51 protein-coding genes (2 of these 51 cut by a window edge) are annotated in these 57,671 nt (G+C 56.2%); 18 read left to right on the top strand and 33 right to left on the bottom strand.

Annotation, left to right across the window (positions count from 1 at the left end):
* From DRW39_RS02480 to DRW39_RS02455, 6 genes are all read right to left on the bottom strand, one after another.
* On the bottom strand, positions 1–718 hold the 5' portion of the coding sequence (locus tag DRW39_RS02480) for a DUF1080 domain-containing protein (protein ID WP_116105396.1). It extends 17 nt beyond the left edge of the window; only the first 718 of its 735 coding nucleotides appear in the window; its start codon is at positions 716–718; its stop codon lies beyond the left edge, outside the window.
* Positions 719–773: 55 nt separating this feature from the next.
* A complete protein-coding gene (locus tag DRW39_RS02475; protein WP_157975879.1) occupies positions 774–1,703 on the bottom strand; it encodes a ribonuclease Z in 930 nt (309 codons plus the stop codon).
* Between the two features lie 11 nt (positions 1,704–1,714).
* The gene (locus tag DRW39_RS02470) at positions 1,715–2,098 is read right to left on the bottom strand and encodes an STAS domain-containing protein (protein WP_116105394.1); all 384 of its coding nucleotides are present in this window, start codon (positions 2,096–2,098) and stop codon (positions 1,715–1,717) included.
* Positions 2,099–2,311: 213 nt separating this feature from the next.
* Positions 2,312–3,463: an MFS transporter gene (locus tag DRW39_RS02465; protein WP_255419230.1), complete on the bottom strand. Its 1,152-nt coding sequence runs from the start codon at positions 3,461–3,463 to the stop codon at positions 2,312–2,314.
* A 147-nt stretch (positions 3,464–3,610) separates the two neighbouring features.
* Entirely contained in the window at positions 3,611–4,153 is a 543-nt protein-coding gene (locus DRW39_RS02460) for a 3'-5' exonuclease (protein WP_116105392.1), read from the bottom strand.
* Between the two features lie 37 nt (positions 4,154–4,190).
* On the bottom strand, positions 4,191–4,508 hold the full coding sequence (locus tag DRW39_RS02455; protein WP_157975877.1) for a LytR/AlgR family response regulator transcription factor: 318 nt from the start codon (positions 4,506–4,508) through the stop codon (positions 4,191–4,193).
* Positions 4,509–4,689: 181 nt separating this feature from the next.
* Here DRW39_RS02455 and DRW39_RS02450 point away from each other — a divergent pair, with 181 nt between their 5' ends.
* Positions 4,690–5,499 (top strand): PhzF family phenazine biosynthesis protein, encoded by an 810-nt coding sequence (locus tag DRW39_RS02450; protein ID WP_116105390.1) that lies wholly within the window; start codon positions 4,690–4,692, stop codon positions 5,497–5,499.
* Here the strand turns inward: DRW39_RS02450 and DRW39_RS02445 are convergent.
* From DRW39_RS02445 to DRW39_RS02430, 4 genes are all read right to left on the bottom strand, one after another.
* Positions 5,459–5,986, bottom strand: a complete 528-nt coding sequence (locus DRW39_RS02445) for an Lrp/AsnC ligand binding domain-containing protein (protein ID WP_116105389.1) — start codon at positions 5,984–5,986, stop codon at positions 5,459–5,461. The two genes, DRW39_RS02450 and DRW39_RS02445, sit on opposite strands and share 41 nt — an antisense overlap.
* Positions 5,983–6,564: a hypothetical protein gene (locus tag DRW39_RS02440; protein ID WP_116105388.1), complete on the bottom strand. Its 582-nt coding sequence runs from the start codon at positions 6,562–6,564 to the stop codon at positions 5,983–5,985. Before DRW39_RS02440 ends, DRW39_RS02445 begins: the two co-directional genes overlap by 4 nt.
* 31 nt (positions 6,565–6,595) lie before the next feature.
* Positions 6,596–9,502, bottom strand: a complete 2,907-nt coding sequence (locus DRW39_RS02435) for a leucine--tRNA ligase (RefSeq protein ID WP_116105387.1) — start codon at positions 9,500–9,502, stop codon at positions 6,596–6,598.
* Positions 9,503–9,589: 87 nt separating this feature from the next.
* Positions 9,590–10,474 (bottom strand): pepsin/retropepsin-like aspartic protease family protein, encoded by an 885-nt coding sequence (locus DRW39_RS02430; RefSeq protein WP_198664761.1) that lies wholly within the window; start codon positions 10,472–10,474, stop codon positions 9,590–9,592.
* A gap of 247 nt (positions 10,475–10,721) precedes the next feature.
* Between DRW39_RS02430 and DRW39_RS02425 the strand changes: the two genes are divergently transcribed.
* The gene (locus tag DRW39_RS02425) at positions 10,722–12,350 is read left to right on the top strand and encodes a CTP synthase (protein WP_116105385.1); all 1,629 of its coding nucleotides are present in this window, start codon (positions 10,722–10,724) and stop codon (positions 12,348–12,350) included.
* Between the two features lies 1 nt (position 12,351).
* Here the strand turns inward: DRW39_RS02425 and metK are convergent, their stop codons facing one another.
* Positions 12,352–13,608 carry a methionine adenosyltransferase gene (gene metK / locus DRW39_RS02420; protein ID WP_116105384.1) on the bottom strand — a complete coding sequence of 419 codons (1,257 nt, stop codon included), beginning with the start codon at positions 13,606–13,608 and terminating at the stop codon, positions 12,352–12,354.
* Between the two features lie 47 nt (positions 13,609–13,655).
* Between metK and DRW39_RS02415 the strand changes: the two genes are divergently transcribed.
* Together DRW39_RS02415 and manA are read left to right on the top strand one after the other, a co-directional pair.
* Positions 13,656–15,557: a heparinase II/III family protein gene (locus DRW39_RS02415; RefSeq protein ID WP_157975876.1), complete on the top strand. Its 1,902-nt coding sequence runs from the start codon at positions 13,656–13,658 to the stop codon at positions 15,555–15,557.
* A gap of 30 nt (positions 15,558–15,587) precedes the next feature.
* Complete coding sequence (gene manA, locus DRW39_RS02410) at positions 15,588–16,775, top strand: mannose-6-phosphate isomerase, class I (RefSeq protein WP_157975875.1); 1,188 nt, start codon at positions 15,588–15,590, stop codon at positions 16,773–16,775.
* 78 nt (positions 16,776–16,853) lie between these two features.
* Here the strand turns inward: manA and DRW39_RS02405 are convergent, their stop codons facing one another.
* Positions 16,854–20,573: a PKD domain-containing protein gene (locus DRW39_RS02405; protein ID WP_116105381.1), complete on the bottom strand. Its 3,720-nt coding sequence runs from the start codon at positions 20,571–20,573 to the stop codon at positions 16,854–16,856.
* Positions 20,574–20,896: 323 nt separating this feature from the next.
* The gene (locus tag DRW39_RS02400) at positions 20,897–22,000 is read right to left on the bottom strand and encodes a hypothetical protein (protein ID WP_157975874.1); all 1,104 of its coding nucleotides are present in this window, start codon (positions 21,998–22,000) and stop codon (positions 20,897–20,899) included.
* Between the two features lie 293 nt (positions 22,001–22,293).
* Here DRW39_RS02400 and DRW39_RS02395 point away from each other — a divergent pair, with 293 nt between their 5' ends.
* A complete protein-coding gene (locus tag DRW39_RS02395) occupies positions 22,294–23,670 on the top strand; it encodes an OmpA family protein (protein WP_232830061.1) in 1,377 nt (458 codons plus the stop codon).
* 186 nt (positions 23,671–23,856) lie between these two features.
* Here the strand turns inward: DRW39_RS02395 and DRW39_RS02390 are convergent, their stop codons facing one another.
* The 4 genes from DRW39_RS02390 to DRW39_RS02375 form a co-directional block, all read right to left on the bottom strand.
* Positions 23,857–24,087 carry a hypothetical protein gene (locus tag DRW39_RS02390; RefSeq protein ID WP_116105378.1) on the bottom strand — a complete coding sequence of 77 codons (231 nt, stop codon included), beginning with the start codon at positions 24,085–24,087 and terminating at the stop codon, positions 23,857–23,859.
* A gap of 225 nt (positions 24,088–24,312) precedes the next feature.
* A complete protein-coding gene (locus DRW39_RS02385) occupies positions 24,313–24,708 on the bottom strand; it encodes an ExbD/TolR family protein (protein WP_116105377.1) in 396 nt (131 codons plus the stop codon).
* 11 nt (positions 24,709–24,719) lie between these two features.
* Positions 24,720–25,121: an ExbD/TolR family protein gene (locus tag DRW39_RS02380; protein WP_116105376.1), complete on the bottom strand. Its 402-nt coding sequence runs from the start codon at positions 25,119–25,121 to the stop codon at positions 24,720–24,722.
* A gap of 39 nt (positions 25,122–25,160) precedes the next feature.
* On the bottom strand, positions 25,161–25,865 hold the full coding sequence (locus DRW39_RS02375; RefSeq protein ID WP_116105375.1) for a MotA/TolQ/ExbB proton channel family protein: 705 nt from the start codon (positions 25,863–25,865) through the stop codon (positions 25,161–25,163).
* A gap of 152 nt (positions 25,866–26,017) precedes the next feature.
* On the opposite strand from DRW39_RS02375, the gene DRW39_RS02370 reads away from it, so the two are divergent.
* The 5 genes from DRW39_RS02370 to DRW39_RS02350 are packed head-to-tail and all read left to right on the top strand — an operon-like array spanning position 26,018 to position 31,629.
* Positions 26,018–26,509 carry a hypothetical protein gene (locus DRW39_RS02370; RefSeq protein WP_157975872.1) on the top strand — a complete coding sequence of 164 codons (492 nt, stop codon included), beginning with the start codon at positions 26,018–26,020 and terminating at the stop codon, positions 26,507–26,509.
* Positions 26,510–27,499 (top strand): DUF368 domain-containing protein, encoded by a 990-nt coding sequence (locus tag DRW39_RS02365; RefSeq protein WP_116105373.1) that lies wholly within the window; start codon positions 26,510–26,512, stop codon positions 27,497–27,499. It abuts the gene before it with no gap.
* A 4-nt stretch (positions 27,500–27,503) separates the two neighbouring features.
* On the top strand, positions 27,504–28,262 hold the full coding sequence (locus DRW39_RS02360; protein ID WP_116105372.1) for a shikimate dehydrogenase family protein: 759 nt from the start codon (positions 27,504–27,506) through the stop codon (positions 28,260–28,262).
* 33 nt (positions 28,263–28,295) lie between these two features.
* Entirely contained in the window at positions 28,296–30,236 is a 1,941-nt protein-coding gene (locus DRW39_RS02355) for a sialate O-acetylesterase (protein ID WP_157975871.1), read from the top strand.
* Between the two features lie 28 nt (positions 30,237–30,264).
* Positions 30,265–31,629: an MATE family efflux transporter gene (locus tag DRW39_RS02350; RefSeq protein WP_116105370.1), complete on the top strand. Its 1,365-nt coding sequence runs from the start codon at positions 30,265–30,267 to the stop codon at positions 31,627–31,629.
* Here the strand turns inward: DRW39_RS02350 and atpG are convergent.
* The 11 genes from atpG to DRW39_RS02295 all read right to left on the bottom strand — a co-directional run bounded on the left by atpG (position 31,626) and on the right by DRW39_RS02295 (position 42,749).
* The gene (gene atpG / locus DRW39_RS02345; protein ID WP_116105369.1) at positions 31,626–32,537 is read right to left on the bottom strand and encodes an ATP synthase F1 subunit gamma; all 912 of its coding nucleotides are present in this window, start codon (positions 32,535–32,537) and stop codon (positions 31,626–31,628) included. The genes DRW39_RS02350 and atpG overlap by 4 nt on opposite strands.
* Before the next feature lie 36 nt (positions 32,538–32,573).
* Positions 32,574–34,160, bottom strand: coding sequence for a F0F1 ATP synthase subunit alpha (gene atpA / locus DRW39_RS02340; protein ID WP_116105368.1), 1,587 nt, complete (start codon positions 34,158–34,160; stop codon positions 32,574–32,576).
* Between the two features lie 77 nt (positions 34,161–34,237).
* Positions 34,238–34,810 carry an ATP synthase F1 subunit delta gene (atpH, locus tag DRW39_RS02335; RefSeq protein ID WP_116105367.1) on the bottom strand — a complete coding sequence of 191 codons (573 nt, stop codon included), beginning with the start codon at positions 34,808–34,810 and terminating at the stop codon, positions 34,238–34,240.
* Between the two features lie 7 nt (positions 34,811–34,817).
* Positions 34,818–35,330, bottom strand: coding sequence for a F0F1 ATP synthase subunit B (atpF, locus tag DRW39_RS02330; RefSeq protein WP_116105366.1), 513 nt, complete (start codon positions 35,328–35,330; stop codon positions 34,818–34,820).
* A 102-nt stretch (positions 35,331–35,432) separates the two neighbouring features.
* Complete coding sequence (gene atpE, locus DRW39_RS02325; protein WP_116105365.1) at positions 35,433–35,633, bottom strand: ATP synthase F0 subunit C; 201 nt, start codon at positions 35,631–35,633, stop codon at positions 35,433–35,435.
* Positions 35,634–35,675: 42 nt separating this feature from the next.
* A complete protein-coding gene (atpB, locus tag DRW39_RS02320; protein WP_116105813.1) occupies positions 35,676–37,004 on the bottom strand; it encodes a F0F1 ATP synthase subunit A in 1,329 nt (442 codons plus the stop codon).
* 217 nt (positions 37,005–37,221) lie between these two features.
* A complete protein-coding gene (locus DRW39_RS02315; protein WP_116105364.1) occupies positions 37,222–38,427 on the bottom strand; it encodes a saccharopine dehydrogenase family protein in 1,206 nt (401 codons plus the stop codon).
* Between the two features lie 56 nt (positions 38,428–38,483).
* Positions 38,484–39,935, bottom strand: coding sequence for a PQQ-dependent sugar dehydrogenase (locus tag DRW39_RS02310; protein ID WP_116105363.1), 1,452 nt, complete (start codon positions 39,933–39,935; stop codon positions 38,484–38,486).
* Between the two features lie 344 nt (positions 39,936–40,279).
* The gene (locus DRW39_RS02305; RefSeq protein ID WP_116105362.1) at positions 40,280–40,639 is read right to left on the bottom strand and encodes a hypothetical protein; all 360 of its coding nucleotides are present in this window, start codon (positions 40,637–40,639) and stop codon (positions 40,280–40,282) included.
* Between the two features lie 89 nt (positions 40,640–40,728).
* On the bottom strand, positions 40,729–41,457 hold the full coding sequence (locus tag DRW39_RS02300; protein WP_157975870.1) for a hypothetical protein: 729 nt from the start codon (positions 41,455–41,457) through the stop codon (positions 40,729–40,731).
* A 53-nt stretch (positions 41,458–41,510) separates the two neighbouring features.
* Entirely contained in the window at positions 41,511–42,749 is a 1,239-nt protein-coding gene (locus DRW39_RS02295) for a helix-turn-helix domain-containing protein (RefSeq protein WP_116105360.1), read from the bottom strand.
* A 236-nt stretch (positions 42,750–42,985) separates the two neighbouring features.
* Here DRW39_RS02295 and DRW39_RS02290 point away from each other — a divergent pair, with 236 nt between their 5' ends.
* Positions 42,986–43,513, top strand: a complete 528-nt coding sequence (locus DRW39_RS02290; protein ID WP_232830041.1) for a hypothetical protein — start codon at positions 42,986–42,988, stop codon at positions 43,511–43,513.
* Between the two features lie 81 nt (positions 43,514–43,594).
* On the opposite strand, the gene miaA is transcribed toward DRW39_RS02290, so the two are convergent.
* The 5 genes from miaA to DRW39_RS02265 all read right to left on the bottom strand — a co-directional run bounded on the left by miaA (position 43,595) and on the right by DRW39_RS02265 (position 48,684).
* The gene (gene miaA, locus DRW39_RS02285; RefSeq protein WP_116105358.1) at positions 43,595–44,485 is read right to left on the bottom strand and encodes a tRNA (adenosine(37)-N6)-dimethylallyltransferase MiaA; all 891 of its coding nucleotides are present in this window, start codon (positions 44,483–44,485) and stop codon (positions 43,595–43,597) included.
* Positions 44,486–44,493: 8 nt separating this feature from the next.
* Positions 44,494–45,294 (bottom strand): tryptophan synthase subunit alpha, encoded by an 801-nt coding sequence (gene trpA, locus DRW39_RS02280; protein WP_116105357.1) that lies wholly within the window; start codon positions 45,292–45,294, stop codon positions 44,494–44,496.
* Positions 45,295–45,338: 44 nt separating this feature from the next.
* Positions 45,339–46,535 (bottom strand): tryptophan synthase subunit beta, encoded by a 1,197-nt coding sequence (trpB, locus tag DRW39_RS02275; protein WP_198664760.1) that lies wholly within the window; start codon positions 46,533–46,535, stop codon positions 45,339–45,341.
* A 3-nt stretch (positions 46,536–46,538) separates the two neighbouring features.
* On the bottom strand, positions 46,539–47,138 hold the full coding sequence (locus DRW39_RS02270; protein ID WP_116105356.1) for an anthranilate synthase component II: 600 nt from the start codon (positions 47,136–47,138) through the stop codon (positions 46,539–46,541).
* Between the two features lie 106 nt (positions 47,139–47,244).
* Entirely contained in the window at positions 47,245–48,684 is a 1,440-nt protein-coding gene (locus DRW39_RS02265) for an anthranilate synthase component I family protein (RefSeq protein ID WP_198664759.1), read from the bottom strand.
* Positions 48,685–49,246: 562 nt separating this feature from the next.
* Here DRW39_RS02265 and DRW39_RS02260 point away from each other — a divergent pair.
* The 7 genes from DRW39_RS02260 to DRW39_RS02230 form a co-directional block, all read left to right on the top strand.
* A complete protein-coding gene (locus tag DRW39_RS02260; protein ID WP_116105355.1) occupies positions 49,247–50,305 on the top strand; it encodes a saccharopine dehydrogenase family protein in 1,059 nt (352 codons plus the stop codon).
* A gap of 239 nt (positions 50,306–50,544) precedes the next feature.
* Positions 50,545–51,282 carry a DUF4197 domain-containing protein gene (locus DRW39_RS02255; RefSeq protein ID WP_116105354.1) on the top strand — a complete coding sequence of 246 codons (738 nt, stop codon included), beginning with the start codon at positions 50,545–50,547 and terminating at the stop codon, positions 51,280–51,282.
* 133 nt (positions 51,283–51,415) lie between these two features.
* On the top strand, positions 51,416–54,679 hold the full coding sequence (locus tag DRW39_RS02250; RefSeq protein ID WP_116105353.1) for a TonB-dependent receptor domain-containing protein: 3,264 nt from the start codon (positions 51,416–51,418) through the stop codon (positions 54,677–54,679).
* A 323-nt stretch (positions 54,680–55,002) separates the two neighbouring features.
* On the top strand, positions 55,003–55,437 hold the full coding sequence (locus DRW39_RS02245; RefSeq protein WP_157975869.1) for a DUF2382 domain-containing protein: 435 nt from the start codon (positions 55,003–55,005) through the stop codon (positions 55,435–55,437).
* A gap of 45 nt (positions 55,438–55,482) precedes the next feature.
* Positions 55,483–56,313 (top strand): YsnF/AvaK domain-containing protein, encoded by an 831-nt coding sequence (locus DRW39_RS02240; protein ID WP_116105351.1) that lies wholly within the window; start codon positions 55,483–55,485, stop codon positions 56,311–56,313.
* Between the two features lie 102 nt (positions 56,314–56,415).
* Positions 56,416–57,084 (top strand): hypothetical protein, encoded by a 669-nt coding sequence (locus DRW39_RS02235; protein WP_116105350.1) that lies wholly within the window; start codon positions 56,416–56,418, stop codon positions 57,082–57,084.
* Between the two features lie 47 nt (positions 57,085–57,131).
* Positions 57,132–57,671 carry the 5' portion of a hypothetical protein gene (locus DRW39_RS02230; RefSeq protein ID WP_116105349.1) on the top strand. 27 nt of this gene lie beyond the right edge of the window, so the window shows 540 of its 567 coding nt (coding positions 1–540); its start codon is at positions 57,132–57,134; its stop codon lies off the right edge, out of view.

The following is a 57,671-nucleotide window of genomic DNA, read 5'->3' as shown; positions in this document are numbered from 1 at the left end:
AGATGTTCCGGTAGGCGACCTCGTTGCTGTGGTCCTGCAGGGTAATGACGTCATCGCCGTGGGCTACGTAGTGCGGTAATCCGATGTATTCCGTTGGGCCCTTTATTTCGAAGTTATTCTGTACCACCACGCCATTCATGAGTAGGGTGACGTAGGCCGGACGAATCAGGATACCGTCGGCGTTGAAGCGGGGAGCCGTGTAGATAATATCGTAGGACTGCCAGTCCCCCATCGGCTTAAGCGCATTGACGAGAGGGGGCGTTTGCTTGTAGATGGAGCCGGCCTGGCCGTTGGTGTACGTGTCGCTGCCTTCGCTTTCCAGCACCTGAACTTCGTAGCGGTCCTGGAGAAAGATGCCGCTGTTGCCCCTACCCTGCCCTTCTTTGCCGGGCTCGTTGGGGCTACGCCACTCCACGTGCAGTTGCATATCGCCAAATTTGCGCCGGGTAGATATGTTACCGGCACCGGGCTTGACCACCAGCGCGTCGCCTTCGGTATTCCATTCGGCGTCCCCACCGGAACTCGAGCTTACCCATTCGCTTGCATCGGCACCACTTCCGAGCAAGATGATGGCATCCTCCGGAGCCTCGCCAAGCTGAGCGCCTGGCTTTACTTTGGGGGGCACGGGCTCATAGAATTCCGTGGCCTTCGGATCGGAGATCTGGGCCTGGACCGAATATCCGGCAACGAGTATAAATAGAAGAAGGTAATTACGCATGATTCGATTGTTCTGGGGGCAATTTAGCCAAATCATGGTAATTCGATCGCGGCGGCTAATTCCGTCCGGCATAGGGAACGGTGTACCGGTACAGATCGCGGGCGGCAGCCGATTGGGGGAATACGGAGCGGGCTTCCCGTTCGTGATCGCTGGTATCGGTGTATCGGGCACTGAAATGTCCCAGGACCAGTCTCCCTACGCCTGCCTCTTTTGCTATTAGTGCGGCTTCCCTTGCCGTGGAATGCCCCCGCTCCCGTGCCTCCGCGGCCATTTCATCCAGGAAGGTCGCTTCGTGGTATAACAGATTCACTCCCCTGACCCATTCGGCCAGTTCAGGGAAATATTCCGTATCCGAGCAATACGCGTACGAGCGTGGCGGTGGTGCGGGTACGGTAAGGCTGGCATTCGAGATGCGTTCGCCCGCATCCGTGATGAAGTCCGCCCCTCTTTTAATCTCCGCGATTTGTTGCCAGGGGATGGCGTATTGGTCGATTGCCTCCTTGACCATATTGGATTCCCGCTGACGCTCCCGGATCACATACCCATTGGTCGTGATCCGATGGCGAAGCGGAAAGGCATAGATATCAACGTCGTCCGCAGAAATCAGCTTTGTCAAGCCATTGGCGGACCGTTCCTCGAAGGTTACATCAAAAGGCAGGCCGTAGCGGTCCAGTTCCAGCAACGGGGCAATCCGGGCGCGTAGTCCGGGCGGGCTGATGATGCGCAGACCATCGGTACGCCCGTTCAGGGCCAGACTGGTGAGCAGACCGGGCAGGCCGAAGTAGTGGTCGCCGTGCAGGTGCGTAATGAGGATCAGTTGGCACCGCCCCATTCCCAGGCCGGCGTCTTGCAGACGCATTTGGGTTCCCTCGCCGCAGTCGATGAGGATATCCGTGGTTTCACTGCGGAAAAAATGACCGGAGGGGTGGCGGCGGGGACCGGGCAAGGCACCGTTGGTCCCCAGGACCGTTACTTCAAAGCGCACCGTAGCGTCGGTTATTCTTCGCCGGGCTCGGCTTGCATATCGCGTTGTAATTCTTCCATGAAGATGAAATCGACGGCTTCACTCATGGTGGGCAGGATGGTCAGTACCGTATCGACTTTACTGATCTCGACCAGGCGTTTGACGGCCGGGTGCTCGATTCCCGTAACTACGAAGCTGCCCAGGTTACTCCACAGGCGGCGGGCGGTTAGAATGGCGCTCAGACCCGAAGAGTCCACGTACTTCACGCCGCTCAGATCGAGGATAAGATTACTGATACCCTCGTTCGCGAGGATGACAAACTCGGACTTTAACTGAGGCGCTACGGCGGAGTTCAGATTATCTTCTTCCGGCTTGATGACACTGTAGCGGTCCTGTTTGTCTATGCTGAATTTCATTGGTCAATTTTTCGTCGTTAGCAACCACAAATGTATGGAAAAGCCCAGGAATACCGTACCCGCCGGATAAAGCTAGTAAGAATTTACTCCCCCCGCCGGGATGGACCGTGCATTCGCTCTATGTATAGCCCTTAACCTTCCCCAAAAGTCCAAATACAAAATACCTGCAATTGGACCTGGATCCGATCGCTGCCCTCAGACCTGGCCCAAGCGCTAATCTTTCACCCTCAGGTAACCGACGGACAGAACGAACAGCAGAAACATCAACACGGCGACTACCCCCAAGCCTACCCGTAAACCCACTACTCCGTCGAAGGGACCTATTCCGCCGGGCAGCAGTGCATTTTGGTAATCCGATACGAACCCGATAACCGGCGGCCCCCACAGAAAGGCACTGTAGCCTATCGTACTGACCGAACTGATGCCCACCCCGGATCGCAAACCCGGCAACTTGCTGGCCTGGCTAAACAGCACGGGTATCACATTCGACAATCCCAACCCCACCAATCCAAAACCAGCAATCGCAATCACCGGTGTAGGGTACAGAATCGCGGCCATCACACCGAAGAGGGCGAGTAAGGCTCCGCCGGCAACGACCAGGCGAGAGCCAACTCTCCCGCGGATGTTGTCTCCAAAACTGCGCCCTACCAGCATAGCCCCGCTGAAGGCCGCCTGTCCGAAGGGGGCGATCGCTTCGGCACTGCCCGTGACGCGGGTCATATACAGCGGCGTCCAGTCGGCCATGGCTCCCTCACCTATCATGGTACACAGCGAAGCCAACCCCAACAGAATGATGGCCATTCCAAATCGATTGCCCCCACCGGCATCCTGAGAACTTGATTCAGGCTCGTCGCGCAAGAAATTCCGGAGGGCAAACAGAGATAGTCCCGTGGTGATCGTCGAAATAGCCACCAGGTGTAAGCCTAAATCGAGACCTGCCCAGATAAATCCGGCCGCCACTGCCGCTCCAACGAACATACCCCCCGAAAAAAAGGCGTGGAAGGAAGAAGTGATCGGCGTACCCCACAATTTTTCGACTTCTACCGCCTGGGCATTGATGGCCACATCCATAACACCCGTCGAAATCCCCACCAACGGCATGAGAAAAAGTAGAGCGGTATACCCCGGCATGAAGCCCATCAGGGGGACGGCAACGATAAACAAAATAGTGGATGCGATGGCCAGTCGACGGCTACCGTTCTTGACGATCAGAAATCCGGCCAGCGGCATGGCAATGAGGGATCCGATGGCGAGGCTCGTCAGTACGAAGCCGGTCTGCCCGTTATCCATCCCGTAGATTTCCTGTAGTCTGGGGAGACGGCTGGTCCAATTGGCATAAACCAAACCGTTTATGGCAAAGGCCAGGGCAACGGCAAAGCGCGTTCGGACCAGGGAGGTAGCGTGTTCGATAAGACGACTATTCTGGCGGGCAAAACTACGTTTAACGGACTACTTGTTTGCCACCCGAGAGAGTCGCATTTAAGTCCCCGCCCCAGACCAGGTTGGATATTCTCAATACCGCCACATATCCAGCAACTTGCGAAAGACCTTGACCGTATTTTCGGCATCGTCCAGCGCCCGGTGTTGCTCCCCGGTCCATTCAAATCCTTCGTGGCGCACGGCGGAAGCCAGGCCACGCTTTTTGGGAAGGCCGCGTAGGTCCCGGTACTGGGCCTTGAGATTGATGTGGGGCTCCAGCCATCCGTCATCGAGATCGTGCAGCTCGCAATCGCGTCGCAGCTGGCGCTGATCGAAATCTCCCCAGGCAGCGAGCACGTAGGGATCGGGTTCGGCGGTGACCCAGTCACGAAAGGCCCCTATCACCCGGGAAAAGTCTCGCGCTCGGTCGATATCCGATTGCTCGATCTGGGTAAGCCGCCGGCAGAAGTAGCTGAGCTGGGGATGAAGGATCGGCTTGATGAGGCGGCTAAAGGCGCTGCCGACTTCCCCGAAGGCATTCACCTCGTAGGCACCGATTTCAATAGTTTCCTGCACCATGCCAGGAGGGCGTCCCTCCCAGCAGGTGGCTTCGATGTCGTACACGATGAATCTCACAGAGGGAGAACGGCTACCCCATAACTACGTTCAATGTCTACAGACGGGGCATGCGGCTTTTGATATCGGCATGGTATGCCTTGCCCATTTTTAGCTGCTGGTCGGCTAGCTGTAGTACGCCGTCCGCGAAACTCACGCTTTTGACCTGGGCGAAATTGACTAGGAGTCCGCGGCTGGCCCGCACGAAGTGGGTGCTGTCCAGTTCGTCGGCTATCGTAGCCAGGCTGCGCTTAATGGCAAACCGCTTATCGCGGGTCTGGATGTAGGCGTAGTTGCCGTCGGCCTGGATGTAGTGAATGTCCCGTAGGGGAATCTTAATATAGGTTGTCCCTTCCCGTAGGAATAGGTGATCCATGAGATGTGTATTGTAAGAATTCATAAGTTTGGCTTCATCAAAGTGAATGTATGCGCCGCAGAGCTACAGATTTAGACGGTCAATCATCCAAATAGTCACTCTAAGCACCCATAGTCCGTACGATGAAACGTTGGCTATGGATTGAATTGCAGCGTTTAATCAGTTATTTTAAATATTGTTTATGCATAATCTCCCTTTATACCAGGTTGACGCCTTCACCGACAAGCTATTCGGCGGTAATCCGGCGGCCGTGGTGCCCGTTCCCGAATTCCCCTCGGATAAGCTCATGCAACAAATTGCCGCGGAGAATAATCTGTCCGAAACGGCTTTCGTGGTCATCCGCGGCAAAGGGAAGTTCGATATTCGGTGGTTCACCCCCGCAAGTGAGGTACGCCTTTGCGGTCATGCCACGCTTGCCGCCGCTCATGTCCTGTATCGGTCCGGTGGAAAAGATCTGGAAAGGCTACGCTTTAAGACCAAGGCAGGGGAAATCATCACCGTCGACCCGGACACCGACGAAGGCTCCTACACCATGACCTTTCCGGCCGACAAACCAAAAAAGGTCAAGTCATCGAAAAAAGTCCGCGGCGCGCTCGCCGGACTGAAGCCGGTCTCGGTGTACGAAGGCACTGACGACCTCATCGTCGTGTTGGAAGACCAACAGCAGGTCGAGAGCCTGAAACCCAATCACCACATCATCGCCAAACTAAAACAGCGCGGCCTGATCGTCACGGCACCCGGCAATAAGGTGGATTTTGTTAGCCGCTGCTTCTATCCGGTCCAGGGAATCGAGGAGGATCCCGTCACCGGTTCGGCCCACACGGTTCTCGCTCCGCTATGGGCCAAGAAACTGAAAAAGAAAAAGCTGACGGCGCGTCAGCTGTCGTCACGGGGTGGTCGGCTGTACTGTGAAATGCGCGGAAAAAAAGTCCGCATCTCGGGGCAGGCGATTACCTACCTGGCCGGTCAGGTGCTACTGGATCGTCTGTAGAACGTAGCTCTTCCAGCTCCTCATTAGTGACCACTTGCACCGGGCGCTCGAACGTTTGTTCCAGACTGATGAAGGTTTCCGTGCGCTGGATGCCCTCGAAAGCCTGAATACGCTGCAAGACCTCACGCAGGTGGTCGGTATCCCGGCACACCACCCGGGCGAAAATGCTGTACACGCCCGTGGTATAGTGGGCGGATACAATTTCGGGTATGCCCCGCAGGTAATCGGCGGCCTGCTCGTATAGTCCGCTTCCTTTGAGGTAGATGCCCAGGAATGCGCTGACGTCGTAGCCAAGCCGGGTGTGATCCACGACCAGGGTTTGCCCCTGGACGATGCCGGCGGCGATCAGTTTATTCATGCGCACGTGAATGGTCCCACCGGAGACGAAGAGCTTGCTCCCCAACTCCGTATAGGGTCGCTTGGCATTTTCCATGAGCAGGGCCAGGATCTTGCGGTCCAGATCGTCCAGTTCGTAAGCAGGTTTCATAGCGTAGCAGCTTTTGGCGTAACGGAAAAGGGAAGCTTCTCCCCCGTCTGCGATCCGGCTACGACTAATCGTACGCCGGGTTCGAGTTCTTCCTCCACGGCGTCCCGTACCGTGATCAGATAATCATTCTCCCGGTCCGGCAATTCCAGCCACAGCAGGCAGACCACCCGTCTGGGATCGGCCACTCTCCGATTGGCTTCGGCCCAGAATCCATAGTGACCCGCCGTTGAAAGCCCCCCCCAAAGCCGGGACCAGAGCCACAGCAGACGACCATACCACCTTCTTTGCATGGCCCGGTCCATCAGCCGGATCAGCCGTCCGGTATCCACAAATTTTTTACCTACCTGTTTAGCTATGTGGTCTGGACCGCGCCGGGGGGTAAAAGCGCGGCCGAGTCGTCGCTGAAAATTTTTCACCTCCACGAGCCAGAGATCCCCGGCCGGAGCCAGGCATAAAAAGTCGACCCCCTTCAGTCCGAAGCCGCTCAGACTGCGGTAGGCAGCCGTCTGATCGAACTTACGGACGGACCAATTTTCCGGAAACTCAAACCGGAGATCGCTTTCTATGAAAGTATTCACGGAAGCCAAAATACGCGCCGATCACTTATTACTAGCCCACTACGAAATTGACCATTCGCTTAGGTACTACAATAACCTTGCGAACGGCTTTACCCTCCAAATATACCTGTACTTGCGCATCCGCACGGGCGGAGGCCTCGATATCCTGGCGGGATGCTTCCACCGGAAAGTCCAGCGTCAGGCGAGTTTTGCCATTAAAGGCAATCGGATAGGTGATGCTATCTTCAACCAGGTGGCGCTCCTCGAATTCCGGCCAGGCAGCATAATGCACGCTTTCGGTACCGCCCAGTGCCCGGTAAAGTTCTTCCGAAAGGTGGGGGGCGAAGGGAGCAATGAGCCGGACCATCGGTTCAAGCACGGCCCGTTTATTACACTTCAGTTTGATCAGGTCGTTGGATGCCACCATGAAGGCACTGACGCAGGTATTAAAACTCAGCTTTTCAATGTCTTCGGTAACCTTTTTGATCAGGGTATGTAAAACTTTCAGCTCTTCCCGGCTCGGCTCGTCATCGCTAACGCGTAACCGATCTCCGTCGCCGACGAACATGTTCCAGAAGCGGCGCAGAAAACGGTATACGCCGTCGATGCCCGAGACGCTCCAGGGTTTTGCCTGATCGATCGGTCCGAGAAACATCTCATACATACGGAAGCAGTCCGCACCGTAGCGGTTGCAGATGTCGTCGGGGTTGACCGCGTTGTACTTCCGCTTCGACATCTTGCCCTGTTCGGCACTCAGTTCAAGGTATTGCCGACCTTCCTTATCCAGCGACCAGGCGAACGCGGCGCCCTGCTGTAAAATGGTTCGGAAATAGGCGGCATCCTGGTGGTCGAGCCGTTGGGCCTCTTCTACATCCGTGTGGTAGAGCCGGAAACTGCTTTCGTTATTCACGGAAGTTTCGGTTACGAAGCGTAGCGGGGTAAGGCGCCTGCCCGTGCTCTCATCGAGCACCAGGTGACCCTTGCCGATCCCCGGCACTTCCAGCGGGCTGCCCTCAGCCGTGTCGCTGCTGACCCACACGGGATGGCGTTGCCCGTCATCGGTAAGCAGAATCCCCAGGTGGATGTAGCTGATCGGTCCGCCGATCATCCCCTGGTTGAGCAGCTTCTTGTACGGTTCGCGTGTGGGAACCTTCCCGAGGTCATAAAGAAACTTATGAATAAGCCGGCTATAGAGGATGTGGCTCACCGCATGCTCCGCCCCCCCGACGTAGAGATCCACGTCCTGCCAGTAGTCCACCGCGTCCGTCCCGACAAAGGCTCCGTCGTTGTTGGGGTCCATATACCGCAAGTAGTACCAGTTCGATCCCGCCGTGGCCGGCATGGTATCGGTTTCCCGACGACGATCTCCGTGCTGTATCCAATCTGTCGCTCGTTCTAGCGGCGAGGCACCGTTGACGGCCCGGAAGTCATCCATTTCCGGCAACTCTACCGGTAGATCGGCGGTAGGTACCCGGTGGGGAATATCCTGTTCGTCGTATTCGATCGGCCAGGGTTCCCCCCAGTAGCGCTGGCGACTGAATACCAGGTCGCGAATACGGTAATTGATCTGCCGCTCGCCCCGACCCATCGCTTCGATACGTTCGGTGGCCGCATCGATCGCTTCCGGCACCTCCATGCCGTTCATGAAGTCGGAGTTGATGATCCGCCCAACCTTATCCTTCAGCGTGGCGCCGGGATAGTCCGTCTTGTCGACCACGTCCACGATGTCGATGCCAAATTTCTGGGCAAACCGTTTGTCGCGGTCGTCGTCACTGGGTACGGCCATGATCGCTCCGGTGCCGTAGTCCTTGAGGACATACTCCGCGATGTAGATCGGCACCTCCGCCTTGTTGAACGGGTTGATGGCGTAGGCCCCCGTAAAGGCTCCGGTGACGCGGTTCTCACTCATGCGGTCCAGCTCACTCCGCCTGCCGACGTAATCGAGATACTCGTCGATTATCGTACGCTGGTCTTCGGTGGTCAGGGTATGCACCAAGTCGTGCTCCGGTGCGATCACCATGAAGGTGGTACCGTAGATCGTATCCGGCCGGGTAGTGAAAATATCCAGTTTCCCATCGTGGCCTTTGATGTCGAAGTGGACCAGCGCCCCCGTGCTTTTCCCGATCCAGTTCAGTTGTTGGGCCTTGAGGCCTTCACTGTAGTCGACTTCGTCCAGCCCGGCTAGCAGTCGTTCCGCGTAAGCCGTGATGCGCAGACTCCACTGTAGCATCGGTCGCTGCTCGACCGGGTGATTGCCCCGTTCGCTACGCCCGTCCTTCACCTCGTCGTTGGCAAGCACCGTACCCAGTGCCTCGCACCAGTTGACGTAGCTCACGCTGCGGAAAGCCAGCCGGTAATTCATCAATACGTCGCTACGCTGCTTTTCCCCCATTTCCGCGAATTCCGCGGCCGTCAGGCTTAGCGGTTCGGTCTGGGCGGCGTCCAGGCCATCGGTCCCCTGGCGTTCGAGATGTTCGACCAGTTCCGCGATGGGCCGAGCTTTGTCGGCGGTGCGATCGTACCAATGGTCGAACACTTCGCCAATGATCCACTGCGTCCACTTAAAGTAGTTGGGGTCGGAGGTATTAACGCTGCGGTCCCAGTCGAAACTAAGCCCCAGTCGTTCCATCTGTTCCCGGTAGCGGGCCGTATTGACGGCGGTAGACTCGGACGGGTGAACCCCGGTATCAATAGCATACTGTTCGGCCGGCAGGCCAAAGGCATCAAAACCCATAGGGTGCAGCACGTTATACCCCGCCTGACGCCAGTAACGGGCTACGATATCCGAGCCGATATAGCCCAGCGGATGGCCGACGTGTAGTCCCGACCCGGAGGGGTACGGGAACATGTCCAGGACGTAGTATTTCGGTTTATCGGTTTGATTAAGAGTGCGGTAAGTCTTGTGCTCTTTCCAGTACGCCTGCCATTTTTGGTCAAGGTGCTGTACGTCAAATTTCATGCGGCCATGCTTAGTGAGACAGGCAAAGGTAAAGCATTGCGACGGGGCGCAGGATAAATGAAAACCAAGAACCGGAAGGTTGGTAACTTACCAGATATAGATCCGGCGGCGGCGGTAGTCAATCCCTACCGTGTACTGGCTAAGAAAGGCCGAGCCAAGGATGCCGGCAAGTTCGCGGCCGTTCTCGCGGAGGTGGCTGAGATCCATCGCGACCAGGGAAATATCCCGCTCTCCGCCATCGAATTCTTCCGGCGTGGGTAAAGAGAAAATACTGGCTTCTACCGCCCGACCGTCAAGTCCCTGAATATTCATGGCGCCGCCGGTGGGCTCCAGGGCCAATTCACGGGCGACCGACTCGTCGACCAGGTTACTTCCGGCTCCGGTATCGATGGCAAAGTTGTAGCGCTTTCCTTCGATACGTATCCGTACGATGGGCAAATGATCGACCAGACTGAATCGTAATACGGCTCGGGGCGTGGCCTGCCCGTGCGTTGGTGAGCGTTCGGATGGTAATAAGCGAAACGAGCGGTTGGCGTAATCGATGCGCAGTTCTCCATCGTTCAGCAGTTCGTAGCCCACCATACCGTCGATGCGCTGACCGACGCGGCGTTCCATATTCCGCAGGTCCAGGCCAATCGCCCAGTAATTTTCGATCGTCCGACCCACCATTTCGAACTGAGCTACCCGATGGTCCGACAAAGCCACCTCTCCGCCGGATCCGTAGCCGGTGTAGTTGCTTCCGGCGGCAGCCTGGCCCCGCGTATTCATCACCAGGGTGGGCGCACCGGTATCCAGGATAAATTTCCCGGGGGCACCATCCACCATTGCTTCGAAGAAAATGAGATTCCGGTCGAAAGTGAAAGACTCGGCGGTAGGTACAGCGTCTTCCCGAGCCACCGTACCGCGTTCCAGGGCGGAGGAAGCACGCAGCAGGTTGACCGTTCGTTGCGCACTCAATACTTGTCCGGCCAATAGTAAGGGCAGGAAACAAAGGATTGACCGAATTGCGAAACGTTGATTTAACATGACGAGCGGATACTGGTCTAAAGTTAACGCATAATTTACATAGAGTTAACATAGCTGCTAGGAGATTAACTTATACGTCCTCCTTTTTGTTTCGCCGACCGCCTGCAAGACTTTTCGTACCGACAATCAAAGTGACTGATCCGCCGGCATTCCCCTCCCCGTTGTGTACCTTTGTGTCCCGTAATCTTTGAATATGACCAAGTACATTTTCGTTACGGGCGGGGTGACATCTTCCCTCGGTAAAGGCATCATTGCCGCCTCGTTAGCTAAACTCCTGCAGTCCCGGGGCTTATCCGTTACCATCCAGAAATTCGACCCCTACCTCAACGTAGATCCCGGCACGCTCAACCCCTATGAGCACGGGGAGTGCTACGTTACCGACGACGGCGCCGAGACGGATCTGGACCTCGGTCACTACGAGCGGTTTCTAAATACGCCGACCAGCCAGGCCAATAATGTAACTACTGGTCGGATCTATCAGAGCGTCATCGAAAAGGAGCGTCGGGGCGACTACCTGGGAAAGACCGTCCAGGTTATCCCCCACGTGACGGATGAGATCAAACGTCGCATACAATTGCTCGGCAACACCGGGGAATACGACATCGTCATCACGGAACTCGGCGGTACGGTAGGTGATATCGAAAGCCTTCCCTACCTGGAAAGCCTACGGCAACTGCGCTGGGAACTGGGCGTAGACAACTGCCTGACCGTCCATCTTACGCTCATCCCCTATCTGGCCGCGGCCAAGGAACTGAAAACGAAACCTACCCAGCACAGCGTCAAAGAGTTGCTGCAAACGGGTATTCAGCCGGATATCCTGGTAGTCCGCACCGAGCACCAGATCGACGACTCCATCCGGCGCAAGCTGGCCTTGTTCTGCAACGTTGAAAAGAGCTGCATCGTAGAGGCGCTGGACGCTTCCACGATCTACGACGTCCCGCTGCACATGCTAAAGGAGGGGCTCGACGCGACCGTAATCAGCAAACTCCGGCTGCCGGACCGCAAGGCGCCCGACCTGAGTCGCTGGAAGGACTTTCTCGGTCGGTTGAAGAACAGCACCCACGAGGTCACGATAGGTTTGGTTGGTAAGTATAACGAGCTACAGGACGCGTACAAGTCCATTTACGAAGCCTTCATTCACGCCGGAGCCGTCAACGAGTGCAAGGTCAAGGTCGTACCCGTTCACTCCGAGCACCTGGAGGGTGACCCGCGGGATGTTGCTACTTACCTGAAGGACAAATTCGATGGCATCCTCGTGGCCCCGGGCTTTGGCGAGCGCGGGATCGAGGGGAAAATCGAGGCCGTGCGTTACGTACGCGAAAATCACATCCCGTTCTTCGGCATCTGCCTGGGAATGCAGTGTGCCGTGGTGGAATTCAGCCGGAACGTGGCGGACATTAAGGAGGCCGGCTCCTCGGAAGTGGACGACCTCTCCGAGGCCCCCGTCATTGACCTGATGGAAGATCAAAAGAACATTGCCACCAAGGGCGGCACCATGCGCCTCGGAGCTTACGACTGTAAGCTACAGGCGGGCACCAAAACCGCTCAGGCGTACGGGAAGACGGAAATCAGTGAGCGGCACCGCCACCGGTACGAATTCAACAATGCCTACCTCGAGCGGCTGACGGAAGCCGGTCTGATCATCGCCGGGGTGAACCCGAAAACCAACCTTGTAGAGGTCATCGAGATTGAGGATCACCCCTACTTCGTAGGCGTGCAGTACCACCCCGAACTGAAGAGTACGGTGGAGAACCCCCACCCGCTCTTCGTGTCATTCGTCAAGGCCGCTCTGCAGCGGAAGATGCGTTTGGAACGCGAATAGTTTACAGGCCGAAAGCCTCCCGAATGCGGTCGACGTAATCGAGTTTTTCCCAGGTGAAGGTTTCGACCGTCATGGTTTTGGTCTCCCCCGAACCGTTGCGGAACGTCATCTCCTTCGTTTCACTTTCCCGACCCATGTGACCGTAGGCGGCGGTATCCAGGTAAATCGGATTGCGCAGTTTTAGCCGCTGCTCGATCGCATAGGGCCGCATATCGAAGATGGTGGCCACCTTGCCGGCTATTTCGGCATCGGTCTGGTCGACCTTCGCCGAGCCGTAGGTATTGACGTAGATATTGGTGGGCTTTGCTACCCCGATCGCGTAGCTCACCTGGACGAGGACTTCTCCGGCGACACCGGCGGCCACCAGGTTTTTGGCAATGTGACGGGTGGCATAGGCTGCCGAGCGGTCTACTTTGCTGGGGTCCTTTCCGCTAAAGGCTCCGCCTCCGTGCGCTCCCTTGCCGCCGTATGTATCGACGATGATCTTCCGGCCCGTTAGGCCGGTGTCCCCGTGGGGACCGCCGATAACGAATTTGCCCGTCGGGTTAACGTGATAAGTGATCGTATCCGTAAAGAGCTTCTGCAGGTCAGGGTGAAGCTGATCGCGGACGGCAGGGATGATGTAGTCGATGACATCCTGCCGGATCGTGGCCAGCATCATTTCGTCCGAACCGAAGGGATCGTGCTGGGTAGAAACAACGATGCTATCGATGCGGATCGGCTGGTGGTCGTCATCGTATTCGATCGTGACCTGGCTTTTCGCATCGGGACGCAGATAAGGCATTTTACCAGCACTTTTCCTGCGCTCCGCCGCCAATTCCTTTAATATGCGGTGGCTGAGGTCCAGCGCCAGCGGCATATAGTTTTCCGTTTCGGCCGTGGCGTAGCCGAACATCATACCCTGGTCTCCGGCCCCCTGTTCCTCGGCGGACTTCCGCTCTACTCCCTGGCTGATTTCGGGCGACTGCTCGTGGATAGCCGACAACACGCCGCAGCTGTTGGCTTCAAACATGTATTCCGACTTGGTGTAGCCGATACGCCGGATGACGTCGCGCGCCAGATCCTGTACGTCGAGGTAAGTACTGGACTTCACCTCTCCGGCCAGAACGACCTGCCCGGTAGTCACCAATGTTTCGCAGGCCACCTTGGAATTCGCGTCGAAGGCGAGAAAATGATCGACGAGGTTGTCGCTGATTTGGTCGGCAACTTTGTCGGGATGGCCCTCCGAAACGGACTCGGATGTAAACAGATATGGCATGAACTCAATTTTGTGGAAAGTCGCGCAAGGTATGTATTTTGTCCGATGTGCATGCTTGTAAAACCAGGCCCTGGACGGCGCTCTGTTTCTCCCTGAGCCTCTTCCTACTATCCTTGCCCTGCCTCACGCAGGAAGCCCCCGAATTATCCCATCCGAGGCTTTTCCTCACTGTCGACCAACTTGAATCTTACAGGAAGCAGGTGGCCCGGGACAGTCTATTCTCATCCCTGAACCACCGCCTGCTGGAAGTGGCCGACGGCATGCTATCCCTGCCCCCCGAAGACCGGCAAATGATCGGACGGCGATTACTCACTTCCAGCCGGACCGTGCTGAAGCGTGTACTGCATCTGAGCTATGCCTTTCGCATGACGGACGACCGAAAGTATTTCGAACGGGCGCGGCGCGAGCTACTGCACGTTGCGGCTTACCCCGATTTGAATCCCGATCATTTTCTAGACGTAGCGGAAATGGCCACGGCCCTGGCGATAGGCTACGACTGGTTGTACGATGCCCTGAGCGAAAGCGATCGAACGACCTTGACGCGGGCCACATACGATAAGGCGATTCGGCCCGCGCTGGATAAGCCGGGATGGTGGGTAAGCACGACCAACAATTGGAACCAGGTATGCAATGGCGGGCTGGGCGTGGCGGCCATTGCATTTTACGAGAATTTTCCAGCGGCGGCGGATTCACTCATACAACGCGCACTGACGTACCTACCCCTTGCATACGCGCAATACGCACCCGACGGTGCCTACGCGGAGGGGGCCGCTTATTTCGAATACGGGACGAGTTTTCATGCGCTGTTCTTGGATGCGCTGCAGATGAACTACCCCGGCGAAGAAGCCTCCAGCGTTCCCGATTACTTTCGCGACAGCGGCAATTTCCTAGTCCAGATCCGAGGTCCGGGGGGCTACTATAACTACGGTGACAGCCGCACCACCGAGGGGCTTTCAACCAGCGTGTTCTTCCTGGCCGGTATGAGCAAAGATCCGGGATCGCTCTACTATCAATATCCGCTGCTGAAACGTATGGCTACGGTAGGGAGTAAATTACCCGCCACCGGAACGGGTAATCGCCTCCTGCCTTTAGCACCAATCTGGCTGGCGCGAACCGGGTATCAACGGGGCAACGACCCGCCGTCCGCCACCACTTTCACTTCCGCCGGCATGAATCCGATCAGTGCCTACCGGACCAGCTTTTCAGATACGGCAACGTTCGTAGCCATGAAGGGTGGGACGCCATCCATGAATCACGGCCATATGGATATTGGGAGTTTCGTACTGGACGCCGGTGGCCGGCGTTGGGTTATGGATCCCGGCATGCACGATTACGAAGCCCTGGAAAGCCATGGGTTAGCAATTTTCGACCGATCCCAGTCCGGTGAACGCTGGCTGGTGAACCGGTACACGAACTATGCGCATAGTACGCTGACCGTAAACGGCCGGCATCAGCGGGTGGACGGCTTTGCCCCCCTGCACCGGCTAAACCTGGCGGATGGATGGCGGGGCACGCGGATAATCATGGACTCCGTTTACGTCCCCGATCTCGCGGCTGCATCCCGAACCGTGGCACTCCACCCGGCGGGTGCGGTATTGGTTTCCGATACACTTCGGGCCCCGACCGACACGGCGGCGGCCATCAGGTGGAATCTTTTAGTCGGCGACAACATAACGCTTCTGGATGGCCAAACGGCGGTTCTGAAACAGCAGAACCGGGAGCTGACCGCCAGAATACTGCAACCTGCTGATGCTGTTTGGAGAATCAAATCCAGCCAGCCTGAATTACCCTTCGAGCAAGGTTTACCGAATACCGCATTGTTAGGTTTGGATGTGAGCGTTCCGAAGAATGAAGAGCTGCGGATTAGCGTCCTCATCACGAAACCTTCTCAGCTGGTAGAGAGTGGTAAATTGGCTCGCGCCCTGCTGAACAAGCTGCCTCCAGAATGACTATCATTGGCAGCATCAAAATTACCCAGCTTGCCTGCCATTTATCCCTTTTCCGGAATCGTCCAGCACTATGCCTGGGGCGGTCACCAATACTTAGCCGATTTCTTACAGCAAGATAATGTCAAGGAGAAACCCTGGGCCGAGCTGTGGATGGGGGCACACGCGAAGGGTCCGGGCGAACTGCTCAATGACGAGCGGACCTTGGCTGACCTGATTGCCGCGTCACCAACGGAGATTCTGGGATCCAAGGTGGCCAATCGCTTTGAAGACCGGCTACCCTTTCTTTTTAAGGTGTTGGATGTACGGGAGATGTTATCCATTCAGGTGCATCCAACCAAGAAGGCCGCCGAAGCGGGTTTTGCCCGCGAAGAAGCGGACGGACCCGAACGCGACGCGCCCGATCGGAACTATCGGGATGATAACCACAAACCGGAACTGGGCGTTGCCCTGTCCGATTTTTATCTCCTGCACGGCTTCCAATCCGCCGATCAAATCAGCCGCACGCTCGAATCCGTACCTGGCTGGGAAACACTAGGGGCAACGCTTCGGACGGATGGCGTAGCGGGTCTGTACGCGTACGTGATGAAAGCGAGTCAGGCGGAAGTGGATACCCTCCTGGAACCCCTAGCCCGAGAGTTGGACGGCAATACTTACGAGAAAAGCGACCCGGCCTTCTGGGCGAAACGCGCCTTCGAGCAGTATATGGTGGATGGCCACTACGACCGGGGTATCTTTTCCGTGTACTGGTTTAACCTGGTGCATCTGCGGCCGGGTGAGGGCATATTTCAGGATGCCGGCATTCCCCATGCGTACCTGGAAGGTGCCTGTCTGGAATTGATGGCCAATAGCGATAACGTTCTACGCGGTGGGCTGACTCCCAAACACATCGATGTTCCGGAACTGATGAAGAACACCCGCTTCGAAGAGGTATTGCCCGCGAAGATCCGCCCCGAAAGCGAGGCCGACGGCTGGAACACCTATCCTACTCCGGCACCGGACTTCGAACTTTCTTTCCGAGATATTCCCGAAGGCGAAGAGGTTGCGGTGGCCACCACCGGAGGGCCATGTATCCTGCTACTGATGAGCGGTGCGCTATCCGGTACGGATAGCCTGAAACTCACGGAAGACCAGCGGACTGTCTTCGTAGCCTCGGGCGCGGAATTCGTGTTGGAAGCGGAACGGCAGAGTCGGGTATTCCGGGCCCGAGTCGGAGGCTAAGGCGAAGACAAAAGAAAGGCCCGCCGATGAGGCAGGCCTTCTTAACACAGGGAAAGATCTACTCTGGTCACACGGATGTTAACGCAATAGCGTCACATCGCCAGTAAATAGCTGGCTGCTTCCATCGATAAACTCGACTTCGGCCGCCCAGATATAGACGCTTTGTTCTGCGGGCTGTCCGCCCACGGTTCCGTCCCATCCCTCTCCGACGCTGTTGGACAGGCAATCCTGACACTCGTACACAACTGCGCCGTAGCGGGATATCACGCGCAGATATTTCACGCGTTTGATGGTATTCTGTTTGGCATCGAAGCCAAAGCGATCGTTGTAGCCGTCTCCGTTCGGGCTGAAGATGTTGGGCAAATACATGCGATCACGGTAGTCCTTGTTCACAACCACCTTGATGGAATCCGAGGCGGTACACCCGTGTACGTCCGTTAGATTGATGGCATAAAATCCATCGTCCATCGGCAAAGCGGTTGTAAATGGCGAGTAGGGGTTATAGATGCTGTCTCCCGTCCAGCTCAGATCCACGATGTTGCGGGGAGGACTGATGTGCACGTCCAGATCGAGCTCGTCGCCTAGCTCCACGATCATCCGCGAGCTTTCGGCCGGCGTCTGGATCTGAGCCTCGAAGCCGGATTGTACCGTGACTACCGCGGCACTATCACGATAGCAACCGTTGGCGGAGGTGGCTCGTAGCCGGAGCGTATACTTTCCGGCTTGACTGTACGGTTGCGCAATCGGTGACTCGGATACCAGGCCGTTCCCATAGTCCAGCGACCAGCCCGTAAGCGGTGTGCGCAGCTCGAGACCGTAGACGGCATCCTCACAGACCGAGGCGGGAGTGGTCACGTCCCAATCTGGACCATCGTAATCTCCAATTCTTAAGTCGAAACTGTCGATCGCTGCGCAACCATTCTTGCCCACGGCCTTGCTAAAGATCCGGTACGTTCCGGTATTGGCGTAGGTATGACTGGCACTGAAGTGACTGGAGCCACTACCGTCACCGAAGTCCCAGGTGAAACTGTACGGACGCTTTTCCGCCGCCGAGGTGAAGTTTATCTCTCGGTTCACGCAGTTGGCATCCGTAGCCACCACGTTAAAAGAAGCATCCGGGGCGGGTCGCACCGTAACCTTACGCCGGAAGGTATCGATTCCACACAGCTTGGCCGACAGCGAAATTTCAAATTGAGCGTCCACGGAGGTTTCATACGAGTGGGTCAGTGTTTCCAGATCGTCGATATACTGTGGACTACTGCCATCGCCCCAGTTCACGAAGGTGAGGGCACCGGGCGTGGAAGCGTTCGTCAGTTCAATACCTCCCGAGGCACAGACATTGTCGTACGCCAATCCAAAGGCGGCCTCCGTCGTAATGGGTAAGACATGTACGGTATCGTGCGCTACTTCATCCGGGCAGCTGACATTGGAGCCTTCCAATTGAATCGGATAGCTGAGGACCGTGTTGCCGAAGTTTTGCAGGACGATGTTCCGCGGTAATTGCGTAGCCTGTCTTCCGTCCGGGTAGGTGACCCGAAAGTTGTGGGCGTTCACGGAGGTGTTAGCCAGGAAGACGGTATCGTCCGAGCAGATGGTATTGTTATCATTGAGTACGCTAAACGATACCCGGAATCGCTGCGGCAGCGCTACCCCGAAGGTATCCTCGGTAACGTAGCATGCGTTGGCTACGCCAATCTTTACACCTAAGACCTCGGGGGCGAGGGGACGGAGCAAGGCCAGATGGGGGCTGGAATCGGAGCTGAAGTCCAAATTGGAAAACTTCCAATCGTAGGTTACCTGGTTATCCTGCGGACCGGCCGTAAAGTCAATTTGCAGGGAGTCACAGGACGTACTGTCCATGACGAATCCGTGATTCACTTCCGCTGGCATGATTACTTCGATAACTCGCCGGAGCGTGTCGTTACACCCGCCCCCGGGGAAGGCGACGACTTGCTGAAGGGTGTATATCCCGCCGCGGGCAAACACGAACTTCGCCTTTTCGCGGTTGCATGCCTGCTGTCCCGTTTCAAGGATGCTATAGCAGATCGTGCGGGCGGTGGAGCGATTCTCCACGAATAAAGGTTCCAGTCCGGCGTAAATATTTCCGTGGGCTCCGACGGCACAGCTATCCGCGAGAATTTCAAAATCCGCCCTTGGGTATTCCTGTACGGTGACATTTATGGTGTCCTCCCCACCACAGAAGGTCAGGCTCGAGAAGGCGATCTGATACGTTCCTACACCCAATCCGGCTGAGCGGAATATACCGTCCTTCATTCCGGTACCGGTGTAGACACCCGCCTGCATGCCTTCGAAGTCAATGGTATCCCCCTGGCAGATAGTCGGGTCGACCCCGTTGTAAACTTCCTGAGGAACCACGTAGAAAGAGAGATCGTAGGTTGCTCCACAGCTATCGACTACGGTAAGTGGCGTGGTACCGGCTACGGTTGACGGGTCAAACAGGTTGTTGACTACGCCGTCACCCGTAATGCGGCTCACGTTTTCCGCCGGGGAGATGTAGTCAAGCAAGTTGACGACGGGGTCGACGGTACAAAGTGTATCGATACTGCTGATGTCGATCTGCAGGCGCGCTCCATCGCGGACCCGAACGTCTACCGGAATATCGTAGCGCTCCCCGCAGACGTCGAAGCCGCTAGCCATCAACACGTACTCGTCGTTGGTGTCGAAGGTCACGGTCGGGCACATGGCGTTCGGATCGCTGAAGGTGACGCCCGGCTTGTTGGCCGTCCAGCTTATGTTTGTAGGACTGGGCGTGAAGTCCAGGTAGTCGCAGAGTTGCAGCACGTAGCCCGTACAGGTGATCACGTCCTCGAGTATGTCGATCTGCTGTCCGCGCTGCGTTTCGACGGTGATGGTTTCCCGCACGCCGGAACAGGCAGCGTTTCGGGCCTCCACGGTAATTTCCCTTAATCCTGCCTTGTCGTTGCTGATATTGATGACCGGATTCGGGGCGGTCGGGTCACTAAATGTTACTCCCGGAGAAGTCGTGGTCCATTCGTACGAAGTAGCGTGCTCGTACTGATTATTTGGAATGATCTGAATGTTGTCATTACACAGCTGAGAAGAGTCGAGCGTATAGGAGACCGTGATCACCGGGGAGGCATCGATGGTAAAGCTCTCCTTTTTGCGGTACACTTCACAGCCTTTGTGCGTCTCTACTTCAAGGGATACACTATGCGTACCGGGCGTATCGAAAACGTGGCGAAGGTCCTGCTCCGTGGCCCCATCAACCAATACATCATCCACGAACCACTGGAAGGACTCGGCCAATTGGTCCGAACAGAGTTGCGCCTCGAAATTGACCTCGAAGGGCGCTTCGACGCATTCTATATTACTATAGACGATTTCGTTGATGGGATTGGGGACCACCCGAAAGTCATAAGTACCCTTTTGATTGTCTCCGCGTTCGTCGACGCAGTCTTCTCGGGTTACGGTGAGGGCTCCGGAGTATTCGTAATACAGAGCGCCGGGGCGCGGGGCAGCAGGCTTTCCGGGAGGCGCCTCACAGGAAAACAGGAACCGCTTTTCTACCGTGACGGTATTGACCACTCCCACGTAAACGGTGTCCGAACCGTCCGGAAAGTCGACGCGGTAGGTACCCGGATCGCCGTTGTTGTAGATTTTGAAACTGACCGTAACGAATCCGTCCGCATCGGCACAGAAGGTACTCGTTGGGGGAAGCAGAAAGGGCTCGTCTTGTCCGCAACTGGTTTGCGCTCCCATTTCCAGGGAGCAAATGACCAGCGTTATCAGGAGCAAAAGCTTAGTAAAGTGGGACATGCAAAACAGTGAGTTTTGACAATTCCGCAACGTCCGGGATAAGAGTACAGTGAGTCCCACCCGCCAATGAACGACGGGGAGATGGACCACCGGGCTAATGGAGCCTCGGCTATAATGTGGTTTCTTACGAGAGACGCTGGCAATGAATTGACCAGGAAAAATCCAAAATCAAGATGCCCTAACCCGGGCATGTTTAAGACAACACGGCGGCGACTTCACGCTGCCTGTAAACATAGCGACTCCAAGACAGCAGATATTGTACTTTGCCTTTAAACTTTAACACAAGATATCCGCCTCGGCAAGCTAATTAGTCCCTGGTATCATCAGTAGCGGGAAAAGGCATGAAAGAGCCGCTCCGGCAGATGGCCGTCCTGGCTCGTCGCCAGATAGTCCGCGTAACTACACGATACCAAACGATTACGTTCTTCTCCCCGGTGTGCCTCCAGGGGCACTTGAACCCACCATCGATCACTCCGGGGAGAGCGCCAGAAAACAAACCGATCCGCCAGCTTACTATCGACAATGTATTCCACCAGTCCGGAAGACGATCGGGGGAAATCCCCGTGCCGTCTACTCACCCCATGTAGGAAATACCAGATCAACTGGGCGTACCCCGCGGCGGTGAGGGCATCCAGGCGGTCTACCGCCGTTGATTCGAATCCATATATGCCAAAGGATGCTAGTCGGTCGCTGTTTCCGGCGTAGTACGCCAGTTGTCCGGCTTCCTGTAGCGAGAAGCCGGATGGCGCGTTTCCGGACTGGGCGGGGGCTTCCGCCGCGATGACGGCGTTCATATCCATTACGACCAGGTCCACATCCCGTATGGGAGGTTCCAGATCCGTGAGATCCATCCGACTTTTGCCCAACGAATACCGCTCAAAGTGGCGGGAAAGAAACAACACGTCCAGACGCGGGTCAGAAAGGTGCCGTTGATCGCCGATATGCGCCAGATGAAAGGAGGGTGCCGTGGTTCGGTGAACGGCACGGTCCAGGGTAGCGGGTTTACCGCCTTGCGTGGCATTGTACTGAAGCTGGATGCGCGCATCGATGACGCCAATGCCAACTTCCCGGTTCAGTTCGGCAAAAGCCAGGTATTGCGCTTCGGCCATCCGTGCATCGGCTCCGATGAGCACCGGAAGGGTTCCCGCTGCGTACAATTCCTTGAGGAGGGGGATAGCAAAATCAACCGTCTGTTTTCGCAGGTTACCCAGATCGGTCAGGGCTAAGTTTCCGTGATCCCAATAGTACCCGTAGAGCTTGTCGCGGACGGAATCAGCCCACCGCGCGTTGACGCCGATCAGGGCCACCCGCGTTCCGGTGGCGACGGTATCGGACAGATGGTGGCCGAGGGAGGAGGGATCTAATTGCGGGTCGGATTCGTAGTCTGACTTTAACCAGGGGGTATACATAGGCGAAATGGCGGTCAAAGGTAAAGATTGTACGTGCTTTTATAAACAAGCAGTACCTTTACCCTATATAAACTGGATCAGAGACATATCTATCCGCTAACAAACTTGCTAGAATCCCTTTCATGAATTTCCTGAGATCAACCTTTACCGGCCTGCTGCTCTGCTTGTGCGGAGCAACGTATGCGCAGGGTACTCCGCTCTCCGACGCTGATACCACTTATACAATCGAGTCGACTTCACAAACCGGTGGCCAAATTAACGCGCCACGTCCTACCATGCTAGAGTTGGGAATTTCGCCCTACGTGTCTACCATGTCTAGCGATGTCGATGCAAAGCTCGGCTACGGACTCGGTGTACACGCACGCAAATCGTTGGATCACCTGTTCTCCCTGCGCCTCGACGCGCTGTACTCCAAGACTAAAGGAGACGCTGAATTTGATTCGGGAGACGGTAACCGCCGCTTCGAAACGGATTGGGTGGGAGGTACCGGCTTCGGTGTGGTAACCCTCAATAACTTTCTGCTGAACGGAGATACCCGTAAGTGGAACATTTTCCTCATGGCCGGTGCCGGTTTCAATTTCGTCAGCACCGAATTTCAGTGCAACGACGAAACTAGCGGCTTTGGCTGTTCGGGTGATAACCAACCCTGGCAGGAAGGAAGAAACGGCATGATTGACAGTGAATTTCACGTTAACGCGGCCGCAGGTGGTGGCATCAGCTACCGCCTGAGCGAAAGAATGAACATCGGTGTAGAATACCAGGCCCTCATCCCCCTGGGTAATCGTGCGGATCTCATGGACGGCTACAAAGCCAGCACCTTCCGTGACGTGCTGAATGTCTTCGGCGTAGCTTTGAACTTCAATATTGGAGATGCCACGACCAAGTCAGAGCCCGCCTACTGGACGAACGTATTTACCCCGGTAAAAGACGAAATCAATACGCTTAACCGCCGCGTTGATGCCGTCACCACCGATTCCGATGGCGACGGTATCGTCGATTCGATCGATCAGGAGCCGGACACCCCCGCCGATGTTCCGGTTGACAGTCGCGGCCGTACCCTGGACAGCGACAAAGACGGAGTGCCCGATTACCGTGACCTCGAGCCCTTCTTCCCCCCTCGGCCGGGTGAGGAAATTGATGCCGACGGTGTTGTCATCGAGCGTATGGACCGCGGTCTGAACGAAGATGAGGTAAGAAGCATCGTAGGTGATGAAATCGAACGGGTGATCGAGCGCGATGGCATTATGACCTCCACCACGATGGTCAACTCCCCGAACGGTGCGATCTATCTCCCCATGCTTTATTTCGGCTTGAATGCCTCGGAGGTATCCTACGATGACTATGGCATGTTGGCCAGCGTAGCTCGTGTGCTACAGGCAAATCCTGACATGCGCGTAATCGTACGCGGCTACACCGACCGGGTAGGAAACCCCGAATTCAATCAGAAGCTGAGCTACATGCGTGCCTATAACGTAATCAGCCACCTGGTCACCGAGCACAATATCCAGCGCGAACGCCTCATCCTGCAATACCGGGGTGAAGACGAAGCCATCGTGCCGCTTGACCGCAGCCGCACCAATCGCCGGGTTGAGTTCCTCACCGGGCAAGGTGATGCCACGGAAGATTCCGCTCCCGCAGGTGTGGATGTTCCGGAAATCCAGAACAACCCCACTGGTAACGGAAACTAATTATCTGTTTACCCTACAGGGAAAAGCCCCCCGGAACATCGTTTCGGGGGGCTTTTCTGTATATTAAAAAAGCCCCGGAGTAATATCACTCCGGGACTTCAAATTTCGCTCTGAAAATCAACTCGATAACTTTAGGACACGCTCTACAGATGATCCGTGGCCCGGGCAGCATGTTATTTTTAACTTTTACCTAGTATGACGAATCGCTTTCTTACCGTGCTGATGTTTTTGGCGTGCCCCGTACTCCTTACGGCGCAGATCAATGCGGATATTAGTGGGGTTTGGACCGGCACCCTGTACCAAAACGAAGGAGGTATCGCGGATCGCTTTGAACTCTTTTTCGACATCGAGCAGATCGGTCCGGCCGTGAAGGGCAAGGCTTACGTCCAATTGGGTGACCTCTACGCGGAGATGCATTTGAGTGGTTACCGCAACGGGGCAGGCAGCTGGCGTATCTCGGAAACGGAAATTTTGCGTAGCGATAAGGCCGGCTTGCAGGTATCCTGGTGTATGAAGGAATACGACCTGCGCCTTGACTACCGGGAAGGCGAACTTGTCCTGAATGGTCCGTGGTGGGGCAACAGCGAGTACGGCCCTTGCGTGCCGGGTTCCATTACCCTGAAAAGAAAGCCAAAGGTTGCTCTACTGTTCTTCGGCGGCCAGGACCCCGTTAATGTCGAGCCGCATGGCCATGTCCATTATCGTAACCACCCCTTCAACCGGTGCCTCGCGATCGGGTGCAATGAACATACTATAACCGGAGTTGGCATTACCGGATAGCGTTCGCTCGAGTTCGTCCGAGCTGATTCGCCGATCGTTGAAATAAAAGACGCCGTCCGCATCGATGCGTACCTCGTCCAGGCGCTCGGTTGCAGGACTCGCGGGAGTATCTGATCTACCGGGAAGCTTCAGGTTAAGCGCGTTGGGTGCCACCACCGTGGAGGTGAGCATAAAAAAAATCAAGAGGAGAAAGATGATGTCCGTCAGCGACGACATATTGAACTCCGCGCTGACTTTTGATCGTTTTCTGAGCGCCATAGGTTAGTGCTTTAGCCCCGACGGGGTTCGGTGGCGATGATCGCCCGGGCTTTACGCTCAGCCGCCAAATTCATGACCGGAACTATTCGGCTGAAGGGAACGCCCCTCTCGGCCACGATGGTGACGGTTGCATTGGCCTGGTCGTTGACCTCCTCGAGGGCATCGCGCAGAGCGTGCAGCATGACCGTCTCGCTGACCTCTATACTGTTAACGCGTACCGCGCCGGAGCGTTCCAATTCTACTACGATGTTGGTTGGCGCCACCGTCTGACTGTCCGATTGGGGCAAATCAAAGGGCCGAATTTGCACGAAATTGGACGTCAGCATGAAGAATATGAGCAACAGGAAGATGATGTCCGTCAGCGAGGACATATTAAATTGAGCGTTAGCCCGGTTCGATCGTTTGAGGCCCATAGCTTTCCGTTGTGCTTCCCTGATTCGTGGTCGGGATGATTATCCCGGCTCCTGAAGCAGGTCCATAAACTCCGTGGTGGAGCGCTCCATTTTGTAGACCACCCGCTCTACTTGAGCAACCAGCAGGTTGTAACCGACGAAGGCCAGGATACCGATGAAGAGTCCGGCCGCGGTGGTCAAAAGCGCCGAATAAATACCGCCGGCCAAAACATCCGGGGTAATATTCTGAGCGTTGGACATTTCGTAGAAGGCGTTGATCATGCCCGTTACGGTCCCAAAAAAGCCGATCATGGGGGCGGCACCGGCGATACTTGCCAGGGTACTCAACCCGCGCTCGAGGCGAAAGACTTCCAGGTTACCAACGTTTTCAACCGCGGCATCGATGTCCCGCAGCGGGCGGCCGATGCGTTGCAATCCCTTGTCGACCATTCGGGCTACCGGGCTATCCGTTGTGGTGCAGAGGGCCCGGGCGTTTGCCATATTCCCCGTTGATATTTCGCGGCGAATACGCTCCATGAATCCTTCGTCATCAGCGCCGGCGGCCTTGATGGTGATGTAGCGCTCCGAAAAGATGTAAAGCGCGATCACGAACAGCAGGAGCAGGATACCAACGATGACCAGGGTGAGTAGGCCAGACTCCAGGAGTACGTCCATCAAGCTTTCACTTTTGATGGCGGGTTCCACCGGATCGAGGTTGATTTCGCCCTGGGCTTGGAGTAGTAAGAGGAAGTTAGAAAGATACATGCGAAAGCTTTTGCGCCTTCTTAACGTAAGCCGACGTTGGATATGTCGGAAAGGCGGTCACAAATGTATAAAAATTAACACCCGCGACTCGACAAGTTCGGTTTCTCCTCGATCGCCGTCTTCTGGGTATCTTTGCGGTCTAAACACCTTGTATGCGTTTACTTTTATTTTCGGTTGTTTCTGTTCTTTTGCTATTTGGTTGTGGCGAGGACGGTCGTACCGGTTACGGCAATTTGGATCTCACCGAGTACAGTATCCCCGTCACCATTCAGGCGCCCGACAGCGCTACCGTCAAAGCCCAGTCCCTGTCGGGCCTGATCGATGACGTCATCATCAGCAGCGACGCCGATCGCTACGCCGTCCAAGTACTCGCCAGCAGTGCCCGCACCAACGATATGGCGCGGCTAAAGGCGGATCAACTCGATCTCGTCCGCGATAACCGCTATTTCGCCCGCATCGTCGAGGAGGAGCCCCAGGGCTTCATTTTCGAGAATAAAATAGACACGACCTCCGTCTATGGCTTCCGTTACATCGTTTATCGCGGTGACCGCGAGATCGTTTTTCAGAACAGCTTCGATGGCGTTTTCACGCTACCGGAAGCACGGAATATGTACCAGAGCGTCAAACCCCAGGATACCAAATAGATGAACTTTTCGATTCTGTTACGGGGCATGGCCATGGGCATCGCCGAAGCCATCCCCGGAGTAAGCGGCGGCACGATCGCCTTTATCACCGGCATTTACGAACGGCTTCTCGCCGCGATTGGGGGCGTGCTGAGTACCAAGGTCATCAATGCCTATCGGGAGGGCGGCATTAGCCAGGCCTGGCGAGAAGCCGACGGCACCTTCCTGGTCAACCTCGCGGGAGGTATGGTAGTCGGATTGGGGATTGCAGTGGTCACGATCACTTCCCTACTCGAACACTATCCGCCCGTTGTCTGGGCCTTTTTCTTCGGGCTTATTGTGAGTTCCGCCATCTACGTCGGCAAACAGATAACCGAGTGGAACATCTGGACGGTTGCTTTTCTCATCGTAGGGGCGGTAGTCGCCTACCTCCTGACGACGATCAATCCCCTGGCCGGCAGTACCTCTCCCATCCTGGTCTTCTTTTCGGGAATGCTGGCGATCTCCGCGCTGATCCTGCCAGGCATATCCGGCAGCTTCATTCTGGTCTTGCTGGGCATGTATACGGTTGTCTTCGGAGCCCTGCGCGGGGTGGTAGAGGGACAGGACGGTGCCCTCTTGATCGTCGGTTGCTTTGCGCTCGGGTGCCTGCTTGGCCTGGCTGCTTTCGCCCGGTTGCTCACCTGGACGTTCAAGACCTACCCCAACCGCACCTTTGCTATCCTGACCGGCTTCATGATCGGCTCGCTCAACAAACTCTGGCCGTGGCGCAATGCCCTGACCACCCGCATAGACAGTAGTGGTGAGGTGGTACCGGTCCTGGAATCCAACGTTCTACCTTCTTCGTACACCGGCCTCGACCAGATACCGGATAACCCCTACGTGCTGGCTACGCTGGCGGCCCTTATCGTTGGGCTTGCAATAGTGTTCCTACTGGAGGCGACTGCCGTCAACCAGCAGGAAGAGCTGGAAATCGCGGAGGAGGAACTACTCGACGAAGAAGACCGCTAACGCTATGCCCACCTTCGCCCTGCTGGGCTATCCGCTCAGTCACTCCTTCAGCCAGCGATACTTTTCCGAAAAGTTTGACAAGATGGGACTCTCGGAATCTCATCGCTACATCAATCTCGAAATTCCGACCGTTACCGAATTTCCCGCTCGCCGACAGGCCATCCCTGATTTGCGTGGCTGCAACGTTACCATCCCACACAAACAGGCGATCCTCCCGCTCCTGGACGAAGTCGACGAGGTTGCCGCCCGTATTGGCGCCGTCAACACCATACGCATATCGGGAGACCGCACCAAGGGATTTAATACCGACTACCTGGGTTTCCGCGACGACCTGCTCACACAACTTCGGGCGCAGGACCGCTCGGTTGATCTGGCGGGTACTACCGCGCTCGTATTAGGTACCGGCGGAGCTTCCCTGGCCGTACGGGAAGCGCTGCGCGACCTGGAGGTTGCCCCGCAGTGGGTCAGTCGTTCCGCCGGGCCGGAGAAGATTACCTACCAGAATATAGATGAAGAAGTTCTGGCTAGCTGTAAGTTGATCGTCAACACCACCCCGCTCGGCACCTTCCCCAATGTGGAGCAGGCACCCCCTCTACCCTACCATCTCCTCGGTACCGATCACTTTTGCTACGACCTGGTATACAACCCCGCGGAAACCCGTTTCATGCATCTGGCCCGTGCCCGGAACGCCGGTGCCGCGAACGGATTAGGCATGCTTCACCTACAGGCGGAGGCGTCCTGGAAGATCTGGAACCAGGAATAATTGCGATATTTCCCGATCAATCAACCCACGATCGTGCGTCCATTTCTGCTCAGTCTACTTTTCCTTTTCTCCGCCTGTGTATCAGCCCAGGATCTTGAGGTCTTCGAATTATTTACCGATCAGGCCGTGCTCCAGCGCGACATCGCCCATCCAATCTGGGGCTGGGCCCGCCCCCGACGCACGGTACGCATTACGCTCGACGAAACCACCATACGCGCCAAGACGGACCGGGACGGCCGCTGGACGGCTACCCTGCCGGCCACTGAAGCCGGAGGTCCACACACGATCAGCATCACGGACGGACGCACCGACCAGGAACTCACCGACATCTACTTCGGAGATGTCTACCTCCTATCGGGTCAATCTAATATGGAATGGCGGCTGGCCCAATCCGATCCGGACAGTTCCCGGGCCGCGGCCATCGCTGACCCGCTTATCCGGCAAGTATTGGTAAGTAAGACAGGCGAAGGAAGCCCACAGGAGCACATACTGCTCGACGAATCGTGGAAGCCAGGTACCAAAAACGAAATGGCCGATTTCAGCGCGGTAGGTGCCTACTTCGCCCACTACCTTCGGGAAAGCGGTGTCGATCTGCCCATCGGATTGGTGCATTCCAGCTGGGGCGGTAGCCGTATTGAACCCTGGATTCCAGCAACGTGGCAGGAGGACAGTGGCAGCGTTTCCGCTGAGGACATAAAGGCGGAAGTAGAACGGCGGCAAGCGCAGGTAAAAAGCTTTTACCAAAACGAGTTTGCAGGTGATTTTCCTCCCGCATCGGAAGCCGGACCCAATGAGCAATATGTAACAGCTAGCGGCGACAAGGATGGCTGGAGCACTGTGGAAGTGCCCGGTCTTTGGGAAGGGAAAGGATACACGGACGTCGATGGCGTCTTCTACTACCGGAAAACGTTCGCCCTAACCGAGCAACAGGCCAGACAGCCGGCTACCCTTTTTTTAGGTCCCATTGATGACAACGACCTCACCTACCTCAATGGTACGGAGATCGGGAGAACCAACGACTATGCGGAGTATCGCCACTACCCGGTAAAGCCAAACACCTTGCGTGCCGGAGAAAACGTGTTGACCGTACGCGTAGAGGACACCGGCGGAGGTGGTGGCTTCCACGGGGCCGCCGATAGCCTTTATCTGCAAACTGAGAACAATAAGGTACCACTGGCGGGTGATTGGGAATACCGCATCGGAGCCTTCCGGATCAACAGCAATAGCAATGCCAACCAGACTCCAACCCTGCTCTACAATGCCATGATCGCTCCCCTGATGGACTGGCCGCTTACGGGTGTGCTCTGGTACCAGGGCGAATCCAACGCGGGCGAGCAGGATGCCGCTGCCTATGCCGGCCAGATGGAGGACTTGATTGGCAGTTGGCGGGAACAATTCGAGGATCAAAATCTCCCGTTTTATTGGGTGCAACTGGCCAACTATATGCCCGCCCCGAGCCAGCCGGATGCACCGGGATGGGCACTGCTGCGCGCCCAGCAGACGGCAGCCCTTTCGGTACCCAATACGGGACAGGCTATCATCACCGACATTGGCGAGGCGGGCGATATTCACCCGCGGAACAAGTGGGAAGTGGGACGGCGACTATCGCTCCACGCCAGAAAAGATATTTATGGTCAATCCGTCCAGGCTAGCAGCCCCGTCGCCCGGGAACTCAGCGTATCGGATAACACCGCGGAGATCACCTTCGACGAACTAGGGGAAGGTCTTACCCTTAAGCTGGCAGACGGCGACCGCTACCCCATCGTTCGTTCGCTCACCGTTCGGGATGGAAACGGGAAGTGGCACTGGGCCGTAGGCACCCTAGCGGCTGACGGCCAGCGCATCCGTGTCATCAACCCCGCCGGTACAGGGATTACGGCCGTTCGCTATGCGTGGTTTAACAATCCTGATGACGCCAACTTGTTCTCCCGCGCCGGTCTCCCCGTCACGCCTTTCGAACTAACGGTCGACTGAGGCCTGATCATTGTCGTAGATTGCCCCCTTGAAACTTGGCACCTCATACCGTAGCATCTGGCGAGTCAGCATTCCCATTATCATCGGCAGTGCGGCGCAGAATGTGGTAGCGATGACGGATTCCGTCTTCCTGTACTACCGCAGTGAGGACGACTTTGCAGCTATCGGCTTCGTGGCGGCATTTTACATTATCGTGGCGGCCATCGGATTCGGCTTTAGCCGGGGTGGACAAATCCTGATAGCCCATTGTGTCGGAAAGGGCAGCCGGGAAGCTGTAGGGCGGGCTTTCTACAGCACGATATACTTCGAACTGGTGCTGGCGGGTGCGCTCTTCCTCTTCATGACCTATGGAGCCTACTGGCTTTTCGCCCTATTCGTGGACTCGGACGTGATTTTTTACAAGTCTCTGGAGTACCTCGATACCCGCAAGTGGGGCGTTTTCGCGAGCTACATCGGTGTAGCCTGTATCGCGCTGTACACCGGTATTGCCCGGCCGGTCTTCATTATCGTCGATACGGTGATACTCGCGGCCACGAATATCTTTCTGGACAGGGCATTGATCTTCGGCATGTATGGATTTCCGGAGATGGGAATCGCGGGGGCCGGGCTCGCCAGTACGATCGCCGAATACGTTGCCCTGTTTGTCTTCGTGATTTACATGATCTTCGACCGGAAGAACAGAAAATACCACATCGGCAAACTACCGAAGTGGGACCGCAAGCAAATCCGGGAGATCATCGGCCTTTCGGTACCCATTGTGGCCATGTCGGCGGTGGGTCTCGGCAGCTCGTTCTTCTTTTTCGGGCTCGTCGAGAACTACGGGGAGCGGCAACTGGCCGTTACCAACATCGTGCGAATAGCCTACCTGATCCTCAGTATCCCCGCCTGGGGATTCTGTACGGGCATCAATACGCTGGTGAGTTACTTCGTTGGCAAAGGCCAGCCACACAATGTGAAAGTCGTGCTTTGGAAGACGGCGTACATGTGCCTGGGCGTGACCCTTTTGATGGGGCTGCCACTGATTATCGGTCCACGTACCGTGCTCTATCCTATCCTGGGTGACGAACGCGCCTACCTGGTTGAAATGGCCTACCCTATTTTTTGGGTACTGCTGGGCATCCTGACCACCTTTAGTTTCGGCAGTATTTTCTTTAACGGTCTCATCGGAGCGGGGGAAACAAAAAAGGCCCTGATTTACCAGAGCCTTTGCGCCATGCTGTACATGGCCATGATCTTTATAATCGTACGCAGCGGGTGGGGAAACCTGACGATTGCGTGGTCCGCGGAAATCGTCTACTGGATCGTGATGTTTGCACTCAGTTACCGCTACTTTAACCGGCCCCGGTGGAATATGTACCCCGATCACCTCGCCTCCGGCGAAAGGGGTTCCTAGCTGGCCTCCAGGGCGGCGGCACCACCGACGATCTCGAGGATCTCGTTGGTGATGGCCTCCTGACGCGCTTTGTTGTAGCTGATGCGTAGGTCGCGCAGCAATTCCTGTGCGTTCTCGGTCGCCTTATCCATGGCCGTCATTCGGGCACCGTGCTCACTGGCGTGGGTATCCAGCAGCGCTGCCTGGAATTTCGTTTCGAGGATACTGGGCACGAGGTAAGCAAGTAACTCTTCCTTACCGGGTTCAAAAATGTAATCGGCCCGGTAGTGGTGGCTATTGGCCTCCGTAGTCGTGTTCTCCTCACTTACGATCTCTTCCACGGGCAGGAACTGCTCGCTGATGGCGGTCTGTACCGCTGCGTTGCGGAAGCGGGCGTAAGCCAGGTAGACGCGATCGTACCGCTGCGACTTGAAGCGGCTCATGATGAGCTGTGGCACCTCCTTGGTTACGTCGAAACTGAGGTCCTCGAAGAGGGTCTGGAAATCCGTCACCACCTTTACGTTCTCGCGCTTACCGTAGTGTTTGCGAAAGTACTCCGCGCCCTTCCGCCCGATGCATATGATATCGAGGGGGCCATCGAAGGATCCGAGCTCCTTGATAGAAGCCTCGGCCGCTTTAATGATGTTGGAGTTGAAAGCGCCGGCCAAACCGCGGTTCGACGTAACGACCACCACGCAGGCTCCCGTTACCGGTCGAACCTTATTGAATACGGTGTCGGCATCCCCTTCCAGGTTCGTGAGGATGTTCCGCAGCATCTCATCGAGCTTATCGGCGTAGGGACGTAGTTCGGTGATAGCCTGTTGTGCTTTCCGCAGCTTAGCCGCGGACACCACCTTCATTGCACTGGTAATCTGCTGGGTATTCTTTACCGAGCCGATGCGTTCGCGTACTTCCTTGAGGTTTGCCATGGGGGGATCGGGTTGCTGCTAGCGGGTTTGCGGGGACTACTTCTTAAACTGAGGGGTAAGCTCCTTGGAAAGCGATTCGAGCTTCTGAAGGTCCTCGTCCTGGTATTTGCGGGCGCGGAAGTTCTCGAGTACTTCGGGGTACTTCCGACCGAGTTCGCCTAGGAAAAGCTTTTCGAATTCCTTGATGCGCTCGACGGGGACGTCGCGCATCAGGTTCTTCGTACCCAGGTAGATGATGGCTACCTGCTGCTCGACGGGTACCGGGCTGTACTGGGGCTGCTTCAGGATTTCCACGTTGCGGGCTCCCTTATCCAGGATCGCCATGGTGGAAGGGTCCAGATCGGAGCCGAATTTGGAGAAAGCCTCTAGTTCCCGGTACGACGCCTGGTCGAGCTTTAGGGTGCCGGAGACCTTCTTCATCGGTTTGATCTGCGCCGAACCACCTACCCGCGATACGGATACACCGACGTTAATGGCGGGGCGGATACCGTTGTTGAACAGGCTGGATTCCAGGAAGATCTGGCCATCGGTAATGGAGATCACGTTGGTAGGAATATATGCGGATACGTCACCGGCCTGCGTCTCAATGATCGGCAGGGCGGTCAGGGAACCACCTCCCTTGACGATTCCAGCCTCACTGAGGCTCACGGGAAGGTCGTTCATCGTCTGGGCGATCGCGTCGTCATTGATGACTTTGGCGGCACGCTCCAGCAACCGGCTGTGCAGGTAAAATACGTCACCTGGGTAAGCCTCACGTCCCGGCGGGCGGCGCAGCAGCAGCGATACCTCACGGTAAGCTACGGCCTGCTTGGAAAGATCATCGTAGATGATTAGTGCGGGACGGCCGGTGTCGCGGAAGTACTCCCCGATGGCCGCGCCGGCGAAGGGTGCGTAGAACTGCAATGGCGCAGGCTCCGAAGCGGAAGCAGCCACGATGATGGAATAATCCATGGCACCGTTTTCTTCCAGCGTCTTAGCCACCTGGGCTACGGTAGATGCCTTCTGTCCGCAGGCTACGTAGATACAGTAGACGGGCTCGCCGCGCTCGTAAAACTCACGCTGGTTAAGGATGGTATCGATGGCGATAGCCGACTTTCCGGTCTGGCGGTCACCGATGATCAGCTCCCGCTGTCCACGTCCGATCGGGATCATGGCGTCGATAGACTTGATACCCGTCTGCAGCGGTTCGTTCACCGGTTGGCGATAAATTACCCCGGGAGCCTTACGCTCCAGCGGCATGTTGTAGGTGGTTCCGGTGATCTCCCCCTTACCGTCGATGGGCTGACCGAGCGGGCTTACTACCCGGCCGACCATACCTTCACCAACGTTGATCGAGGCGATACGTCCGGTGCGCGATACCCGGCTACCCTCGTGGATACCGGTGGCGCTGCCCATCAGTACTACACCGACGTTGTCTTCCTCCAGGTTCAGAACGATGGCCTCGGTACCGGTCTCGAAGGTTACGAGTTCACCGGCCTGGGCGTTATTGAGCCCGTATACGCGGGCAATACCGTCTCCGACCTGTAGCACGGTGCCGTACTCTTCGAGTTCGGTAGCCGTGTCGAATCCCGATAGCTGTTGCTTCAGGATTGCGGAGATTTCATCAGGTTTTACGTCAGCCATGATTGTTATTCTTATAATTTTCTAAGGTCGGCCGCGGGGCGGCACTATAGTATGTAGGGGCGGAATTGGCGGGACGCTCATTCCGCGATTTGATTCACGTAAACGTTGGGCTTGCGCAGCTCGTCCTTCATGTTCTTGAGCTTATGCGATACGCTGGCGTCATAGACTTTGCCGTCGAACTCGAGAATAAATCCGCCGATGAGGTCGGGGTTGATGCTCGTTTCGAGATCGATGTCGCTCTCCGTTTTTCCGCTGGCCGCTAACTGTTGCTTGACGGCATTCAGCGTATCCGCGGTCAGCGGAGCAGCACTCGTGAGTTTAACCGTGGAGATGTGCTTCAGCGTTTTATACTGACTATTAAACTCCCGCAGGATACCCAGCATATCGACTTCACGGCCCTTGTCGATGAGCAGTTTCACGTAAAGGCGGGTCAATTGTTGGGCACCGGCCTTGTCCAGTAGCTGGGTCAGAACGGCCTGCTTTTTGCTGGGATTGACGACGGGGCTGCTCAGGAGCAGCGCGAAATCGCGATTCTTACCCATAGCGAGCATGGTGTCGACGTCGGCCTTGATCTCCTCAAGTTGGTTCCGTTCCTGGGCCAGTTCGAGGAGGGACTGTGCGTAGCGGGCGGCTACTCTGGGGTTAGTCATGCGGTGCTTAGTTTAGGTCACGAACCAGTTCGCGAACGAAGGCTTCCTGGTTGGCGTCGCTCTTCAGGTCCTTCTGCAGGATCTTCTCGGCGATCTCAATGGCCATGGTACCGACTTCCTTCTTCAGGTCGACCATAGCGGCTTTGCGCATATTGTCGATGTCGCGACGGGCGTCGCTGGCCACCTTCTGTGCGGCATCACGGGCTTCGTTCTTGGCCTCGGCTATCATTTCCTTGCGCTGCTTTTCCGCGTCGCTGATGATACGGGTGCGTTCTTCGCGGGCTTCAATGAGCAGACGCTGGTTTTCGTCAGCCTGGGCCTGCATCTCCTCACGGGCGCGTTTGGCTTCGTCGATGCTGGACTGGATCTCTTCATCCCGACGGCGCAGGGCCTTCTGGATCGGCTCCCAGGCAAGTTTGCCGAGAATGAAGTAAAGGACCAGGAAGATGATGACGGTCCAGAAAATTAAGCCGATATCGGGCTTAAGGACGTTGAAGTCGACTAGAAAGAGCGTAGACATTAGTGAGTTGTTTAACAACGTGTCAGGCAATAAAGGTAAGCCGGCAGCGCTGCCAAGCGCAGTTCGCTGCCGGCTTGTGGTGTGGCCCGGACGGCGCCGCTGCTAGAGCAGCTTGTCCAGAAGACCTACGATGATCGCGAACAGCGCGGCACCCTCAACGAAGGCGGCGGTCAGGATCATGGCACTACGGATGTCGGCAGCGGCTTCGGGCTGGCGGGCGATGCTTTCAGTAGCCTTGCTACCGATGAGTCCGATTCCGAGTCCAGCGCCGAGGGCGGCGATACCTGCTCCAAGAGCTCCCATGTTGAATGATTTAAATGGGTAAATAAAATTCGTAATAGTTTCTTAGTCGGCGGCGGTGTGCATGCCGGTTACGGCTCCACCCATGACGCCACCTTCGGCAACCTTCTCCTCTCCGTGGTGCCCGGCCTCGTCGTGGTGATGAGCATCCTCTACCGCCGCGCCGATATAGCTGGCGGATAGAATAGCGAAGATGAAGGCCTGTACGAAGGCTACCAGTAGTTCGATACAGTTCATGAACAGCGTAAAGGCTACGCTGACGATTGCTCCGGCACCGGCACCCAATACACTCTCTCCGTTGTTTCCGAAGATGAAGATCAGGCTGATGAGGCTGAGGATAATGATGTGTCCCGCCGTGATGTTAGCGAAGAGACGAACCATCAGCGAGAAAGGCTTGATCACCAATCCCAAAATCTCTACCGGGGTGAGGATGAATATTTTGATCAGTGGCGGTACGCCGGGCATCCAGAGCGTGTGCTCCCAGTAATGCCGGTTACCGTGGAAGTAAGCCACGAAGGCGGAAATGACGGCCAGGGCCATGGTTACGGCCAAGTTGCCGGTCACGTTCGAGCTACCGGGGAATATAGGAATCAATCCCAGCAGGTTACAGAACAGCACGAAGAAGAAGATCGTCATGATGAAGGGCTGGAAGCGCTCGTAATGCTTCTCCCCAATCATCGGGATAGAGATCTCATCCCGAAGGAATACGAAGAAGGGCTCCATCAGGCTTTGGATGCCACTCGGTGCCTTGCCTTCATTCTTCTTATAGCCGTTGGCAACCGCCCGCCACAGGAAGATCAGCAGCAGCGAAGCCAGGATCATCGTGAAGACGTTCTTGGTAATGCTGAAGTCGTAGAAGCTCGTAATGCCACCGCCGAGCAGGCCGCCGTCACCTACCGACGGGGCGTCGAGCAAATAACGTTCGCCGCCGATCAGGGCGTAGTACATATCGCGGGTCTTGCCATCCACCTCGGTCGAAGTGTGCGCAATGCACTCTACCTCGTGGTCGCCTTCCATGAGTCCGGCGGGGGCGTCAACTAGGCGGTTGATGCGTCCGTGATTCATGACGTAACCGTCGACCGCTACCTCACCGTGGTGAAACATATTGCTGAAACCGGCAGTCAGGCCAGCTTCGGGGGCATAGAGAAATACCGGGAGCGGAACGCTGAAATCCCCGATAACATGGAATTCGTTGGCATCGGCGATGTGATGGAGGATAACCCCGGCCGGATCATACTCGTCGTGGGAACCGCACTCCATCTCCGGACTGTGGTGGTCCGCCACCGATCCGTGATCATCGACCTCCTGAGCCGAAACGTAGGTAAATGCAAAGCTGAAAAGGAGGAGAAAGAACAGGCGTGCGCTGGACGTCATACGTTGGGGGGTTTTGCTATCCCTCAAATGAGCCGCAAAGGTAAGCAATAACTTACACCTATGGTAGCTACACTATTGATTTTTCCCACCAAGTTTGCTACTACTAGCCGGTCCGACGACTCCCGGTTGGACGAGTATCGATCGGCGAGTCCGGCATCCTTAACCTGCAGTTAACATTGGCGGGCTCTTTTGGGGGGCTGCTCTCCCTTTTCCAGAACTACAGTTCCAGGTCCGCGCCCACCTTTTCGTGCCATTCCAGACCGTGCTTGCCCAGCACGTCGAGGAAGGGGTCCGGGTTGAACTGCTCCACGTTATACACGCCTGCCCCGTCCCAGTTGCCCTGGATAAGCATCATGGCACCGGTCATGGCCGGCACGCCGGTGGTGTAGCTGACGCCCTGTGCCCGGGTTTCCTTGTAGGCGCGCTCGTGGCTGCAGTTGTTCCATATATAATAGGTCTCTTCCTTTCCGTTGCGGATGCCCCGGATTCGGCAACCGATACTGGTCTCCCCGCTGTAGCCTTCCCCTAAGCCCCCGGGATCGGGAAGGACGGTTTTGAGGAACTCTAGCGGAATAATTTCCACGCCTTTATGATTCACGGGTTCGATGCCCGCCATTCCGATGTTCTGAATTACCCGCAGGTGAGTCAGGTACTCCTCACCGAAGGTCATCCAGAAACGCGCCCGCTTCAGGGTCGGAAAGTTTTTGACCAGGCTTTCCAGCTCCTCATGGTACAACACGTAGCTGGGCTTGGGTCCGATATCGGGGTAAGTCAGATCTTTGCGGATGCTAAAGGCGGGAATTTCCACCCACTCACCGTCTTCGTAGTACTTGCCGGGCTGCGTGATCTCCCGGATGTTGATCTCGGGATTGAAGTTCGTCGCGAAGGCCTTCCCGTGATCGCCCGCATTGGCGTCCACGATATCGAGGTAGTGGATCTCATCAAAGAAGTGGGCGGCGGCCCGGGCCGTAAAAATGCTCGTCACTCCCGGGTCGAAGCCGCAGCCCAATATCGCCGTCAGGCCTGCATCCTTGAAGCGATCCTGGTACGCCCACTGGTGGCTGTACTCAAACTTGGCCTCTTCCTTCGGTTCGTAGTTTGCCGTATCGAGGTAGTGCACGCCGGCATTCAGGCAGGCCTCCATAATGGTCAGGTCCTGGTACGGCAGCGCGACGTGGATGACCATGAAGGGATCGTAGTCCTGGATGAGCTTGGTCAGGGCCGGTATGTCCTCCGCATCGATAGCGGCGGTTGTGATATTGTCGTACCCGAGGTCGGTTTTGATGTCGGCCGCGATTTCGTCGCACTTGGCTTTCGTGCGGCTGGCCAACATGAATTCACTAAATACTTCCGGGTATTCCGCGCACTTATAAGCTACTACGCGGCCGACGCCTCCGGCGCCGATGATTAAGACTTTTGACATGAAGTTTTTTTTTGGCTAACGTGGCGACGGAGCGCAGGTGCAAGAGTAGCCCAAATTTATTGGAACACTATTCGCGCCATGAATCTTTTCCCCTCCACAAAGGTCGACAGCATATAGATTCCCGCAGGTAATTCCGGGACCAGCAAATCTGCACGCCCATTGCTAAATCTAACCGTCACATCCCTAGCCGCGACGCGTCCATCCACCGACCGGTAACTAACGGTCGCTTCTCCCGAAACGGGGGCGGACAGTTCGACGGTCAGTCGATCGGAGGCCGGATTGGGGAACACCCGCATCTGCGAGTAACCGCTCCTCGTTTCGTCCGTCGGCGTGGCGGCTTCCGTAGTGACCAGGTATATCCTTCCGGAGATATCGGCAACGTAAAGTTCACCATTTACCCCTTCTCCAAAGGTTGATATTTTCTCGGCGGCTAAATCGTCATAGACAATGATGTCATCGGCGCCTGCGTCCGAATCAGCGGGATAGAGAAACAGTCGTTGTCTGCCAAAGTCCCCGAAGACATAGTAGCCGCGCAAATCCTCAGCGTCTCCGCGGTACACAAAGCCACCGGTAATGGAAGTACCATTAACGCGCTGACTTTCATCGTGCGCATAGTCGAGCACCGGATCGGTGAAGTCCTCCGCCGTGCGTCCGGCGCAACGGGACGACGGGCTTCCAAAGGCCATCAGTCCTTCCCGACAATTCCAGCCGAAGTTGGTGCCGGCACCGGCACCAGCGGCGACGTAGTTAACCTCTTCCCGACGGCCCTGTCCCACATCGGCAATCCACAAGCCGCCGCCCTCGCGGTCGAAGGAAATTCTCCAGGGGTTACGCAGCCCCATCGCCCAAATTTCCGGGAGGGTGTCGCCGCTGTTCACGTAAGGATTGTCCGCGGGTACGGCATAATTTTGATCACCGGTCGTGGAGTCTACGTCAATGCGCAAAAGGCTGCCCAGAAGGGATGTCGGATCCTGTGCGTTGTCGTATTGGTCGTTGCCCCCCCCACCGTCACCCAGTGGAATATAGAGGTAGCCGTCGGGTCCGAAAGCCAGATCGCCCGCGTTGTGATTCCCGGCCGGCTGAGGTATAGAAAGCAGTATCCGTTCGCTCAGATCAAAGACGATACCGACATTGTCGAGCGTAAAGCGGCTGATGCGGCTTACCAGGTCGCCCTGGCCGGCAGGAGCGGGAGCCGTATAATTTACGTAGACGTAGTTACTATCCGGAAAGGCGGGATGAAACGCCATTCCAAGCGCGCCTCCCTCACCGTTGTCTTCAACCTGGTCGGATAGGTCCAGGACTAGGGAAACTGCTCCCCCTTCAAGGTCGTATCGGTTGACGAAGCCTGGTTTCTCGACGACGTACAGGTAGTCAGTATTGAAGCCGTCGGATACCAGATCGGTAGGTTCGGTAAAGGTCTCTGCAAGCCGTTCCAGGACGACCGCAGGCTGCGCGGTCAAGCCGGCACTTCCAATACACAGAAACAGAAGGAGTAGCAATTGTGGCATAGCAAGATTTTGGGTATGGTGTGTCTCTATAGCGGGAAAGGAGGGCTAAGGGTTCTGTATCTCGCAACGGGGCGGACCTCCCTTTCTCCATAACTGCAAGATTATGCTATCCGTCGGGCATCAATCAGTCTCCTTGCTGAGTCCGTATGCGACAAGGATTCCCGTTTGTTTCGAGAGCATACTACTACCCTATTGCTACCAATTGGTAATCCTGTAGTCTCCAGGTATTCAACCCGAAGACATGGCCGGGGTCTGGGGCTAAAATGCGCGCCGGTAGTCAAGCCAACAATCACAGGCAAGCCCCGGTAGGATCAGGTTATAACATTGCGACCACCCAACATCAGTTACGGACCAACTATCGGGCGCATGTGCATTCCTCCAACACTTTTGTCGACGGTTAATTTGACCTGTGCTCCCTGACTCCCTACGTTCATTACCTGCGCGCGTTGCCCGGAAATCAGGTGAACTTCCTCCGATCCGGCCGTGGGTAAAATAAAGCTTCGCACTACCCCGCTACCGGACGCGTCAACGATCTGTACCTCGACTTCCTGTGAACCTCTATTGGTTACGGTAGCTGCGTAGTCCGTATTGGCATACGTACCAAGCACGACCATTTCGCCGACGGGAAGAAAGAGCCCGACCGATCGTTGGGAACAGGCAGAGAGGCCACCAAAAAGAAAACACAGAAGGAGGAATCGAAACATGGCGCAGCGGAATAGTTGACCCTAATATAGGGAAAGACAGACCACGTGATCCAGTGTTTTTGCCCGTCCTTCTCCCGGCAGGGCGCAGCTTAGCGGGATGGGGTGACGACGCGGGCACCCGGCACTTCGCGACTTAAGCTTACCACAACCCGAATCGCAGTACGGCCATCGTTGCACAGATACAGCACCTCCCCTTCATCGACCGAAACCGTTTCGGTACTACCTGAACCGAGACCAAAGCCCCTTACAAAATTGGAATTGACGGATTTCAACACGTGCAACTGCAGCGGCCCTCCCTTGGCTTTGACATCCGCAGTGTAGTCCTGGCGGCTTCCCTCGCCCACCAGGAAACACTCACCGACCTCCAGTTCGGTACGGAATCGGTTATTCGGAGACAACTCGAATACTGGATCATCCGCAGGAAGTAAATACCCATCGACGGGCGCTGCGGTCATTGCGGCTTCCCCCTTTAAGGGTTGCGTACGCATACCCTTTACGCTCTTATTCATGACGACCAAAAGATCCGCCTCCCGCTCGCCAGAGTTGATCATTTGGACCAGTTCTTGCCGCGCTATAGCGACGGATTTGGTCGACCTGGGGGCAAGCATCAGGCTCTTTACCACCTCCAGGTCACTTTTCCGGACAATTTGGAGACGGACCGCCTGCTTCCCCCTATTCGTTAGAGTCGCCGAATAACCAGCATCCATGTCTTCCCCAAGAACGAACATCTGTTTCGCCGGGATGGTAAGCCCGGCTGTGCTTTGGGAGCAGGAAAGCGGGGAAAGTAATACGAGAATAGGAAGTAGTAAACGAAGCATGGGAGATGATTTGATTTCCCACTAAGCACCGGGGTTTCCGCCCCATGCACGCTTCAAATCATCTTTTGGGACACATTTTGTCCGCCTTCCAGTCGCTCAATGACCTGCTTGGGGGAACAGCCGTAGCTTTTTCGAAATGCCCGGTTAAATGTGGATTTACTGTTAAAGCCCGCCTCCAGAGCCAGCGCCAGTAGCGTACGCTCGCGATGTGCTCCCTGCTGTAGTAACGCGACGAAATAGGTGCAGCGAAGGCCGTTAATGTAGTCGTTGTAATTCTGTCCGGCGCAAGCATTGATCGCCGCACTCACCTGTTTCTCGGTCTTATCTATCCGCTCCCCCAACTCAGCTAACCGCAGATCGGGTTCCAGATAGTCGTGATCCTGCTCCATTCTACGTTGAATATGCTCAAAAATCACTTCTAAATGCGCTGGCACCGTGCTCCGCTCATCAAGCGCACGCTTTCCTTCGGTCAAGTCTTGGAACCGCAGGCTACCGATACGGTCTCCATCGACCTGCATAAACTGAATTCCCGCGGCGAAAGCCACTCCGGACAGGGCGAGATGGTGGAACCACTCTTTAACATAAGGTACTTGCCCATACACCGACTGATATCCGGCGATGACCATTGTCATACCAACACCGGCCAATACGATTACCAACAAAGAAGCCAGACCGGTAAAGGAACGGCCCTGCGGATCACTGAAAGCGTCGTGTATATAATTGCGAAAACGGCGGTAAGCCCGCGTGGTCCAAGCGAGGTATAAGGTCAATTGGACATACTGGAACGTCGTGACCGCATTGATTACGGTGGGACTAGTCAGCCAAAAACTTTCACGAAGGGGTCCGCGGGTTCCGAAAAACTTCGGTAGCGCCTGGCCGGTAATCCCTTTCAGATAGAGCAGGTCATAACCGATTGCTACCAAGTGCGGAAGAATGGCCAATGACCAGGGCAAAAAGTGCCACGCCAGGTGGTTCGACCACCTAAAACTACCATCCGTGACTGCCCTGAAGTAGAGGTAGATCAGCGGACCCAATAGCAACAGGTTATCCCAGGGCACGTAAAACATGAGGGTTGTTCGCCAGTCCCGGGCATCATACCAGCCCCCGAACCCGAGCATCCACTGGGCTACGTAGAGGGTAACCACGAGTAGAACGAGCACAGCCAGCCCGTCGCTTAGTGAGCGGTTTTGATAAGCGCGGATTGCCAGTATGGTTGCATACACCGTCCCCTGCGCCACCCCTACTAGGAGTAGACTCGAATACAGATTGAAGTCGAAGAACGGGGGCAACATAGACTAAAGATAGACAGTCGCGGCTCTGCGCTGGCTATTTATCGCGTGATACTTGTCGGTGACAAACCACTATTCGAGGTCTATGAATAGCATATTAAACCGTGTTCATTCGAACATGGCCCGCTTTAACCCGTCTTATAGATGACAAATCATTACGAACTAATTATCAACAAATTATGAAGATTCATTACATACCGACACTAATACTACTGCTTTTTGCTACTGTAGCCTGCGATGTGGACAAAACCGAAAGCGGTTCATTGCCGGATGTTGACGTAGATGTAGACACGGAAGCCGGTAATATGCCGGAATACGACGTTGACTGGGCCGATGTTGACGTAACGACTACGACGCGTATGGTCGAGGTACCCAAAGTGACCGTAGAGATGGTTGAAGAAGAAGTTGAAGTGCCCGTTCTCGACGTGGACTGGCCCAGCGAGTATGGCGATGCCGAGGAGACCACTTTCATGGTAGAAGCCGACGTCGATCAGGAAGCCGAGCTGGAAATTCAAGAAATCTATGCAACCGGTCAACGCATGATCGTGCTGGCCAGCCTGGATAAAGACGGTGAAATGCTGCAGGACGGACAGATGATGCGCGTCAGCGACCAGGTAGTGGTTAATGCTCCCGATATGGACGTGCGCTACTACATCATCGGCGATCGCCCCGAAGGAATGAGCAATACCCGCTATCGTTACATCGCCGACCGTAGCGATATTTCAGACATGCTGAGCAATGGAAGGTCGATCTACAGTAAAGACTAATCTTGGATCGATAAGATTTAATTAGCGGAAGCCCCCATACGTCCAGACGTATGGGGGTTTCCCAATTCAACCGGATGGTGATTAGTCCGTAAGGGCTTTTACCTCGTGGACAGCCTCGGTCAACGTGCGCACATCGTGGTAGTCGCGAAACCACGTTCGCTGCCGCTTGGCATACCGACGACTGTTCCGTTTAATTAGTTCGACGGCCCGTTCGCGGTCGTACTCCCCGGCGAAACAGGGCCACCATTCCTGATAGCCGACCGTTTGCAAGACCGGCAAATGCCGTGCATGCTGAAGGGACCGGGCTTCCTCTTCCAGTCCGGCCGAAAGCATCCGATCCACGCGACGGTTGATGCGGTCGTACAGTTTTTCCCGAATAGCTTGGGGTTGTAGATATACCGTGCGGAAAGGGCGCGGCGGGGCATTTCCCAAAAAATCACTGTATGGCCTGCCGGCGGTGTAGCAGACCCGCAAGGCGCGCTCCATGCGGCGGGGATTATGACGGTCCACCCGCTCGAAGTAAACGGGATCGAGGCGCGATAATTCGCTTCGGAGCCCCTCAATCCCTTCCTCCCGGGAAAGGCGTTCTACCTGCGCTCCGGCGCCCTCAGAAACCGTCGGGAAATCGTCCAGTCCCTCGCACACCGACCGGATGTACAACCCACTGCCACCCACCATAACGGCCACGGGTCGTTTCTTAAAAATCCGATTCAATAATGGGAGCGCCTCGTCCGCGTAACCGCCAGCATTCAGGGGTTGCAGGATGGATCGGTCGGCAATGAAGTGGTGGGGAGCGGCTGCTAACTCCGTCTCCGTGGGCCGGGCATTACCAATTTGCATTTCCCGATAAAACTGCCGGCTATCGGCACTCACAATGTCGGTACCGTAGTGGCGGGCCAACTCGATGGCCAGCTCGGTCTTCCCCGACGCCGTGGGGCCGCCGATTACGATAAGTAAGGGCTTATCGGCCACGCGATCGCTCAGCGTTTAGTGGTGGACAGGGTGGGCTCCAAGATGCCGCGAACGAACGATTGGGTGGTTTCTTCTACCCGGTCTTCGTCCTTTCCCAATGCCCGAATGAAGGCGCTACCAATGATCGCGCCATTGAAGTATTCACAGGCGGTACGGAAAGTCTCCGCATCGCTGATCCCGAAGCCGATCAACTTGGGGTTCGGGAGATCGAGGGCGGCGATGCGGTCGAAGTAAGCGCGCTGCTTGTCGCTGATCTGCGAGCTTCCGCCCGTAATGCTCGCACTGCTCACCACGTAAATGAATCCACTGCTGCTTTCGGCAATCTGGCGGATGCGGTCGTCCGTCGTTTGCGGGGTGACCAGGAAGGTAACCTCCAGCCCGGCATCCTCCACCAATTGCTTAAAGTCGCGCTGGTATTCAAACGCCGGCAGATCAGGCAGGATCAGGCCGTCCACCCCGGCCGCCCGGGCCGCCTCGACGAAGCGCTTCGGCCCGTACTGCATCACCTGGTTGTAATAGCCCATCATGACCAGGGGAACGTCCGTATGGCGGCGCGCCTCGGTGAGTTGCTCGAACAGAACCCTCAGGGTCATGCCGTTCTCGAGGGCGCGCATCCCGCTCTGCTGGATGGTTTCGCCGTCGGCCATGGGATCGGAATACGGCATGCCGACCTCGATGAGGTCCGCGCCGGCTTCCGCCAGGCTTCGGATGATCGGTACCGTGCTGTCGAGGGCCGGATACCCCGCCGTGAAGTAGATATTCAGGACGTCGCGGTCCTTTTCGGAAAAGAGTCGACTGAGTCGGTTCATCAGAAATTATAATCGGGGCCCCGGGGGCCGGGAGAAAAGTTAGATTAGTCCAGCGAATCGCTATCGAGGTAGGCCGAGAAAGCCGCGAGATCTTTGTCCCCTCTTCCGCTTAAACAGACGACGATTACGTCCTCCGGGCCGTACTTCATCTGGTCCAGGGCGGCGAAGGCGTGGGCGGTTTCCAGGGCGGGGATAATACCCTCCTGCCGGGCCACGAATAGAGCGGCGGCGAGTGCATCGTCGTCCGTGACGCTGATCGCCTCGGCCCGTTCGCTGTCTATAAGGAAGGCGTGCAAGGGTCCGATACCGGGGTAATCGAGCCCGGCGGAAATGCTGTAAGGCTCTACGATCTGCCCGTCTTCGGTCTGCATTAGCAGGGTCCGGCTGCCGTGAATGATGCCTTCGGTACCGAGCTGGCTGGTGGCCGCCGATTCGCCGCTGTCGACACCCAGTCCGGCGGCTTCCACCGCGATCAGGCGCACCCGTTCGTCATTAAGGTAGTGGTAGTAGGCACCGGCGGCGTTGCTGCCCCCACCTACGCAGGCGACAATGGCATCGGGATAGTCGCGGCCCAGCTTCTCCTGGAGCTGCCACTTCGTTTCTTCCGAGATGATCGCCTGGAAGCGGGCCACCATGTCCGGGTACGGATGCGGTCCTACGACGGATCCGATGATGTAGTGCGTGTCTTCCGGATTGGCGATCCAGTCGCGGATGGCCTCATTGGTTGCGTCCTTCAGCGTACGGGATCCGCTACGCGCCGGCCGTACTTCAGCACCGAGCATACGCATCCGGGCCACGTTGGGTGCCTGCCGCTCAATGTCGACCTCGCCCATGTACACGATACACTGGAGTCCCTTGAGGGCACACACCGTAGCTGTGGCCACGCCGTGCTGACCGGCACCGGTCTCGGCGATGATCCGCTTTTTGCCCAGCCGCTGGGCCAGGAGGATCTGTCCGATGGTATTATTGATCTTATGGGCACCAGTGTGGTTGAGGTCTTCCCGCTTGAGGTAGATCTTGGCGCCGTAATGCTTACTCAGCCGGTCGGCGTAGTAGAGCGGACTGGGTCGGCCGACGTAGTCCTTGAGCAACAGGTCGAACTCCCGCTGAAATTCCGGGTCGGCCATCATGGTCAGATAGGTCCGACGTAGTTCTTCCACGTTAGCGTGCAGCATTTCGGGAATGTAGGCACCGCCAAAGCGGCCGTAGTATCCGCGCTCGTCAATTTTCGTCTGGATCATAATTTATACTTGAGCGGCGGCTTGCCGGCTTTTCACGAAGTTCAGTAAATTCCGGATCATAAGCCGTCCGTGTTCCGTCATAATGCTCTCGGGATGGAACTGAACGCCAAAAATAGGCAGCTCGCGGTGGCGCATGGCCATGATACCGCCTACCTCGTCGGTCGCCGTCACTTCCAGTTCGGCGGGCAGCGTTTCGGGGTCGATGACCCAGCTGTGGTAGCGTCCGGCGTTGAAGCGGGGCGGCACGTCGGCGAACAGGACGTCGTCGGTGAGGGTGCGGACCATTTCGGTTTCGATACCGTGGTGCACCTGGCTGAGGTTGTGTAGGCTACCGCCGTAGGCTTCGCCGATCGCCTGGTGGCCCAGGCAGACGCCGAAGATCACTTTCTCGCCCGCGTAGCGCTTGATGAGTTCGGGCATGATGCCGGCGTCGGCGGGCAGGCCCGGGCCGGGACTGAGTACCACCAGGTCGTAGGCGGCCACCGCCTCCAGCGCTATTTGGTCGTTACGGTAGACGTCGACTTCCTCCCCCAGCTCGTCCTCTATGTAGTGGACCAGATTGTAGGTAAAGGAATCGTAGTTGTCTAGGATTAATATTTTCATCGGATCGGATGTCTGGATCTTGCTTGTGCTAAGGTGGGGCGGGGTGTTCGTCCGGGGGAGTCGCCACGCGTCGGCGGCTTGCGCCCGGATGTTTGGTCGTCGCCCGTCAGAAGCTCGCCGGCAGGGTTTCCGCTTTGGCAATCGCTTTGGTAAGGGCGCCTAATTTGTGGTAAACCTCCTGGAGTTCGCTTTCCTCGTCGCTTGCGGCTACTACGCCGGCACCGGCCTGGTAGTAGAGGGTGTTGTCCTGGCTGAAGAAAGAGCGGATCAGGATGGCCTGGTTCATCCCGCCCTCGAAGTCGATAAAGCCGATGGCCCCGCCGTAGAAGCCGCGTTGCTGATTTTCGTACTGATTGATCAGTTCGATGGCGCGGTACTTGGGCGCACCACTTAGCGTCCCGGCGGGGAAGGTGTCGCCGAAAACGCGCACGGCCACGTTCTCGTTTTCCAGCTTACCGTCGACCGTGCTGACCAGGTGGATGACGTGGCTGTAATAATGGACTTCCCGCAGGCTGCGTACCGTGACTTGTCGGGTATGGCGGCTCAGGTCGTTTCGCGCCAGATCGACGAGCATCACGTGCTCGGCGTTTTCTTTCGGGTCGGCCAGTAAGCGTTCGGTGGCCTGCCTGTCCTGCTCCACGTCGCCGGTGCGGCGGTAGGTGCCGGCAATCGGGTTTAGGCGGGCTACACCCTCGCGAATGACCATCTGGCTCTCCGGGCTGCTGCCCATAATCCGGTAATCGCCGTAGTCGAAGTAGAAAAGGTAGGGCGAGGGGTTAATGCTGCGTAGCGCGCGGTAGACCTGAAATTCATCACCCCGGAACGCCTGGCGGAACTGTCGACTTAGTACGATCTGGAATACATCACCCACGCGGCAGTGGTGCTTCCCCTTGGCTACGAGTGCGCGATATTCTTCGTCGGTCAGATTGCTGGTGGGGTCGCTCTGGGGGGTAAAGGGATGTACGGTGCCGCCGGCGCGAATGAAGCGTTCCACTTCATCGAGTCGGCTCTCCTCGCCGTCCGGCAGGTTCTCGATGAGGAGCAGTTCGTCGCGGTAGTGGTGGAACACCAGCACGAAGCGGTACAGGTGGTACCGGAGGGCGGGGGACCGCAGGATTTTAGGATTGTCGAAAAGGAGGGTATCGAAGTATCCGACTCCCTCGAAATTCGTGTGCCCGATCAGTCCGTTGAACTGCTTCACCAAAGGGGTAGTCGACCCGTAATCGATCTTAAAAGAGCGCAGAAAACCGCTTAAGTCCTGACTTACGGTATCGGCATCCGTGCAGGGGACTTCCGAAATAGTGCCCCCTACCCTGCCCTTCCGGATCCGTCCTTCATCCACCCGGTAGTAGGCCATCGTCTCCAGGCCGATGATGCTGTAGTAGTGTTCGTTATTTCGAGTCTCGTTGGATTCCAGCAGCACCGGATCGGTGAAGCGATCCCGCAGCGCGAGGTATAAGGACACCGGGGTTAGTTGATCGGCGGTGAGGCGTCGGCTGCGGACGGTGATGGCCGTTTCGGTGGAAGTAAGCGTATCGGTTGACAAGAGATAAAAATTTTAAATCGGCAGCAGGGAGGGCAAAATAAAGAAAGGCCCGCCGGAGCAACCGACGAGCCTTCAGATCTTTTTGCAAAGGGGCTAGCGCGTGCTCATCGGGGAGTACGGTTCAGCCACCACCAGTTGTTGGTCATTCCTTGCATGGCGGCAAGATAATGGGAAATAGGTGCGAACTCCAAAGGAAAATCGACAAAGTTTGCAGGTGGGACTAGATTTTGCTTGTGAACTTACCCCAACGCGTTGTAGGCTGAGAGTGCCTATTCAAAATCGAGGCCTTCCGAGCCGAGATGGTGGGCGTCTTGTCTCGGCCCGGAGGGCACTCGACCTTGGAGCGTTGTAGGCCGGAGTTGGCAATCCAAGGGCGAGACCTTCTAGGTGGAGAGGGTGTGCGTCACGTCTCGGTCTCGGCCCGGAGGGCGCTCGACCTTGGAGGTTCTTGGGCACCAATGAACATTCCCTACCCCACCATCTTTCCACCTGCGCCCCGCCGCCCTACATGGTAGGCCGGCGCACCACATTTGATCTTCGTCCTTTATAAATCGTACTTCCCATGTCCGACTTCGTCCTCTACGGTGCCTACGGTTATACGGGCCGCCTGATTACCCGCATGGCCGCCGACCACGGGCTGCGCCCCCTGCTGAGCGGACGCAATGCGGATAAGCTGGAGGCGATGCACCACGAATTCGGATACGATTACCGTGCTGTGGACCTAAAAAACCGTACCGAGCTGGATCAGTTGCTAACAGAATATCCGGTCGTATTGCATGCGGCCGGTCCATTCGAGCACACGGCCGAGCCCATGATGGAGGCATGTATACGCACGAATACGCACTACCTGGATATTACCGGTGAGATCCCGGTCTTCGCGATGGCTGCCAAAAAAGCACCGGAAGCCGAACGGGCCGGCATCATGCTCATGCCGGGGGTTGGATTTGACGTGGTGCCTACCGACTGCATGGCCGCCTACCTAAAGGGAAAGATGCCCGAAGCTACGGAGCTGGTCCTGGCCTTTGCGTGGAAGGGCGGCGGCATCAGTCAGGGCACGGCGAAAACGATGCTCGGCGGTGTCGGTAGTGGCGGCGCCATCCGGGAGCACGGTGCCATCAAAAAAGTAGCGGCGGCCCACCAGACGCGGGATTTTCCCTTTAGTCAGAACGTTTCCCTGAAGGCCGTCACCATTCCCTGGGGCGATGTCTTTACGGCCTACTTCACGACCGGGATTCCAAATATCAAGACCTTCTTCGCGGTACCGCCGAAGCAACTGAAGACCATGGAACGGAGCAATTGGCTGGCGCCCGTGCTGAAGCTCGGCCCGGTAAAGCGCTACCTAAAAAGGAAAATTGAATCGCGCCCCGCCGGCCCCAGCGACGAGCAGCGCGCCAAGGCGGAAAGTTACGTCTATGGGGAAGTGAAGGACGTCAGCGGACGCACCCTGGCCGCCCGCCTGCGCACGCCGGAGGGCTACACCCTGACCGGTATAACCAGCCTGATGATCGTACGGCGCGTGCTCGATGGAGAGGCTACAGCCGGCTATCAGACGCCGGCCGGTTTGTTTGGTGCCGATTTCATTATGGAAGTCGAGGGGACGGAGCGGGAGGATGTATTTTAGGCGGGTGGGCAATCCTCGTGCTAGGCCGGACACCCCGAGGTCCTTCGGACACTCGCAGGTCCTAGGCGTGTGCCGGGCATCGTGAAGGGGAGCACCTCGGAGTGTGGCCGTACCCAGTAGGCGACCTGCGAGGGTGCGGGGTGGGAAAGGTGCGGGGTGCGGACCATAAGTAATACTTAACGTCTCCTTAGTAATCTAGGGAAGGGCAAAGCCGTTTACTTGCTCAAACCCTATTGACCATGATTCGTATACTCTACCTTTTTCTTGTTGCCACCCTGTTCTCCGTTCCCGTCAGTGCCCAGTTCGGTAAGCTGGGAAAGTTGGCCGATAAGGCCGAAGGCGTACTGCGGGGGGATAGCCCGCTCAGCAACGAAGAGGTTGGTAAAGCGCTAAAGGAGGCCCTCGATCAGGGAGTCGGCCAGGCGGTGACTAGTTTGTCGGCACAGAATGGCTACTACGAGAGTCCTTATAAGATATTCCTTCCGGAGGAGGCGCAGGCTATCGTCAGCAAGGTGAGCGCATTACCCGGTTTTGACAACATCGAGCAGGATTTGACCGAGCGGATCAACCGGGCCGCCGAGCTGGCTGCCAAGAAGGCGACACCGATCTTCGTAGATGCCATCAAGGGGCTGACCTTCAAGGACGCGATGAATCTGCTGATGGGTGAGAAGGATGCCGCGACCCGCTACCTGGAGGGCAACACCTCCACGGCACTCACCGGAGAATTTCAGCCCGTCATTCGCGCCGCCCTCGACGAGGTCAACGCGAACGAGATCTGGAACCGGGTGGTCACGGCCTACAACAAAATCCCTTTCGTGAAAAAAACCGAACCCGAATTGGACGTTTACGTTACCGGCCGCGCTTTAGACGGAATGTTTGGTTTGATCGAGGTCAAGGAAACGGAATTACGCGAAAAGCCCGCCCTGCGCAATACTGAATTGCTGCGGAAAGTCTTCGCCCGTCAGGACGCGAAGTAGCTTACCGGCGCTACCCCTCTCGTTTGGAAAGGTTAACATTAGGTTAACGTGAAGGTCGAAAAGTCTTTCGACCTTTGCGGCCAATTACACCGGTATACGCCGGGACCTAATCAACCAAATAATTACCTTCCAGATGAAATTACGGTTAACGTATTTCGCGATTTTTCTGCTAGCCACTTTTGGTTTGCAGGCTCAAATCACGAATAGTAGCATTACCGGCCACGTTACGGACGCTTCCGGTGAAGATCTGATCGGAGCGACCATCGTCGCCATTCACACCCCTTCCGGAAGCCAGTACGGCACGGTCACCAACGAAAGCGGCTACTACACCCTTCCCGGTATGCGGGTAGGCGGCCCCTACACCGTTACCGCAACTTACGTTGGCTACGAGGAGATGTCGAAAACGGGGCTGGAGTTGAAACTCGGTGCGCAAAGCGTGGTCGATTTCGAACTCTCGGACGGCTCCGTTCTGCTCGAGGACGTTACGGTCACCGCCTCCCGCGACGCACAGTTCACCGACGAAAAGACCGGGTCGTCCATCAACGTATCCTCTAAGGAGATCAATGCCCTGCCCACGATTAACCGTAGCCTGAACGACTACACCCGCCTGACGCCCCAGTCGAACGGAACGAGCTTCGCGGGCACCAGCAGCCGTTTTAACAACTACACCATCGACGGTAACATTTACAACAACAACTTCGGTTTGGGTAGCGGTCAGTTTGCCGGCGGAAGCCCCATTTCCGTAGATGCTATTGAAGCGGTCAGCGTAAACCTCGCCCCCTACGACGTTCGCTACTCCGGCTTCACGGGAGCAGCCGTTAACGCCGTTACCAAGTCGGGAACCAACGAGTTCCGCGGCTCGGCCTACTACCTCCTCCGCAACGATCAGACGCAGGGAACCCGCGCGGGCGACATCACCGTCGACCCGGGCGACTCGAAGAACGAGATTTTCGGCGTCACCCTCGGTGGTCCGATCATTAAGAACAAGCTCTTCTTCTTCGGCTCCTACGAGAAGGAAACGGAAGCCGTTCCTTCTTTCCTGAAGCGGGCTGCCCGCGACGGTGAGCAACCGGACGGTTTGATCATCTCCCGCGTTCCCCTTTCCGAGGCCAACTTCGTTCGGGATGAAATCCAGCGACTCTACGGTTACGACACCGGTGCCCCCGACGGCTACCCGTTTGCTTCGGAGCAGGAGCGGATCAATGTTCGCCTGGACTACAATATCAGCAACCGTCATAAACTGACGGCCCGCTTTAACGATTACACCGCCTTCACCGACGTACCGACCAACGGCAATTCCGTACGGTACATCTCTACCCGCTTTCGGAATACCGACAGAACCGGTATTGAAAACATCAACTTCCGGAATAACAACTACACCAACGACCGTCGCGTGACGAGCTACGTAGCGGAATTGAACTCGATCATTACCGACAACCTGTCTAACCAATTCAACGTCGGTTTCACCCGCGTAGTCGATCCAAAGCGGGGTATCCCCGGCGACCAGGCCTTCCCGATGATCGAGGTACTCGAGAACGACGCCTCCGGTAACCCGCTTTACTACATGTCGCTGGGTAACGAACTCTACTCGGTCGGCAACCTGCTGGAAAACAACGTTTTCAACATTACCGACAACGTGACCTTCTACAAAGAAGCCCATACGATCACCGCCGGGGTCAACTTCGAGTACATGACGTTCCTGAACGCCTTTAACCCGGTGTTCAACGGCTTCTACCGCTACGCTAGTTACGACGATTTCGTAGCGGATGTAATCAATCAGGAAGAAGGCGTATACCCCATCGCCTTCGCCAAAGGATACGCGCTGGACGGTAGCACCACCCCGCCCGTCGACGAAACCAAGTTCGGCCAGCTGGGTGTGTACATCCAGGATGAATACCAGATCACCGACCAGATCAAACTGACGGGTGGCCTGCGCATCGACCTGCCCTTCTACCCCATCGACATCCCCAACAACGAACTGCTGGACGACCTGGACAAGGAGTTCACCAATCTGGAGGGCGAAACCTTTACCCCGGACGTCAGCACCTTCCCCAAGGTCAACCCACTGTTTAGCCCACGCCTGGGCGTGAACTACGACGTTACCGGCGATCGGACCACGGTCATCCGTGGTGGTACCGGACTCTTTTCCGGGCGCATTCCTTTCGTATGGTTGTCGAACCAGGTTAACGGCTCCGGTGTAATCCGCGGTGGTCTTGGCTACGAAGGTCAGGAGATCGTAGACCGCGATATCACGTTCGACCCGGACGTCACTGCCTACAACCCGGAGAACCCGGGCGCTACCCTGTCTAACGAACTCAACCTCACCGACCGCAACTTCCGCCTGCCACAGGTTTGGCGTACGAACCTGGGTATCGACCAGCAACTCCCCTTCGGCATCAAGGGTACGCTCGAGTTCATGTACAATCGTGACGTATACACCCCGATCGCTTACAACCCCGTACTCCGTGAGCCCGATGGCTTTTTGAACGGCCCGGATCAGCGTGGTTACTGGACCGAACAGCCCGACGTCAGCGGCTACAGCAACGACGAGGACTTCCGGAATGTATTCCTGCTTACGAACGCGGAAAAGAAAGCCGATTACTACTCCTTTACCGCCGAATTGCGGAAGGAATTTGAAAGCGGTTTCTCCTCCCTCATTGCTTACACGCATTCCCGTTCGCGCGATCTCGACGCCGCAGGTGGATCCCAGGCGGTATCCCTCTGGCCCGCTACCGTGCAGAACAACCGCAACTCCCCCGAACTCAGCTACGCCGGTTTTGATATTCCTAACCGCGTAGTCGGTAACCTGAACTACCAGACCGGTAACACGACCATCGGTATCTTCTACGACGGAGCCAATTCCTTCCGCTATTCCTACACCTACTCGGGTGACTTCGGCGACAACTCTAACCGCCTGATCTACGTGCCGAACGATGCGAGCGAACTCAACTTCGAGTCCGTCACCGTAGACGGAACGGAGTACACCGAAGCTATGCAGCGTGATATCCTGGATGCCTACATTGACCAAGATGATTACCTGAGCGAGCAGCGTGGACAGATTGCCGAACGCAACGGTGCGATTGCCCCCTGGGTCAACCGTTTTGATGTACGACTGCTGCAGAACGTCAAGTTCACCGAGGGTGACCGCAACTTCCTGCAGTTCACTATCGACATCCTGAACTTTGGCAACCTGCTGAACAGCGACTGGGGTATTCCGGAGGTCCCCTTCCAGCAGAACCTCCTGAACTACCGTGGACGCAACGACCAGGGTGAGCCGGTTTACCGCCTCAATACCATCCCCGGCACCTCGGAGTTCCCTACCGAAACTTTCCGCTATTCTTCTTCCGTGCTTAGCAATGCCTGGCAGATGCAGTTGGGTGTGAAGTACATCTTCTAAACCCCACACCCCTCTGACAGGGGGCTAACCCCGTCAGTAGAATATAGAGCCCCCCATCGTCGAAAGATGATGGGGGGCTTTTCTGTCTTATATCGTCGGACTAGCTGACGCAGTATCTGATGGATATATCCGACCGGCTTCCGTAAAGTAACCGTTCTCCGTCTAGACAGCCGCTTCCGGACCACCAGGTCGCTGCCCCCAAAGATGGAATGCGCCGCCAGATAGTAGCACCTATTATAGGCTCTAAGACTCATTTTGGAATTTATATCGGTTATTATCGCGTTTTTCGGAACATCTGCCCGCCCTACCCACATCTATAGATGATGGCTACTGAAAGTGACGAACGGGAAGATTTTGGCAATAAACGGTTTGAAATAGAGGACGAACAAAGCATTCCGCTCATTAAAGAGCACGTTGTCATCGATACGCGATCTACCATCACCAGTGAGCTGAGCGTCAACAAAACGGTAAACAATCGACGGGTGGACTTACCGCTGACGGATGTCGATACCACCTACCGGGAAGAACGGATGCCTATCAACCGCGTGGTCGATACCATGCCCACCATCCGCTACGAAGGTGAAAACCTGGTGGTCCCCGTGGTCCGGGAAGAAGAGGTGGTCGTGAAGCGGCTCGTTCTAGTAGAAGAAATTCACCTCATCAAGGAAGTCCGGCGTACCGAACGGACCGAATCCATTGAATTAAGATCCGAGGAAGTCGAAATCAATCGACGGACTCCAGGGCAATCGCCCACATAGGTCCGGAATTCTCCGAACCATCATTATTCCATAAAAAAATTTATTATGAAAAATCAGACAGTAATTGGTGTATTCGACACCCTTAGCCAAGCCCGCAGCGCACGCAAAGCACTTATTGAGCAGAATATCAAAGAAGACTCCATCGATGTCAGCAAGTATGGCGAACATGGTCGTCGTGGTGAAAACTACGAGCGGAACTCTACCAAGGTAGAAGGATTCTTTGATCGCTTATTCGGTGACGACGATCACGAAGACGACCGGGATTACAAACGCAGTGATGCGGCACACGACGTCGCCAGTCGTGGAACGGTCGTAACCGTACACACCGAGACTATGGAGGAGGCCAGAAACGCCGCTACCATCATGGACCGGTACGGTGCCATTGATTTCGACAATCGCTATGATCAGTATCAGAACGATTCTTTCGATGCCGATCGCAACCGCAACCAGTTGAACGAACGCTTCGGAGATGTCGATGAAAGCGAAACCATCGAAGTCATCAAGGAAGACGTCAAGATCGGTAAGCGCGAAGTCAACACCGGAGGCGGAGTAACCGTACGCAGCCATGTGATCGAACGCCCGGTAGAAGAAACGCTTCGTCTTCGTGACGAGGAAGTTTTCGTCGACCGGAAGCAGGTTAACCGCCCGGCTACCAACGCCGATTTCAAGGACCGCACCATTAACGTGCAGGAAAAGCACGAGGAGGCAATTGTAACCAAAGAGGCACGCGTAACGGAGGAAATCACCGTTGGCAAGAAAGTCAGTTCGCACGATGAAAAAGTGCACGAAACCGCCCGGGAAACCGAAATCGAAATTGACAAGGGTACGAATCGCAACACCCGCGAAGGTGACATGAAAAACCGTCGCGACAACTAATTCGAACGTGTGTAACCATAAATCGGTTATACATACACAAGCAACCCGCTCCCACAACGGGTGTGGGTTGCTTTTTTTTAATTAATTAAAATCAACATTATCATGGCACAAATAAGAATCGAAGAAAAACCCGCAGGTGGTGGAGCTTCTATCTGGCCCTGGATTATCGGCCTTCTGTTACTCGGACTAGTCGTCTGGGGTGTAGCGGAAGCATTTGACGAATCCGATGAAGTCTATACGGAAGAAGTAGTGGAAGATGGCGATGAAGTCGCCCCAGTCGCTACGGGTATTGACGAAAACAACAACTACAAAGACTACGACGAGGTAGGCGAAGGCAATCTTGCCGCGGTCAGTGCATACATGAGTACCACGGCCAATATGGAAGGCGAAATGGGTCTCGATCACGAGTTCAGCCACCGCGCTCTAACCGAACTAGCGGACGCTACTAAAGCCGTAGCCGAAGAGAAAGGGCTGATGTCGGAAGCATCCGTCAAGGAAAAATCCGATCGCGTCGACCGCCTCGCCAACGAAATCATGGAGGATCCCATGGCAGGTGACCACGCCGATAAAATCAAGATGGCATCCATGCTGATCGTCGAAATGCTGGAAGACATTGATACGCAGGCCTACAATGGTCAAAGCGCTTCTGATCTGGATGCGCTGCGTCAGGAAGCACAGGCCATGTCGCCTGAAACGCTAACCCTGAACCAGAAAGAGGATGTCCGGAGCTTCTTTGCCCAGGCCCGCACGGTGCTGGAGCGAATGAGCTAATCACGCCCACTTTCATCCCCACTTTCAAACTATCAAAATAATATACAATGAGTACCATAGTAAACGACAACACCCGCGACGACGCCCGGGTACGCAACACCCGCCTGAAATTCCTTGACGACCTCTCCGGTTACAAGGTTCACCACGACGACGTCGATCCCCGCGGATACAGTGTCAAGCTACGCACCGGTGAGACCATCGGTGAGGTCGAAGGACTGCTCGCCGACGTGGATGCACGCGTAGTGCGCTACGTTGAGGTCGAGATTGACGATGACGTCATCAACCGTCACGATCGCGATCTTTACCCCGACGAAAACCGCCATGCCCTTATTCCCGTCGGTTTGGTCCATATCGACAGCAGCACGAACTCGATCACCGTCGGCGGAGTTACCCCCGACCAGGTGACCGACTATCCCCGCTTTCACAAAACACACGGCTACTCGACCCGCTACGAGATCGACACCAACGATTACCTGGCCGGTTTCCACGATTACGGTAGCACCTACAACCGCGATCGCTTCTCCACCGACGATTACCGTCGCGCCGATCGGTTAGATGACGACTTCTATACCAGCGACTTCTATACG

It is taken from the genome of Lewinella sp. IMCC34191, from assembly GCF_003390935.1.
Taxonomy (GTDB): domain Bacteria; phylum Bacteroidota; class Bacteroidia; order Chitinophagales; family Saprospiraceae; genus Neolewinella.
The sequence above is the reverse complement of the archived record's forward strand: the minus strand, read 5'-3'. Positions and strand labels throughout refer to the sequence as shown.

Excerpts from the sequence above, each read along its gene's own strand:
- trpA (WP_116105357.1), bottom strand. The coding sequence starts at position 45,294 with ATGAACCGACTCAGTCGACTCTTTTCCGAAAAGGACCGCGACGTCCTG.
- atpH (WP_116105367.1), bottom strand. The coding sequence starts at position 34,810 with ATGACTAACCCCAGAGTAGCCGCCCGCTACGCACAGTCCCTCCTCGAA.
- atpA (WP_116105368.1), bottom strand. The coding sequence starts at position 34,160 with ATGGCTGACGTAAAACCTGATGAAATCTCCGCAATCCTGAAGCAACAG.
- DRW39_RS02470 (WP_116105394.1), bottom strand. The coding sequence starts at position 2,098 with ATGAAATTCAGCATAGACAAACAGGACCGCTACAGTGTCATCAAGCCG.
- DRW39_RS02270 (WP_116105356.1), bottom strand. The coding sequence starts at position 47,138 with ATGAAAATATTAATCCTAGACAACTACGATTCCTTTACCTACAATCTG.
- DRW39_RS02375 (WP_116105375.1), bottom strand. The coding sequence starts at position 25,865 with ATGTATCTTTCTAACTTCCTCTTACTACTCCAAGCCCAGGGCGAAATC.
- DRW39_RS02425 (WP_116105385.1), top strand. The coding sequence starts at position 10,722 with ATGACCAAGTACATTTTCGTTACGGGCGGGGTGACATCTTCCCTCGGT.
- metK (WP_116105384.1), bottom strand. The coding sequence starts at position 13,608 with ATGCCATATCTGTTTACATCCGAGTCCGTTTCGGAGGGCCATCCCGAC.
- atpE (WP_116105365.1), bottom strand. The coding sequence starts at position 35,633 with ATGGGAGCTCTTGGAGCAGGTATCGCCGCCCTCGGCGCTGGACTCGGA.
- DRW39_RS02315 (WP_116105364.1), bottom strand. The coding sequence starts at position 38,427 with ATGTCAAAAGTCTTAATCATCGGCGCCGGAGGCGTCGGCCGCGTAGTA.
- DRW39_RS02390 (WP_116105378.1), bottom strand. The coding sequence starts at position 24,087 with ATGCATCTCCGCGTAGAGGTCACCCAATTGGACGTAAGCCTTGCCCTT.
- DRW39_RS02405 (WP_116105381.1), bottom strand. The coding sequence starts at position 20,573 with ATGTCCCACTTTACTAAGCTTTTGCTCCTGATAACGCTGGTCATTTGC.
- atpB (WP_116105813.1), bottom strand. The coding sequence starts at position 37,004 with ATGACGTCCAGCGCACGCCTGTTCTTTCTCCTCCTTTTCAGCTTTGCA.
- DRW39_RS02395 (WP_232830061.1), top strand. The coding sequence starts at position 22,294 with ATGTCTAGCGATGTCGATGCAAAGCTCGGCTACGGACTCGGTGTACAC.
- DRW39_RS02235 (WP_116105350.1), top strand. The coding sequence starts at position 56,416 with ATGGCACAAATAAGAATCGAAGAAAAACCCGCAGGTGGTGGAGCTTCT.
- DRW39_RS02385 (WP_116105377.1), bottom strand. The coding sequence starts at position 24,708 with ATGGCGCTCAGAAAACGATCAAAAGTCAGCGCGGAGTTCAATATGTCG.
- DRW39_RS02250 (WP_116105353.1), top strand. The coding sequence starts at position 51,416 with ATGAAATTACGGTTAACGTATTTCGCGATTTTTCTGCTAGCCACTTTT.
- DRW39_RS02245 (WP_157975869.1), top strand. The coding sequence starts at position 55,003 with ATGGCTACTGAAAGTGACGAACGGGAAGATTTTGGCAATAAACGGTTT.
- atpG (WP_116105369.1), bottom strand. The coding sequence starts at position 32,537 with ATGGCAAACCTCAAGGAAGTACGCGAACGCATCGGCTCGGTAAAGAAT.
- DRW39_RS02300 (WP_157975870.1), bottom strand. The coding sequence starts at position 41,457 with ATGCTTCGTTTACTACTTCCTATTCTCGTATTACTTTCCCCGCTTTCC.
- trpB (WP_198664760.1), bottom strand. The coding sequence starts at position 46,535 with ATGATCCAGACGAAAATTGACGAGCGCGGATACTACGGCCGCTTTGGC.
- atpF (WP_116105366.1), bottom strand. The coding sequence starts at position 35,330 with ATGTCTACGCTCTTTCTAGTCGACTTCAACGTCCTTAAGCCCGATATC.
- DRW39_RS02260 (WP_116105355.1), top strand. The coding sequence starts at position 49,247 with ATGTCCGACTTCGTCCTCTACGGTGCCTACGGTTATACGGGCCGCCTG.
- DRW39_RS02455 (WP_157975877.1), bottom strand. The coding sequence starts at position 4,508 with ATGGATCACCTATTCCTACGGGAAGGGACAACCTATATTAAGATTCCC.
- DRW39_RS02240 (WP_116105351.1), top strand. The coding sequence starts at position 55,483 with ATGAAAAATCAGACAGTAATTGGTGTATTCGACACCCTTAGCCAAGCC.
- DRW39_RS02360 (WP_116105372.1), top strand. The coding sequence starts at position 27,504 with ATGCCCACCTTCGCCCTGCTGGGCTATCCGCTCAGTCACTCCTTCAGC.
- DRW39_RS02435 (WP_116105387.1), bottom strand. The coding sequence starts at position 9,502 with ATGAAATTTGACGTACAGCACCTTGACCAAAAATGGCAGGCGTACTGG.
- DRW39_RS02365 (WP_116105373.1), top strand. The coding sequence starts at position 26,510 with ATGAACTTTTCGATTCTGTTACGGGGCATGGCCATGGGCATCGCCGAA.
- DRW39_RS02310 (WP_116105363.1), bottom strand. The coding sequence starts at position 39,935 with ATGCCACAATTGCTACTCCTTCTGTTTCTGTGTATTGGAAGTGCCGGC.
- DRW39_RS02380 (WP_116105376.1), bottom strand. The coding sequence starts at position 25,121 with ATGGGCCTCAAACGATCGAACCGGGCTAACGCTCAATTTAATATGTCC.
- DRW39_RS02370 (WP_157975872.1), top strand. The coding sequence starts at position 26,018 with ATGCGTTTACTTTTATTTTCGGTTGTTTCTGTTCTTTTGCTATTTGGT.
- DRW39_RS02305 (WP_116105362.1), bottom strand. The coding sequence starts at position 40,639 with ATGTTTCGATTCCTCCTTCTGTGTTTTCTTTTTGGTGGCCTCTCTGCC.
- DRW39_RS02445 (WP_116105389.1), bottom strand. The coding sequence starts at position 5,986 with ATGAAACCTGCTTACGAACTGGACGATCTGGACCGCAAGATCCTGGCC.
- DRW39_RS02255 (WP_116105354.1), top strand. The coding sequence starts at position 50,545 with ATGATTCGTATACTCTACCTTTTTCTTGTTGCCACCCTGTTCTCCGTT.
- DRW39_RS02450 (WP_116105390.1), top strand. The coding sequence starts at position 4,690 with ATGCATAATCTCCCTTTATACCAGGTTGACGCCTTCACCGACAAGCTA.
- DRW39_RS02295 (WP_116105360.1), bottom strand. The coding sequence starts at position 42,749 with ATGTTGCCCCCGTTCTTCGACTTCAATCTGTATTCGAGTCTACTCCTA.